The following is a 57,671-nucleotide window of genomic DNA, read 5'->3' as shown; positions in this document are numbered from 1 at the left end:
TCGGCGGTTTATTTTGGCTTGTGGATCGCTATCGCCGGTTACATCCACTAGCAATTATTCCTACATACAATGAAACTATGTGGATGTTCACTGGTTTCAGTATTTTAATCCTCTTGAGTTTATTAGCTATCTTTCGTAATGCTGAACAACCTTGGCTGACTCTTGCTTGTCTGTTAATAATTATTGTCCCTTTACCGATAACTTTATTAATCCGACTTTACCAACAAGGGCGCTATCACGATTTAATGGATGTTTCTTATTTTACAGAAGACGGTACTTTTCGGCAGTTACGATTATTAATTGGGCGATTACCAGTCATACCAAGATATCAAATGTTTCGGGAACGATATATGCATTTGTTGTGGAATCGCCGTTGGAACTGGCTGAATTACTACGACTTTAGCCTGAACAACTTAGTCAGGCTAGGATTTAACGATATTCGCTTACGAGATGAACATTTACCAGGTGTTATCGCCACACTGGCTTGGTATCAGTGGAGTTTGGGTATACTTTACATTACCCTAGTCTTGTGGACTCTTTCTCGCACTATTCCCGGATTAAACTTACTAATTTATCTCAAGTAATCTGCAACATCCAACTGAGATAAATTACTTCATCCATAGACATAAGATAAATCCCGTACTAGGGGTAGTGTTACGGAAGCTGCGATAGGTGCAAACTTAACAGTATAGTTTAGCTGTGTTTTACCCCCAGAAGACATTTATGATCGACCATATTGGGATTAACGTTAGTGACTTTGAGCATAGCAAGAATTTTTATGCCGTTGCCTTAGCTCCACTGGGATACCAGTTAGTCAAAGAGTATGATCATACCGCAACTGGGATTAGATATGCAGCTGGTTTTGGCGTAGATGGAAAAGCTGATTTTTGGATTGTTGATGGGAAGGTCAACATTCCACCAATTCATGTTGCTTTCACAGTTGAATCCTGTGAGAAGGTTAACGCTTTTTACACAGATGCGATTAATGAGGGTGGTAGAGATAATGGCGCACCAAGTTGGCGATCGCATTATTACCATTCCCAATACTATGGAGCGTTGGTTTTAGATCCAGATGGTCACAACATTGAAGCAGTATGTTATGCACTGTCATAAGAGTAATGTAAAAATAGCACTCAAACGGAAGCGATCGCTTGGTGGTTGCTGAACCTCTTTCCCCTGGTGCGTGGTTACTGCTGGCGGTGAGATGGTTGGCGTTAAGTGTACTGTTGCTGTTAAGTGGTTATGGGAAGAATTTTTGGTTAGTGTTTGACGTGGGAGGTGTGGCGATCGCTTCGCATTGCTCTCAATGCTTTAGGCCGAGAACCATCTTTTCGTCGCAGCATTCGCCAAAAGTCACGACGTGCTGCTATGAATGATCTGTACATGGCTTCTGTTCTGTCAGCAGCTTTGGCAAACTATTCTTCTCTGCTATAGTCCCTATTTCAATAGGGTTTGAGACGCGCTAACCCTGCGTACAATTCCTGGATTGAATTTGTTGATTTATTTGAAGTGATGTTTACAACCTACTAATAAAAGAACAGAGAAGATAAAACTCTAATCCCTGTTCTTGTTTGAATAACTAGTTTTATGCCTCATTCATAAAATAGTCAAAAGAAACATTTAAGATGTTACATTATTAGGACTTACGGACTCACCACGAAAATAAAGGCTCTGAGATTGCTTCCCCACGTTCGCAATGACGAAAAGATATTAGGGTTACGTAAGTCCTGATTATATAACTCAGTAATTAAAGTTGAATAGCGGTACAGAATCAGCTTGATTCCATTGAACGATATTATTGATTGTATCGTTTCCTAATGAAACTTGTACAGCGGCATTTACGAGAAATTGAACAGTAATATTTCCCAAGAATATTTGAGTTATAGGAGCTATTATTACCTCTACTCCTCGATTTTCTTGGCTTGGCAACATTGTCCCAGATGAATTACATCTACCACCAATAACATCAACAAATTCAACAGTTTCTACAATGCTTAAATCAGTAATATTCATTAGCATTAAACCTCAATGACTTAATTTGTTTATAGCTGTTTTCAACACTTTATTGTGTTTCTTTTAATGGAATTATATATTATTTTTTCAAAAAAGTATAGTAATGCTACATTGTTTTTTATTTAATTAATATAAGTAAATATATTTTTTATTTCTAATAATTGATAATATTGGCAGAAAATTATGTTACTTCACAAACATTTTAATAATAAAAAGCATCGCTAAAATATTATAGTTTTAGCGATGCTTATACGACTTTATTACAACAAGCAAGTGACTATTTTTAGTCTCACTTTAGAGAAATTTCAGGCAGATATTAGTATCCAACCTTTGTAATATTGCCGATATTCTCAAAAACCTGGTAAACGTAAGCTTTTTGTTCGTTCTCTTGCTTAACGTAGTTGTAACTATCATCTTTTGAGTAGATGTAGCTATAATTTTCGGCCTCTTGTTCTATCTCAACTGGGATGTAGAAATCAACATAAACATCGTTCTTGTAATATCCTTTACCTTTCTTATTATATTCTCCGCCATAATAACCACCAACAACACTTACTGTTTCAACGCTTTCTAGGATGTTTAAATCAGAAATAATCATTTTCTTTCTCCTGGGAAAATTAAGTTCTTGTCTAACCGATTTGTTTTGTTCGGCTATGTTTCTAATATAGTGCATTTAAAAAGAAAGTCAATAGGTTTTAGAATATTTTTTGCATAAATAAAATTAATGAATTCACATATATATAGAGTGAATTATATGTAGGATTCAGGCATTTTAACGCAGAAAATTTAGGCAATATAATAGATTGCCTAAAAGCATAATTTGATAAGATGTTTAATTTGATTACAACATTAGATAATGTTTATAAATATTCTATAGGCATTATTTATTGGCAGGATTATATTTATCAGCTACAAAGAATAGAAAATATTTTCTATCCATTTGTTCTATCTCTGATACAGGCAGTTTATACAATCACATAAGAGATGATTCTCTTATGTGATTGCTATTGGGGATAAAAAGATTTGCGGTTTAATTAGCTATTGGATGTTATGGCATCTCTGGGTTGAGTAGGTAGGTACTTAAACGCGACCCCACCCCCTCCCCAGAAGCGAGAAGGGGAATATGATATACCTGATGTGATGAGGAAACGCTATAGCTATAATTTAAGCCTGCGTAAGTAATTCTTTCTGTGGCTGCACAGTATCTGAATCTAGCTGAGTAATTATTTCCGTACACTTAATTTGTTTTCCTAACCACTCAGAAAATAATTCTGTAATGATTTTTTGGCGTAATTGTTCATCTAATTGGGGTTGAAAAATTTCTTCTACCCATATTAAATGCACTTTTTTTTGAATCTGAATTGGCTTCAGAATTTGCGGAGGAGTTGTAGCAAAGACGGGTGCGGCTATCTCTGGGCGAAAATCTTTGCGGTGTCGTCGTCCTTGATATCCATAATTACATTTAAGCTCTGGGTCTTGAATATATAGACGCGCAATTTCAGGAAACGTGATTTCCCCTTCTTCCACTGCATAAAACAACTCTAAAGCCAAGTCTCGATCATCAAAAATGACTTCATAAGTGATGGCGGTAACATAATCTACTTGATGTTGATAAAAGAACTTTTCAACTTGAGATGCAAATAGATAATCAGCTAACTTCTGAGTCAAGACTTGGTTACGGACTAATTCGTCAAAATCATCCACAGAAAGATGGTGTTTTTCTAACCATGCCAAAGTGTCTTGAGCTTTTACAAGTTTTTTGGTTAAGCGTAAGTTATCTCCTTCTTGCTGAACTTCTTCTGGTGTGACGGAAATTCCGGCTTTTTGAGCAGCTTCTTGAATAATTTTTTGCGATGCGATCGCCTCCACCAAACCAGGAACCTGAGAAGATAGTTTCAGACTACGAATGATATCTGACGCAGAAATATTCAAAATTTGAGACATAATACAATCTCCATGATAATCTGACTCTTTTGTGATTGATCTACAACCAATGACTAAAGCTTTAAACCATCTTTTTGCAGTCTCTTGAACGGATCTAAAACAAAGTCAATCACCCGTCGCTGACGCACAACGACTTCAGCATTTGCGGTTTGACCTGGGGTTAAGGGAATACGCTGGTCGCCATTTTGGATATACCTTTGTTCTATGGCGATTTCTAACTCAAAATTTTCTAGGTTTCCTTGGGGTGTTTGTTTAACCTGGGAGTCGGGAGCAATCCAGGTGACTTCACCTTGGGTAATGCCATATTCCTGGAAGGGGTAAGCATCAAACTTGATTTTGACCGGCATTCCTACCTTCAAGAAGCCGCTATCTTGAATCGGCATTTGCGCCTTGAGGATGATTTCAGTATCTTTGGGTGCAATGTGGGCGATTCTTTGACCGGGTTGTACCACCTCTCCCGCCTTCGTCACCGGTAACTCAAAAATTATGCCATCAATAGGCGATCGCACCACACGTTGCTGCATTTGCAGTTTCAAGGATGTGATTTGGCTTCTAGTTTGGGTAATTTCGGATTCCAACACAGAAACTTGTCTTTGGATGTCTTTGAGTTGCTCTTCTTGTCTGAGAACTGCCAATTTACCGGCTTGCAATATGCTTTGATAACTATTTTCTTCCCCTTCTAATTGCAGTCTTGCTTGTTCAATATCAGACTCTAACTGACTCATTGCAGCCTGATAGCGGTTCATCTCTTCAGCCAAGCGTAATTCTGCTTGCGTGATATCAGCTTGCGCTCTTTGGTAGATGCGTCGGCTTTCTTGCTCTTCTTTTTTGAGTTGGTCAACTTGATTAGCAGAAACTGCACCATCATTGACCAGTTTGGTAAAACGTTCAACCTGTCTCAAATCTATAGTTAAACGAGCTTGCGCCGACGTTTGTTCATTCTCTGCAATCTGAATCTGCTGCCGTACTTGATTGACTAATGCCTGTCTTTCTAAATTTTGGAGATTATAGATACTCTCTTTAACATTCAGGTTTTGCTTTGCCTGGTTGACTTGAGACATCTTTTCTAGGGCTTGAGATTGGTTTTGTTGTTCTTGAACATTCAGCGTCAACTGTAGTTGATTTTTCAATACATTCAACTGTGTTCTTTGATTGATTAATCCAGACAGCTTGGCTTCGGCTTGCTGGAGTTCTATCCGCAAAATATCAGAATCAAGTTCCAACAAAACCTGTCCGGCTGTTACGGTGTCACCTGCCTTGACTGAGACAGCTTTGACACTTCCACCGGCTGGAGCATCCAATTTTTGGGTTGCACCTTGAGGTTCTATGCGTCCTCTGGCGGTGCCGGTTTCATCTACTTTTGAGAGGCTTGCCCAAGGTAAAGCAACGACAGCAAAGCCCACCAGCACATACAACACACCACGAGTCCAGATTCTTGGTAAGGCATCTAGAAGTTCTTCCGTACCGTAATACAAATCTTGGGTATTACCTTGTGGAATCTGCTCTTTTGATTCAGTAGTTCCTTCACCAGGTTGAATATAGATTTTATACTCATCTTGCTCATCTTTGAGAAGTGCCGATGAGAAATTAGGAGAAGTGTAAGGCATAGTTTTATTAAGGAGTAGGGAAGTTTGGATTTCTGATAAATCTAAAATCCAAAATCCAAAATTGTTAAACTGCTTGAGCTAGTTGTTGTTGATTCAGATAGTAGTAATGTCCTTTTTTAGCGATTAATTCGTCATGAGTACCGCTTTCCACTAAGATGCCACGATCTAACACGAGAATTAAATCTGCATTGCGGACTGTGGATAGACGATGGGCAATAATTACGCTGGTACGCCCTTGAAGTATGGTTTTGAGATTGTCTTGAATAATGCGTTCTGATTCCGAGTCTAAATGACTGGTGGCTTCATCAAACAGTAATAATCGAGGACTGCCGAGTAAAGCCCTGGCAATGGCTATGCGTTGGCGTTGTCCACCGGAGAGCATCCCACCAGCTTCACCAATTTGGGATTCGTAACCCATTGGGAGTTGCTGAATAAATTCATCGGCTCCTGCCAATTCTGCGGCTTGAATAATTTCTTCTAAAGACGCTTCTGGATGAGCGATAGAGATATTTTCGCGGATGGTACTACCAAAAAGAAAAGTATCTTGATCGACAACACCGATTTGCGATCGCAGCGATCGCAGCGCAATATTAGTAATATCACAACCGTCAATCAGAACCTTTCCGTCTGTGGGTGGGTATAAACCCAAAATCAACTTGCTCAATGTAGTTTTTCCTGAACCACTGCGCCCCACCACTGCTACCATTTGCTCAGGCTGAATTTCAAAGCTGATATTTTCTAGGATGTTAGTCTGATTTTCGGGATGATAGCGAAAGGTAACATTCTCAAAGCAGATATGACCATCCAGTCTACCTAGAGGCTTGCGGAGATTCTTTTGTAAATCTTCTTCTGGTTCCGCCTCTAGAACATCATTAATCCGTTCAGTGGAAATAATAATTTCCTGCAATTGATTCCACAACATTGACAGCCGTTGAAAAGGACTCAAGACGTTACCCACTAACATATTGAAAGCTACTAACTGTCCAATGGTCAGATCCCCTTGAATAACTTGCCAAGCACCAAACCACATCAAGGAAGCATTCACAAAGGTGTTAATCGTGCCACTAATGATTTGCAGGCGATTACCGATGATTTGGGCATTAAAGCTTTTTTTCACCAAATCATTCAGCAGTTCTTCCCAGTGCCAGCGGACTGTCTGTTCAATAGCTAAGGAACGAACTGTGCGAACTCCTGAGAGAGATTCGATCAGATAACTGTTTTCTTTGGCTCCAGCGTTAAAAACCTCTCTGGAAATGCGGCGTAAAATATTTGTACTAGCCAGTGCCAAAATAAAAAACGGTGGTACTGTCACCAGCACGAATAAAGCCATGCGCCAGCTATACCAGAACATCATGGCTAAATAGACTACCAACGTCAGCATATCTAGGATGATGGAGAGGGTTTCGCCGGTGAGAAAGCGCTGAATTTTTTGATTTTCTTGAATCCGAGAGACGATATCTCCTACATAACGCGACTCGAAATAGGACAGGGGTAAGCGGAGGGTATGTTTGATAAAACCCACGAGGAGGGAGATGCTAACGCGTTTGGCTGTATGGTCTAAGAGATATTGCCGGACTCCATTCATGGCAATACCAAATAAACCAAAAACGATCATCCCCATACCAACGGCGTTTAAGGTAGGTATGCTGCGTTGCACCAGCACTCGATCTAGTAATAACTGGGTGAATACTGGCGTAACCAATCCGAATAATTGAATCAGCACACTGGCGATCAAGACTTCTAGCAGTACTTTATAGTGAGGTTTAATTAACTCAAAAAACTTCCAGAAGTTGGCACTATCATTCTTACTATCTTTGAGTAGTTCTGTCGGTTGCAGTAATAACGCATAACCAGTCCAACCTTTATTAAATTGGCTCCTGGTCATGCTACGTTGACCGATAGCGGGGTCTCCGACGATTACACGCTTTTTGGTGATTTCATAAACGACAATGAAGTGGTTGCCTTCCCAGTGTGCGATCGCAGGTAAAGATTGTTCGGCAAACTTATCGAAGGTAGCTTTGACAGGACGGGTGGCAAAACCGAGGTTTTCTCCCACTGTTGCTAAGGCACGTAAAGATGCACCACTGCGGCTAACGTTGGTCATATCCCGCAAGCGATTCACACTAAAGTGCTTACCCCAATACTTACCAATCATGACTAAGCAAGCCGAGCCACAATCTGCGGCACTTTGTTGAGCATAAAAAGGATAGCGTTTGCTCAGGCGTTTCCACCAATGCCCCATTTGCACTTTCGGGCTGGGAAAGTAAGGGCGTGTCTTACTTTGTTGTTCTTTTGATTCTGGTTCTCGCCGAGGAAAGGGGATAACTTTGGCTATGGGGTATGGGCGTGGTCTTTTGTGTGGGGAAGAGTCGTTTTTATTCGTCTGATTTTTAGTCTCAGAGGTCGTGTATTTTTCAGACTGAGGAATAAAAGTAGCTAAGTCTTGGCAGTGTTCCAGTGCTTTTTGGCAGTTTGAACTTTTGAGAATGTAAGCAATTGTCGGTTGTATGGCTTGCCAATGACCTTGGTTTGGTGCAGTAGAGATTTGAGCTGGTGTTAAAGAGTGACCCTGAGAATGCAGCAGTTGACCTTTGTACAACAGCCATAATTGGGAATCGGAGAATTGTGTATTTACAGAGCCAATTTCTAGTTTGTGTCGCTCAAAAACTGATAAAGCCTTGAGCATTGCCTGAAATTGGGCAGGGTGTGCAGGGAATTGTGAGTTTTGGCGACATGAAAGCAGTAAATCCCATATTTCTGCACGAGAAAACAAGCGATCGCGAATTTGAGGATATTTATCCATCAATCCTTGCAATACCTCTTGTCTGAAATACCCAAGTTCTAAATTTGTCGAGGCTCTGGCGGTGTAATCACTAAAGTTTGACTCTGGGAACAAAGTCATTTCACCAAATGAAGACCATGCTGATAAGGTCGTGATTAAATCATCAGAACTATCTGATAATCTGACTTTACCGGCAAGAATGACATAAATACCAGCCTTCATTTCTGCGGATTGCCAGAACTGCTTTGCTACTGGTGGCTCTACAAGTTCCATAGATGCCAAACAGCTTTGCAGTTCTGGTTTTAAAAGCGTCTCTCCCAAAGCGTAATTTAGTTTTTCACCTAGATGTTGCGGGGAAAATACTGTTGTCATAACCTAACCTCCAAAACAGCATTAGTTATTGGTCTATATCAGACTGAATAACTAATAAAAACTGGGTTAATGGCAAAAACCTAATTGTGGCTAAAAATTTTGTCTAAATCAGAAAGGTTTAGTTATTCTGATTGATCAAAAGCATCTCCACTATTGTTCATTCTGGGATTTCTAAATCACAAACATCCTAAATTTTCCTGTGATATCGGTGTTCCTACCCGTCCCCGATTCGAGACAGGCAAGATTTGGCGTTAGTAGGGGCGGGTTGACTAATATCCCCGTTAATCATGAATGATATCTGTTAACCCGCCCGCACCATAGTTGATAGCGTGGCGTACCCATCTGTTGCCCAACCCCACAAAATTGACAATTTATTTCTGACAAATCTCTCGTTCAACAATGATGTGGCATCAGTTTTCATGTATTTGAACAACATCTGTCGTAAGGGTGCAAGGCCTTGCGCCCCTACCGCGTAGTCTATTTACCTGAAAATAGCTGTAAGTAGATGGATAAAAATAAATGAAAGTTTTTTATGAAGTCCTCAATTCTGTAAATATTAGAAATAACGGTTAAAGCACCCATGAACAGCGATTAGTCAATTTAATCTTTGATTGCACCTACTTAGTGAGTTGATCAAATGAGTATCTTGTTGTTGCATCAACCTAAAAATCAATGCTCTGTACTTTTGAGTTAAATGGTTTTCGTGAATATTACTTGTTAGCAATATTGTCTTCAACTATCAATTATGTAACAGGTTTTTAGTCTTTATGTCATGCCAAACTGGCATGAATTTACAAGAATAATATATTTTTAGTTTTCTACAAAATATTGTATAGTCTAGAATATATTTCTAGACATTTTCATTCAAAATGCTAAATAAATATCCAATATATTGAGCAAATTCATTATAGAATAATGTTCAAATAGCAGAACTTGATTCTTATGAGATACAATTGAGCAACTAATTTTTATTGTCCACTTTTGAAAAGTAAGCAGAGTAGGAGAACTAAGGGAATAAATTCTTCCTTGATAGATAAATCCAGCCACAACTTTAGATGCAACGGCCTTTGGGTATATCGGTAACTTTATTAAACCTCCCTTTGGACACCCAATAGTTGATTTTATTTTACAAAAGCAGAATCTTTGCCAGCATTATCAGCGTATGAGTGAGAAATTTTTCAGCGACCTCTAAAACGGTGAACAGTTATCAGTGAACAGTTATCAGTAATCAAGGCTGACAGAGGGGGTGTTAAACCCACTTACACTTATGTCTTTTAACTAGTAACTGGTAACTGATAACTGATAATTGTTAAACTTTGGCTTCTAAAGACTTCAGCAACTCAGTATTTACACCCGACTCACGAGTCAGGGCAATTTTGCCAGTGCGGGCGATTTCCCTCAGACCAAATTTTTGTAACACTTGGACAATTGCCACCATCTTCCCAGGATCTCCCACAACTTCGAGAGTGACAGAATCTTCTGCCACATCTACCACTCGCGCCCTGAAAATTTGAGCTAATTCGACTACTTCTGAGCGATTGCTGCTAGTAGCATTCACTTTCAAAAGCATCAATTCTCGCTCTACACAAGGAATTTCAGTGATATCTTGGACTTTGAGGACGTTGACCAGTTTGTACAGTTGCTTGGTGAGTTGCTCAATCACGCGATCGTCTCCGGGTACAATCATCGTAATGCGGGAAACTCCTCCTTGCTCTGCTGGACCAACTGCGAGGCTTTCTATATTAAAGCCACGACGTGCAAATAAACTAGAGATACGGGAAAGAACACCCGCCTCATCTTCTACCAAAACTGAAAGGGTATGTTTCATCTTCGCCAACACAGGCTCAGGCAAGCATTTTAACTAAGTATGATAAATAATAAATAGCTAATGTTTGCCCTACACGTACTGCTACACTAAATTGCTAAATTATCAGTCTAAGGTTCTATTCTAAACTCAATCCCGGCATTCATCACACTTTCTCAACAGAAGTTTTGACACATCATACTCAAAGCAGAAACCGGAGTAACACATATCTTGTCGTGGGTAGATGTGGATAATTTGTCAAGGTTTTATACTGGGGATGTCATGGGTATTTAACTATAAATCGGAGAACATCTGTTATGGCTTGGTTAAAAAGACTTTTTGGATTAGAAAAACCGCAAAATGCCCAAGTAAATCCTACGCCCCAGCAAGTACCGCCCAGTTCTACTACTAGTGCAGCTCCTGCTACTACCAAATCAATTCCGCCAGAACGTTTAGGATTGAATGGAGAATATGACCAAAGTGGTTTAGCCAAGCGGGTGGCATTGGCGTTTGATGAAGATTCGCAATTGGGTGATATTGATACTCTCTGGGTGGCTCAGACAAGCAGCACTGTGGTGTTAAAAGGTAAGGTTCCCAGCCAGCAAATCCTCAACAAGATGGTTTCTGTGGCTCGTTCAGTCCAAGGTACTACAGGTGTGAACACTGATGAAGTCACTGTTGGATAATTCGTAATTCGTAGTTCGTAATTCGTAATGCTCCCTTTGGGAGAGCTACGTTCTAAGCGCAGCTATGCCGCAGGCTTTACATATTTCGTAATGCTCCCTTTGGGAGAGTTACGTGAACGTAATTACGGTTTTATTGATGGGGAATGAGTGGCTTGTCGGGGCTGTGCTGCGCTGGTGGCTGGGTGTTGTTATGTCTGTTGATCCAATCGAGAATCACCTGATTAACTTTTTCTGGGCATTCATCATGGGGACAATGGCCGACATCTTCTAAGTTGAGTAGTTCTAGCTTCTGGTTGTATTGAGTAAATCTCTGTGCAAGTACAGGTGGCACAAATTTGTCCTTTTGTCCCCAAATCAACAGCATTGGCACTGTTAAGGTTGGTAATATGGCTTTAACACTAGGACTAAAGTTAACAGCGATCGCAGCTCTGAACAAGGCACTAAAAGCACGCGCTGAACCTCTGTCTTGGGGAGGACCTGCTAAAATGTCCACCAGTTCATCGGTTATGGCTTCAGGATTAGCGTAAGCAAGACTAGCCCAGCGACGCACAAATCCCGGTCGGCGCACGATGTTAAATATCGGTTTGAGTATCAACGGGGAAGCAACCATCTTTTTAATTCCCATCACCACAGGCCGCAGGAAAGGCGGAATAGCTTCTTGTTCTAAAGATGGATCGGGTAAACTCATCATCACTATCCCCTTCACCATTTCTGGATGAGCGGCGGCGGCGGCTAAAGAAATCAGTGAACCATTGGAGTTACCGATTAATATGACTGGTTGACGGATAAATGCTTTCCAAAATTCGTAGACCTGCTCTACCCACAGTTCTATGCTGTAATTGGCTGGGGCTTTTTGGGAAGCCCCAAAACCCAGCATATCGAGGGCGTAAACGGTATGGTGTTCGCCTAAAACTGTTAAATTATGTCGCCAATGACCAATGGAAGCACCAAAACCGTGTAGCAGGATTAAGGGTGTTGTGGATTTATGTTGGCTAGGTCGGATGTAGGTGTAACGCGTTTGCCAGCCTCGCCAAACCCAATCTCTTTGATTACCAACTCTCTGCTGCCAATGTACCGTAGTGGTCACGTTTGCCTCCGATTTATCTGTGTTTAATTAAATACTAACTAATATTTGGATTTAGGGCTTTATCCCTGATAATTCTGCTTTACAAGATACTGCCATTAGGTAGTTTTATACGACTAAAATATTGAACATAATCAAATTCCTATATTATTCAAATAATTGGTGTTTCATAAGGATAGACATAATAACTGTGATCTGTGTATTCTGAATACAATCGCCAAGAGAAATTGATGCAATATGACAGCATAAATATTCTTCTAATTCACTATTAAATAGTTCTTTACTTACAATATCTTTGCAAAATTACGAAGGTGAGTTGTGAGTTGATGTATTAACTCTCTTTTCTTTGAGGTGTCGCAAAAACAATAAGTCCTAAAAATTAATTCCAGGTTTTCTTCAAAATTTTTTAACGTATTCCCGCATTATAAAGGGTTTGAGAGTCCAAGCTACCTTGTAAGCTAAACGCCTATTTATAGGTTATGTTGCCAGTTTTGCCAAAATTTTTGTAGGCTCTTATTTTGGCAAAGGTATTAACTGCGGGCAAGAACTTAAACAATTCAAAATTTAAAAGAAAATACAGTTGCGCCTACGGATACTGTAAGGAATCCAAATAGAGATTTAGACAAGTATTGTAGCAAAATACTGGAGAGTAGGGGGATTAATCCCTTTGATTGCGTGTACCTTATACTTCAACCTCAATTGAAACTTAAGTCAAATTGTGGTTGATGGTTTCAGTTATTTTTATGCGTACAAACACACAGAGTATTGAGATTGAGTATGATTTTATAATCACAATTATTGAATTGGAATTACATTAGAAAATATACAAGATTTCAAATGAGTAAAAAAAGTTATTCTCAGCACAATTTATCTGAAATAAATGGACAGCAGCATCAATCTATGCCTCTCATCTATACAGTTCAGCCGGAAGAAGGTAATGAAGGCGGATTGAATTTAGGCGAATTATGGGCAGTTATTCGTCGCAGAATATTTGTAATTATAATTGGAACAACTACTTTTACTTTTGTCGGTATAGCATTGGCTCTGAATAGTACTCCAACTTATGTCGCTAAATTTGAACTTTTAATTGAGCCGATAACCGCTGAAGATAAAGTAGCCCGATCCGGCATAGACAAAATAGATGATGCTAACAAAAGTGATGAAACCAAGTTAAAGATTTTACAAAGTCCTAAGCTGATGTTTCCCATCACTCAACAAGTTCAGATGTATTATCCAGATAGCAGCACACCTAAACTAAATATCAAACTCCTACCAAATACTCAAATTTTAGAAGTTAGTTACCAAGATCCCAACCCTGATAAAGTTTTGTTTGTATTAAATACAGCATCTGAATCTTACTTAAAATATAGTTTAAATGAACGCCAAACAGACACTAATTTAGCACTTAAATTTGTTGAAAAGCAACTGCCACAACTGCTAAATAGAGTTGAAACCCTCCAGTCACAACTACAAGCTTTTCGTCAGAAATATGGACTTATTAATGCTGAGATTCAAAGCGAGCAGCTTGCTAATCAACTTGACCAAATTGTGCAAAAACGGCTAGATAACGAAATAGAATTTGCTAGAACTCAAACACTTTACACTAGTCTGCAAAAACAGTTGAAGCTGGAAGTTGATGAAGCAGAGGCTATTTCAGCTTTGAGTGAGTCTCCTGATTACCAGAAACTATTGAGTCAACTCCAAGATGTAGAAGCTACAATCGCCGTACAATCAGCTCAATATACGGAAAATAGCCCAAATATTCAAAAATTGCTGATTCAAAAACAAAATTTACTGGATTTGGTAAGCAAACAAAAATTGCAGATTTCGGGAATGACATTATCAAACACAACTATCAATTCCTTATATTCATCTGCTCCAAATTCGGCTCGCCTGCTAGAAATTCAAAATTTTATTGAAGTAGATAAGCAAATTAAGGTATTAGAAACCCAAATCCAAGCTCTTGGTCAAGCTGAAAGTTTTTTGCGACAGCAGGTTAAACAATTTCCATCTCTTATCCGTCAAAAAGATGATTTAGAACGGCAATTAAAAATTACTGTTGATAATCTAAATCATTTTTTAACCAAACGCGAACAATTACGAATAGATTCAGCTCAAAATCAGATCCCTTGGCAGATACTTACTCCTCCTAGTAAACCTGAAAATCTTGCACCGAGTATTAGTCGTTATTTAATTTTAGGGTCAGTTTTGGGGTTATTATTAAGCATGGGGTTTGCTTTGCTTATAGATAAGCTCAACAACGTTTTTTATAGCTCTGAGGAAATTAAATATAAAATTAAACTACCAATATTAGGGAATATTCCTCATATTAGGTTTGGAAAGAATGGTAAGCCTTCTCAAAAACATGATATTTCAAACTTTTGGGAATCTTTCCGCTCTGTTTATGCAAATATTTGCCTTCTCAATAGTGATAATGCTATCCGCTCTTTAGCAGTCATTTCAGCTGCTCCTGGAGATGGCAAATCGATAATTGCTTTTTACTTAGCTCAGGCAGCAGCAGTAATGGGTAAACGTGTGCTATTAGTAGATGGAAACCTACGTAATCCTATTATACATAAAATGTTAGATTTACCCAACAAAGAAGGATTAAGCAACCTCATTGCTGAAGGGCTAAACTTTGAGAATGTTATACAAAGACCCAATAGCTGCATCAGAGAACAAAATGATAGTTCACGGAAAACAACTTCAAAAGATACTAAAGAATTATCATTAGAGCATAACTTGTTTATCTTAACTACTGGTCAAATTACCGCAAATCCCACAATTTTGCTTTCAGATCCTCAGATGCAAAGCTTGACAGAACAATTTAAGCAAACTTTTGATTTAATTATATATGACACATCACATCTATTAGGTTTTGCAGATACTAGTCTCCTAACTAGGCACACAGATGCAAGTATTTTGGCTATAGGAGTAGGAAAAACAAAGTGTTCTGTTTTAGCCAAAGCATTAGAGCAATTAAATTTCTCTTCTACTCCTATTTTGGGTGCGGTCACTGTCGATATATCAGGACAAAATCTTAGGTTGAAATTTTAGATTTTCAGTCCTGTTAAATAACAGATAGATTGTCTCTCTTCTGAGAACAGGTCGAACATATCTGTTGTGAACTCTTTGTTTTAATAATTGATTCGTTCAAAAATATTAAGTTGCATATCTCTTACTGATGATATTTACATTATGGTAGAGTTTTAAACAAATTGCACTCATCAGAATTTACACAGCAAAACAGCTAAATATTGTTGAGGTAGCTAAGTAGATGGGTGAGAAAATTTACAACTATGTCATTGCGTTTGCGGAGCGTGGCGTTAGGCATAAGTAACGAATTGGAGTAAAGCATAAGACCGAAGCGGTCACGCTCCACGAACACAAGGGTTTCAGCGTTTTTGCTTTTTGTTACATAGTTAGGTTTATTTGTGCTTACCTACTTAATCTGTAATTTACCTCAATAGATCAATACCATTAATTAAAAAAGTTTGTATTTTTTGAGTAACTTCAAACAGAGAATAATCCATCAAGGTAAACATAAGGATTAAAGACATTGATCAAGAATATTGTCAAACGATCCGCAGGATTTTTTACTAGCTTTGAATTTCCCAACGCCAGATTAAAACTTTTCCCAACACAACAATATAAAAAAGAGATGCTAACTGGAAAAAAACAAATTCCCATTCAATACTTAAATCCATCTCCGGAATTTGAAGCTTCAATCATACCTGCAAAAATGGATATAATTGGCTCTCCTGTTACTGCTTTACCCTTTGAGGTACAAATAAATATCATATTAGAATGGGCGATGAGTAAAGTCAGCAAAGTTATTTGCGTATCTAATACTCATATGCTCGTAGAAGCTTATTGGCATCCAGAGTTTTTCTCTGTTTTAAAGAGCGCAGATATTGTTACTCCTGACGGGATGCCGCTGGTTTGGATGTTGAAACTAATGGGTGCAGGTACTCAAAACCGCGTTGCTGGTTTGGATATTCTTTTATCTTTGTGTAAATTAGCTCCACTAAGAGACATTCATCTTTTCTTCTTGGGTTCTGATGTCGTAATTCTAGAGAAGATGAGAAAGAACTTAGAACGTGTCTTTCCAAACGTGAAAATTGCAGGAATGGAGCCGTTACCATTCCGTCCACTCACATACACAGAGGATGAAGCTATTATCAAAAAAATTCATGATAGTGGGGCTGGAATAGTTTTACTTGCTCTAGGATGTCCAAAACAAGAGTACTGGATGAACCAACATAAAGATAAAATTCAGGCTGTGATGATTGGTTTGGGGGGAGCATTTCCTGTCTTTGCAGAAAGTCACAAAAGAGCGCCCTATTGGATACGTCATTTAGGGGGTGAGTGGTTATATCGTCTGATTCAGGAACCATGGAGACTATTTAGTCGATACAGTACAACTATTCCAGTTTTTATGTGGCTAGCTTTAATGCAAATCCTAAATTTAGCTCTACCTAAGCAATATCTTCGCCAAAAAAAGAGGCGTTTCTGAATCAAAGTATCAGCACGTAGGGCAAACGCATCTAAAGTAGCTTTGATCAGAAGCAAAGTTAAGAATCAACGGAAGAATCAGTATTTATCATTTGATTTACTTTAAAAAACTCAAAGTAATCGCCTAAATATGTGTCAATAGTCAGCTATTAATGCGACCTTTTTTGAGTTTATTGAGAATGAAATTATTTTATCTTTATGATGCGCCTTGCCTCTAGATGCTATTGGTAGCGATGATAACTTTGATAGTTATTAACCTTCCGTTTATTTAAAAACACAAAAGAAATATAAAAACCAATGACTCAATTTCTAACCAAACTTTTATATATTACCAGAGGAAATCACAAGTCGCTGATAGCGATGCTTTTTCTATTCATCCTTATTTCTGGCTTAGAAGTGTTTGGAACAGGAATGATTAGTCCGTTCATTGCAATCGCTATCAGCCCAGATGCGATCAAAAATATTGACTGGTTAAATTTTATTTACAAACAGTTGAATTTCAATTCTGAACGGCAATTTTTGATTTTTCTAGGCTTGGTGGTTGTTATTGCTTTTTGTCTGAAATCATTTTTAGCTTTCAATGCTCAAAAAACAGTCTTCAAATTTAGCTATGGCTTAAAAAGAAAACTATCTTGTAAACTCCTAAAATTATATATAAAAGCTCCTTACAGCTATCATCTGCGGATTAATTCAGCAACGCTTATTCAAAATCTCATTGAGACAACTGATGCAGTTTCTATTGGTATAGTATCTACATTTTTGACATTGATATCTAATACTGTAATTGTCTTAGCATTAATGCTTCTTTTGATCAAAACCAATGCGATCGCCTTGATTCTCATTACCTTCCTATTACTGATTTCCTTTGGGTTATTGCATCCAATGAAAGAGCGTTTAGCTCGTTGGAATAAGGAAGGATTTCATGCTTATGGTGAGATGATTCGCATTACAAATCATGGATTAGGAGGCTTGAAAGAAACTCGTGTAATTGGTTGTGAACCCTATTTTGAATATCAGATGGAGGAGCAGTCAGGAATTTACGCCAAAAGTACCACTTTAACTTCAGCCTATGGTAATCTTCCCCGCTTTGTGCTTGAGCCGTTAATGATGAGCTTCTTGATTGGCTTTACATTTTTATTTATAAACTTAAATCAAGGTGAGACACAAAGCCTGACTGGGGTTTTAGGAATTTTTGCACTCGCCTTAGTTCGTCTGCTGCCGGCAATCGGGAGTTTAATTACTGGCATTAATGTGATTAGAGGTAACAGTTATTCTCTTGATAGATTATTCTTTGATCTTAAGGAGTTGGAAAAAGAAAAGTTGATAACCGATTTTGATGCTGCTAGTCATTCTCATAGCTTATTGCCAAGCCCAAATCAACAAACGTTTCAATTTTTGGATGAAATTATTTTAGATAAACTCACCTTTCAATATCCCAACACTACAAGAAATATACTAGAAGAAATTTCCCTATCTATTCGCAAGGGAGATTCTATTGGACTAATTGGTAAATCTGGTGCTGGTAAAACCACTTTGGTTGATATTATTCTGGGTCTTTTTATCCCTCAATTTGGAGATATCAAGGTGGACGGAGTTTCAGTTTATAGCAACTTACGCGCCTGGCAGAATATGCTTGGTTATGTTCCCCAGTCTATATTTTTGATTGATGACACCCTTGAGCGGAATATTGCATTTGGAGTTCCTGATCATTTAATTGACCAAAATAAATTAAAAAAAGCAATTCAAATGGCTCAACTCAGCGAAGTAGTAGAACAGCTTCCAGACGGAGTAAAAACTATTGTTGGTGAACGGGGAGTTCTTTTATCAGGAGGACAACGCCAAAGAGTTGGAATTGCGCGGGTACTTTATCACGAAAGAGAAATACTAGTTTTTGATGAAGCAACTGCCGCTCTAGATACTGAAACAGAACATCTAATTACTGAAGCAACAAAAGCTTTAGCTGGTAATAAGACAATCATTATTATTGCTCATCGCCTTTCGACAATTGAGCATTGCGATTGTATTTACCAACTTGAGCAGGGTCGAATTCTCAAATCAGGTAGTTACCTGGAAGTGATTGTAGGAAGATGAGGGATGTCAATCACTTCGTATAATCAAAAAGTTAGAAGTTAGAGATTTACACACGCAAAATCTTTATATCTAATGAGTAGGTGCAAGCACTTCGTGATTGCAAACAGCACATTTAGTTGTTGAGGAGCCTGGTTGTCGGAGCCTAAGAATAGGCTGGTAATCCGTCTTTATTATTGGATTGATAAACAATTTATTTTATCTAATTTTCTTCTCCCTGATTAGATTGGATTACTTAAATATTCTATTTCTACGTACACCGTAATATCCTAATAACTATTTTCGGGGACATAAAAAATATTTGTCCTCTTTCACTAAATTTTACTTGTATTCTTACCAACAGAAAAGCCAATGAAATCATCGATATCTGTATGTATCGCAACATATCAAAGACCCAAGTTTCTCAAAGAAGCTTTGTATTCAGTATTTGAACAAACTCTCCAACCATTCGAGATCGTTATAGGTGATGACTCTCATGATGACTTGACTGAAAACCTAGTTTTAGATATTAAGAGGGAATCCAAAATTCCGATTTCCTATACTAGGCATTTTCCTTCATTAGGTCAGGCAGGAAATGTTAACTTTCTATATGAAATAGCAAAAGGCGATAAAATAGTTCTTCTTCATGATGATGACTTACTACTACCGAATTCTCTAAAAGATTTAAATAATTGCTGGGATCTTCATCCAAATTTAGTCGCAGCTTATGGCAAGCAATATTTTATTTCAGAGGAGGGTACTATTGACCTGAATCTTAGCTCTAAGCTTAATCAATTCTACTTTCGTACTAGCGACAGATCTGGATTACAAAAATCCTCCGTAGAGGCTGCCTTACTTCACCAGTTCCCCAACGATTGCTATATGATTCTTGCATCTGCTGCTAAAGCGATAAAATATCGTTCTTATGAAGAAATAGGAAATGCAGGAGATTTTGATTTTGGTTTACGCCTGGGATTTGAATACTCGAATTTCTTTTTCTTGGACAAATATACTGCTAAGTATAGATTTTCCAATGTTGCAGTATCTAAAAATACTGATTCAACTCCACAATCTTTCTCGATAATTCTCAAGACTGATTTTCCAAAAGAACTATCTTGGGCTAAAGAGTATGAGTTGAAAAGAGAAGCTTCAACCGCAATTATTCAGTTGATTAATGTGGGTAAGAAGAGGCAAGCTTTAGATATTTATTTCAGCCAATATTATCCCTTATCTAAAAAATTTAGCTTAGGAGGAATTCGGAGGTTAATGAAAGCATTTTTACCGCAATCAATAGAAAAATTTATTTAGCCACTTACTGATTATGCAAAAGTCTAGAACCAACATTTGGCAGATTATTAGCGAATTTATAATATGAAGTTTCAACCCTATGTAAGTATCATTATCAATAACTACAACTACGATCGCTTTCTCTCAGAAGCAATCAATAGCGCCATTAACCAAACCTATCCTCATACTGAAGTTATTGTTGTTGATGATGGTTCAACAGACAATTCCCGTGATATTATTTCTGGGTATGGCGATCGAATCATCCCAATTTTTAAAGAAAATAGCGGTCAAGGTTCGGCTTTTAATGCAGGTTTTGCAGCTAGCAGAGGGGAAATTTTCTGCCTTTTAGATGCGGATGATGTCTGGTTATCCCAGAAAGTTGAATATGTCGTAGAAGCATTTAGTCAATTTAGAAACGCTTCTGTGGTTTATCATAAGGTTCAGAATGTTGGCAAAACAGGCACACCAATTGGTAGACCATGGCCACATCAGCTGGTTCGAGGAAATATTGCCAAAAAACTGGCTAAGACGGGAGGATGGTGGCCCTTTTCTCCTTCAACAGGGCTTAGTTTCTCCAGAAACTTTTTATTGCAAGTTATGAATATTCCTGAAAATGAATATCGAATTTGTGCAGACACCTATCTTGCTGATCTTGCCCCATTTTTTGGAGATGTAGTTGGCATTAAGCAGGTGTTATCGTTATTTCGGATTCATGGTTATAATAATTGGAGCCATCCTATTGATGCACAAAGGCGATCTGTCAAATATCACGAACTTCGAGTAAATGTATTAAACAGTGTTTTGAAACATTTAGGATTTGGTGTAGAAGTTAGTCTTTCCGAGAATTTGGCGTATCGAACCACTAAGTATAAATTAGGGGAAGAAGATGATCTGATAGGGTTAATCCTCTTAACCGTTTGTAATCCATATGATTGGAGGCTTCATTCTCGTATAAAAGCCGCGGTTAAGCTATGGCTTGAAGGAAATTTCAAAAAATCCCGAAATTAAATGAATAAATAATAGTGGAAATTGATATATGAGACTAGCCTACGTTACTCCTTGTGATGCAAAAAATCTAAATACCCACTTGAATTGGTCAGGAACAAATTCTTATATTATTGCAGAGGCACTAAAGGGACAATCTATTCATATAGAAGTAGGTAAAAAGTTGAATATTCCAGGTTTGAATACAGAATTAACAATTGTTGGCTGCCAATCTATTATAAAAGGATATCTACCTAATTTTATTAAGCCTCTGGGTTTTATTCAAAAGTCCACTCCAGAAGGTAAAAAGAAAATTTATCAGCTAATAGCTAATTCACACTTCTTGATTCTACCTTCCCTTGCTAATTGCACACCTATTGTTTTTTGTGAGGCCAATTCATTAGGTGTACCTTGTATTTCTAGCAAAGTTGCTGGAATCCCAACAATGATTAAAAATAATTTAAATGGTAAATTATTTGATAAAAATAGCGATACTACTAAATATTGCAAATATATTTAAAGTATAAAAACTTAGCTATTTCTGCTTTCCATGAGTATGAGTCACATCTCAATTGGAAAGTGGCGGAACCGAAAATAAAAGAGTTACTTACGACAATTGTCTGAGTCAACAAGTATTCAAAATTAGGTTTTTTTAAAAAGCTCTCTTTGGATATTTATATTCACTCCAGGAAATCTAGATAATTCATTCAAAAATTCAAACAATAATAGGAGCTTTTCATGAATAATATTGACAGAAAAACAGATATTGACTTTAAAGTATCAGTTTGTATTTGTACCAGAAATCGCCCTAAAGAACTGAACAACGCTTTACAGTCTGTTGGACGTTCTACCTATCCTGCATTTGAAGTTATTGTGTCCGATGATAGTACAAATGATGAGACTAAAAGGCTCATTTCCTCCCATTTTCCAGAAGTAAAATATTTAGATGGTCTACGAAAAGGTTTAGGTGCAAACAGAAATAATGTATTGAAAGCGGTGTCAGGTTCACACGTACTCTTTATCGACGATGACGTAGTTTTAAATGAGAATTTCTTAGAAATTGTGTGTAATAAATTAGCAAAACTTGCTGAACAAGAAAATCTGGAAAAACTTATTATCAGTGGAATTGAAAATAACAATGGTAAACTTGTTTTCCCCGGAGAACAAAGTTTTGTAGGATGGCAGAATGTTCGTTATAAAAAAGGTGATATAATCAAAACAGTTGTAATTAACAGCACATTATTTCCAATTTGTTTGTTTGAAAATACCTTATTTGATGATAAATTAGTCTACGGAAATGATGAAGTTGATTTAACTACAAGAGCAATTAAAAAAGGATTTAAAATCATACTCTTTCCAGAAGCGATTAATTTTCACTTTCCATCAGAAATTAATCGTGACTACTACCTACCTTATAAAGACGCTACCCGCATTTATGTTACATTTAAGCGATATTTTGCAACTGAAAATAATAAAGTAAAAGCCCTGATTTACCTTCCTTATGTACTTGTATATACAGTAGCCTTTAATTTAAGATACAGAGGGATAAAAGGACTTATTTTCACTCTTAGATATACTTACCCTAAATGCTTTATGCTTATAATAGGGCAATTCTTAAGTATTAATAGTAATTTCAAATTAAAATTAATTAGAAGAACTTAACATTTTTAAATAATAAAAATATTAACATATCAGCATAATCTAAGTATTGAGTATTTAACATGAAGAATAATTTAATTGTTAGTATTATTATTAGCAATTACAACTACGATCGCTTCTTAGGTGAGGCAATTAATAGCGCCCTTAACCAAACCTATCCTCACATTCAAGTTATTGTTGTTGATGATGGTTCAACTGACAATTCCCGTGATATTATTGCTGGATATAGCGATCGCATCATCCCCATTCTGCAACCCAATGGCAAACAAGCTGCGGCCTTTAATAATGGATTTGCCAGAAGCAAGGGGGATATCATTATTTTTCTGGATGCGGATGATTACCTATTTCCTCATACAGTTGAGCAAATCGTCGCTGTTTGGAAACCAGAACGCTCTAAAGTACACTATCGCCTCAACGTTGTTGATACACAGGGAAAATCTCTTGGTTATTCTTCTCCCCAAGGACCTGCCAGCCTTTCCACTGGTGAGGTATGGAAAAACCTTTTGGATAAAGGTGGATATGTTAGCACTCCCACTAGTGGTAATGCGCTGAATCGTCGCGTTCTGGAAAAGCTGTTTCCCATTCCTGATGAATATAAACTCACTGCGGACGACTATTTATCTTTCCAGATTCCTTTTTATGGTGATGTTGCAGCAATAGAAGAACCACTGGGTGCATACAGAATTCATGATACGAATCAGTGGGCATTGGCGACAGTCACCAGTACTCGGTTCCAACGCTTTGTTCGCCATGACTTACAAAACTTTGCCCTGTTGACCAAGAAAGCCAAAGCATTGGACTATGAAATTCCTGCGGATTTAGAACAGCGCTCAATCGGACGCTTATGGTCGCGGATTATCTCTTTACGCCTAGATTCTCAAAAGCATCCAGTGCCTAGCGATCGCTCACTCAATTTAATTTACTACGGAATTCGCTGTCTATGGAAATACTCAGACTTTAACTGGCAAAAGCGACTTTTCTACAGCCTCTGGTTTATCTGGGTGGGGTTGATGCCATTACCTCTAGCTAAACCTGCCATTACATGGTTGTATGCACCGCAACATCGACCCAAGTTAGTTGATTGGAGTGTGACGAGAATTCGTGCGCTGATTACCTAAAAAACCTAGTCAGATAAACTCTTAACTCGTTTCCTGAATGCTAAACCGATCGCTTAACCACAATAAATCAGGCTAGTGAGGTATGAAACAAAAGCACCATAATAATTTGCCCATAGCCGCAGTCAACACAACTAGTGATGCCCTAAAGGTTCTTTTTGTCAGTCATAGTTACGTCGTTGGTGTCAACCAGGGCAAATTGAATGCGATAGCTTCGCTCGCCGTAGGCATCGCACAGATGAACAACATTGAAGTCGGTCTTTTGGCTCCCAGTAACTGGAAGGCTTTGGAATGGAATCGTCTCATTCCACTGGAAACACCCTACTCAAATATCCGAACCTACTCGGCTCCCGTCTTATTTAGCGGGCGTGGAGGCGCACATATCTATGCTCCTTGGACACTGTGGCAGGTGCTGAATGATTTTCGTCCCGATCTTGTCCAGGTTGAGGAAGAAGTATTTTCCCTATGTGCATTTGAGTTTGCTATCTGGAGCCGAATGACAGGTAAACCCTTGACTATTTTTGGTTGGGAAAATATTGACCGCGGACTGTCCTTCCTCCGTCGCTGGACTTGTCAGTTTGTCCTCAATACTGCCAGTCTCGTGCTTCCAGGGAATCAAGATGGGGCAGAAATTATGCGCCGTTGGGGTTACACGGGTTTGTTGGAAGTAATGCCACAAATGGGCGTTGATCCGAAATTTTTCGCACCCCGTCAACAAAAAGTAGGCGATCGCGCGGAGCGCAGTGCCGGAAGCGATCGCCCATTTCACATTGGATATCTGGGACGGTTAACCCACAGTAAGGGAATTGACCTAATTTTTGCAGCTGCTCACCAGTTGCGTGAACAGGGCTTTAACTTCCGCATCCTCATTTGCGGCTCTGGTCCAAGGGAAGCAGAACTAAGACAGATATCCCAAGATCAAGGGGTAGCAGATTGGGTAATCTGGCGAGGAGTAGTTCCTCATCACCAAGTCCCCGCAGAACTCAGGCAATTTGATGTATTGGTATTACCTTCTCGCTCAATCCCAACTTGGAAGGAACAATTCGGTCATGTGCTGATAGAAGCTATGTCTATGGGAACTCCTGTAATAGGCTCAAATTCAGGTGAGATTCCTAATGTAATTGGTCGTTCTGATTTGGTATTCCCAGAAGAAGATCACAGTGCCTTAGCTGATATCTTAGCAAGACTAATCAGCGACGCTGAATCGAGACAAGAAACTGCACTCTATGGTATGGCGCGAGTACACCAACTTTACACCCATGAAAAAATTTCCCATAGATTAATCTCTTTATGGCACACGATTCTCCTCCAACCTTCTTAAGAAGGTAATGAAGAATTAATAGGAATTCATAAGTTTCAAAGAAATCTTAGTCTATAAAATTGGAAAATATATGCTTTGCGAACAAAAATGCAACATTCAAGATGTGGCCGCCGTCATCACTGCAATGACTGATCGTGAACAACCCTTTCTGCGCGATACTGTGGAAGCGGTAATTTCAGATCCTAGTATTGCTCAAGTCATTCTCTGCATTGAAGAGAAGAATAATTGGGTAGAAATAACACTGGGTTCTTTAATCGCAGATCCACGATTAGAAATTGCTCGGATGCCACTAGCTCCTCCAGGAGCAGTTCGTAATCAAGCTTTAAACTATGTACAAATGAAATGGGTAGCATACTGTGACGGTGACGATGTTTGGTGTCAGGAAAAAACACTGATTCAACGTACCTATGCTAATAACTTAAGATGCGATTTCGTCGGTGCTGACCACTACCTCACAAATGAAAAAGGCAGCATACGGGCGTTTGCTATGGCACGCTATCTTCCGATGCCCTCATCGTGGATGGTACGAACTGAAACTATGAAACAGCATCCATTCAACGAATCGCTTGATCAAGGGTCAGATGGTGAGTGGTGGGTTCGTACCACTGGTATCGTTCACAAAGTAAGATGCCCAGAAATGCTTTTACGTTATCGTATTCGCTCAAATAGTGTCAGTGCAAATACCCCATCCATGAGAGGAAAGGCAAGAATTGTCACTTTAGCAAACATACCTGGACTTGGGGCAATAATTTTCTTTGTCACTTGGTTTATTTGGCTATTCACTCGGAAGAAGACATACATCTGGTATAGAGGCTGGGGTCAACAACCTTACAACAACACCGACCAGGAAATGAGAAATCAATGCGGGTAATGATTGTGCGACGAGTACCAAAATCTACGTTTAGTCTAGAAGTCTATGCTGACAATCTAGTGGCAGGATTAAGGACGGTGCGACCAAATTGGGAAATTGCCGAAATTGCTCCTATTCCCTGGAATAGCTCTGATAAACTATATCTATCAGGCTTGGGCATTAAAAAATACTATGAAACTTTTTGGCGGCATCCTCGCGCTGTGTCTCGATTGGAGGCAGATATTTTTCATGTGCTTGACCAAAGCGATGCTCATATCGTCTATGGATTACATAGAGCTAATAAGCCCGTAGTTGTCACCTGTCATGACTTGGTGCAGTTCATCTATCCAGAAATTCTGCAAGATCAGTCACGAATTCCGGCATTGAGTATGGCTATGTGGAAATATTCAGTGAATGGTATGGAAAAAGCAAATCATGTAATTGCAGTTTCTACCAATACGGCTCAAGATGTCACCCGCATATTAAAGATTAAGCCAGAGCAAACCACTGTTATTCCCAATGGCATAAGTTCAGAATTTCGAGTTCTACCAGCTTCAGAGGTGGCCGAGATTCGTAAGCAGTATACGCTATCGCCTGACAATTTTTGCTTGCTGAATGTTGGTAGCACCCATCAACGTAAAAACATTTTGACAGTTCTGAAAGTCTTAAAAAATTTAAAAGAACAGGGATTTCCAATATGTCTATGGCGGACAGGAGATAGATTTACGCAGGAGCAGAAAGCTTTTATTCAAGCGCACGATCTGGAATCATATATCTTCGATTTCGGTAATCCTGACAAGGCTCGTCTAGTGCAAATTTACAATGCCGCTGACGTACTTTTAGCACCCTCTTTATATGAAGGATTCGGATTGACAATTGTGGAAGCAATGGCGTGTGGCACTCCTGTGATTACTTCTAATGTTTCATCTTTGCCAGAAGTGGTAGGAGATGCGGGAATACTGATCGATCCCTATTCTTCACAAGCAATCGCAGATGCAGTTATTGAGCTTTATAAAAACCACACTCTTTATACCAACTTGATCAATAAAGGATTCGCCAGATCACAGTCTTTTAGCTGGCAAAATACAGCAGAGCAAGTAGCAAAAATTTATGAAAAACTTTTGTATTAAAGCATGGTGCTGTGATGTAAATAAAGTTGATGTAGCCCTATTACAGCAATTATAAAATCGGTAAATATTGATAAGAAAGGAAAAGTTTGATGTTAAATGTTCATGAATTAGAGCAGTATCAAGAGTTAGGTTATGTAGGACCATTTAATATTTTTGATGCTAAACAAACTAACCTCATTACCCAAAAACTACGGTTAGAGAAAACAAAACTATCTGTTTTAAAAAAACTCTCATCCTATGTACCGAGTTTTCCTTGGCACTGTGTTAGTGTGAACTGGGCAAAAGATATGCACATTCATTCGCCTTTAGTATACCAACTGTCTATACGCCCGATTATTTTAGATAAAGTCATTTCGATAGTAGGAGAGGATTTAGTTCTGTGGGGAGGGTTATTCTTAAATGTCAGACCTCACGAAAATCCTACTTGGCATCGAGATGCGGAATGTAAAAAATGGGGTTGTCTCGACAATGCAAATGTTTGGCTTGCACTTAACAATGTGGACGAAGAAAGCGGTATGCGTCTAATTAGTCGCTCTCACCATATGCTTGATATACCCAGCGGATTACACGGCTATGATCATGTCGCTTTAGAAGAAGCAAGAAAAAGAGATCCTAAGAGTGAGCTAGTAAGCTACGGTGACAAAACAAAACCAGGAGATTTTTTTATCTTTAATGGTAACTTATGGCACATTGGCGGCAAGAACAATACAAAAACCAGATATTCCCTGCTCCTACAATATTGCAAGTCAAACCTGGAAGTTAGAATACCAGCAAATCCTAATGTACTTGTGCCATGTATTGCTTTGAACAGCATAAACGGCTCTTTTACTAACGTCAACTAATACTTAACCATAGAAAACTGTGGTCTTCCAAACTATTTGTTTAGACTTTTTTAAATTTCAACACTTCTGGTTCTCAATAGAAAATGCATGCTTCTGTAATCTCAATCGCCAAGATGTTGCAAAGCCTTTTCGCTAACAGTAGGGAAATAAATGCTGTTTCTACTCTCAAACATAATCAAAATCTAGTAGATTTGCTCTTATGGATATTAACAATGCAACTATCCTGATCACTGGTGCTTCTCAAGGCATTGGCAGACAACTTGCTATTTATTTTTCCTCTAGAGTTTATGAAGTCATTATTGCATCTCGGAATAAGCAAAAGCTTGATGAAACGGCTAACTTAATACACAAAATGGGAGGATGTGTCACAGCATTGATGCTTGATCTCTGTGATCCTCAATCAATTGAAGCTTTGATTAGCAGCATTCGACTATCTGGTAAAAGGATAGATATTTTGATTAATAATGCAGCGAACACTACTTCTAAGCCTCTTATAGATACAAGCATTGAGAAAATCGATCAAGTTGTCCGTACAAATGTCATCGGTTGTCTTCAACTCTGTCGTCTTGTAGCACCGATAATGATTGAACAAAATCAGGGCATGATTATCAACATATCTTCTTTAGCAGGTTACAATCCAATAGGTTCATAAACGGTTTACGGTACTTCTAAAGCTGCAATTAATGCCTTCTCTATAGCCTTACTTGACGAGCTAGACTCTTATGGAATCCATGTGATGAATATTGCCCAGGAAGGGTTGGCTATTGATAGTGTAGATCACTTACACAAAAATTCATTCAATAAGTTCGCTCATATCCTTGAAACTGCAATTAAAAATAATGAATCAGAATTATTTCTTTCCCCTTCAATGAAGTTTTTCATGCGTTTGTATAAGTTTATTCCGGAAATTGCTACTTTCAAAAAACGTCTGAAATTTTCTCAAAATTTTGCTAAACTAAAAAATAATTAATACCAGAAAAGTCAGGATAAGTGTACAGTAGACGAAACCTTTTATAAATGGATAAAACTCCTAATATCTCAGCATTATTTTGCTGGTTTGGTAAAGCATTTAAAAGTACAAGGTTTGATGAAATCAAAATATTTGGTAGTGGTATTTCTTCCAACTTTATATAGCTAACGCTACGCTATCAGCAAGCCCTAATTACAGATAAATATTTAGTAATAAGAAAGAAAATTTTCTGAAACATCTAATATCATGTATTTGCATTTACCGAGAAATAAAAAGTCGAAAAAAAAAGGACTAATTGATAGCACCACTTTAATTATCTTTGCCTTTTCCGTAGTTTTTTACTCCCGAATTTTTTGTTCGATTACTCGCGCTCCTTCCATCCTTAACCTTGCTCATTTCGCAATTATTCCGTTTTTTTCAGGGATTGTATTATTCACAAGTCGGACGAAATATCGTCAACAAATTGCAATTGTTTATTCTTTAATATTGGGAATTTTCATTTTTTTAGTAGCCGTGTTGGCTAGTGCGTTATGGAATAACACAGGCTTGATTAATGCAATTGTCTCTTTCATGATGCTTTGCGAACCCTTCATCTTCCTGCTGGCTATTGTCTGTATCCCCATGTCTTCTGAATCCATTACACGCATTAAGAGATGGCTAATTTGCTCTGCTTTAATTAACTTTGTCCTCGCTGCTGTCCAGAAACCTTTAATTGATGCAGGAAAGCTCTATGCTAACGGATTTAATGGCACGGATGGATGCGGCGGAGTCTTTTTCATTTCCGGGGCTGGGAATTATGTATCAGCTTCGGTATCAGTTGCCGTTGCTCTCTACTTCTTTACCAATGAAAAGACTTTTCCTCTATGGAGTAGAATTTTGGCAATTATTGCTGCTTTTTGGCAAGTTCTATTTTCTGATTCCAAACAACTTCTGCTGGCATATCTGATTGCCTGGGGTCTTCTAATCATCGTCAATTCAAAGGATATTGGTAAAACTATCAAACTTCTGAGTGCGATCGCTATCTTTGGTTACGGATTCCTTTGGTGTGTACAAAACTTAGAAGCATTTGCAGCATTTACAGCCTGGGCGCGACCGGAACTTTATGGACCAGATGGTGTAGCTTGGTATGCTAAATTTTACTCAGTGCGTGCCATCTTATCTCACTATCAATCCTCTCTAAATTGGTTGTTTGGTCTTGGTCCAGGACATACTATAAGCCGTCTAGGAGCGTGGTTTCTTCAAGATTATTGGTCTATACTCGGACCACTGGGCGCTACCACTACTCCCATTGGCCAGGAAGCAATGGAATTTGTGAGTAGTTTTTGGCTTACGCTCGGTTCGAGTCTCTTCAGCCCAATTTTTGGCTGGGCTGGAATATGGGGAGATTTAGGAGTTTTGGGTTTAGGAGCATACCTATTTCTATCCTATTTAGCCTGGCAAAATTTTGGTCTAGATGATTCTTTAAAAGTTACTCTACTAGCTGTTTTCGTCCTGGGTTTTATTTTTACTCAAATGGAGGAACCAGGCTTCATGCTTTCGATCGCCTTTATCCTAGGACTAGCATGGCAAGAACGACGACTGAAGAAACAGACAGAACAGGCTACTAAAGAAGCACACCGACAATTGGTAATACTCTAAAAGCGGCGAAAATAACTTGAACAAATGAACTAATGTCCAAAAATACGGTGCTAATCTTAACAACTAACTGAACGACACCGACTGCATATCATTTAGTTAATTACTACAACTATGAAGATTTTAATATCTGCTTATTCCTGCGAACCAGGTATGGGTTCTGAACCTGGTGTGGGTTGGAATATTGCTCGAGAAGCCTCTAAATATCATGAAGTCTGGGTACTCACCCGACCAGATGAGAGCCAGGATATTATCAACACAGAATTGGCACGCAACCCCATCCCAAATCTTCACTTTGTTTACTTTACTCTCCCCTTTTGGCAGGATAGCAGACGATGGGGGCAGTCTGGGGGAATGCAGCTTCACTATTACCTCTGGCAAATTCAAGCATACTTTGTCGCCCGTCGCTGGCATCAGAAAATTGATTTTGACTTGATGCACCATGTTACTTTTGTAAAGTATTCCAATCCTTGCTTCCTGTCACTACTACCAATTCCCTTAGTTTGGGGTCCCGTAGGTGGTGGAGAGTCTGCACCAATAAGCTTCTGGCAGGATTTTAGCTGGAATGGCAAAATTTACGAAATTGCCCGCAGCATCGCTCGCTGGATGGGAGAGCAAGACCCGTTTGTACGTATTACTGCTAAAAGAAGTGCTGTAGTCCGAGCTACAACTAAGGATACAGCCCAGTGCCTCTATAAAATGGGCGCGAATCATGTGCAGATTTTGCCTGAATCAGGGTTATCAGCGGAAGATATAGAGCATCTAAATCAATATGAAATACTTAATGAGCCAATAGTGAGATTTATCAGCATGGGTAGACTTTTGCACTGGAAAGGCTTTCACTTAGGACTGCGTGCTTTTGCTCAAGCGAATCTACCGAATACAGAATACTGGATCGTCGGAGATGGACCTGAATGGTATCAACTTCAAACTTTGGCATCAGATTTAGGAATTGCTCAAAAAGTTAAATTTTGGGGCAGATTGCCTCGTGATAAGGCTTTAGATTTGTTGGGGGACTGCCATGTGCTAGTTCATCCCAGCTTACATGATTCTGGAGGGTGGGTGTGCATGGAAGCAATGGCAGCGGGTCGTCCGGTAATTTGTCTAGATTTAGGTGGACCGGCTGTTCAAGTTACAGACGAAACTGGCTTTAAAATTACTGCTGACGAACCATATCAAGCTGTACGTGACTTAGCGGCAGCAATGATTCATTTAGTTAAAGACCCAGAACTGAGAGTCAGTATGGGTGAGGCAGGCCGGAAACTAGTAAGTGAAAACTACAGTTGGCAGGTAGTAGGAGAGCGTCTAAACAAACTTTATCTAGAGATTGCCAGCAGGAAAGTCTCGGAGACTGACGTTATATCTCAAGTTTTTTGAACCTGCTTTCAACTAATTAGTTTTTGTAAGTTTTATCATCTGTAAGACAGAACAACAGCACTCCAATATGCACATACTAATTGCTGCTTTACACAGACCTTCAAAGCCAACTGGTGTTTGCAGACACGCTGCAAATCTGGCTCAATGTCTGGCTGATACTCCAGAGGTTAGCAAAGTGAGCTTAATTGTAGGAGCATGGCAGAAGCATTACTTTGAACTATTTTTTTATTCACACAAAATTCAGTTAATTAGTATAGATATTAAAAACAGTTCGTTAGCAAGAAACATTTGGTTTTTATTTGGCTTACCAAAATTGGTAAAGCGTCTTAGTCCTGATATAGTTCATATGTCTTTTCCTTTTCCTTTTTTGCGGTCACTTTTCTCATCTCCTGTTGTTTCTACAATCCACGATTTGTATCCTTATGAAAAACCAGAAGTTTTTGGATATCCAAATGTTATCTTCAATCGTTTGTTTTTAAAACAATGTATAGAAAATAGTGACGGTCTTACCTGTGTTTCTCAATCTACGCTAAGTAGCCTGAATTCATACTTTCCACATCTTCAATCATCCAAAGAAATTACAGCTACTTATAACTATGTCGATTTTAGTCATATTGCTTCTCAGCCACCAGTTGGTTTAAAGATTGGCAATAATGATTCTTTTTTGTTATGTGTCGCCCAACACCGTAAAAATAAAAACATAGATTTGTTGATTCAAGCATTTTCTTTTTTAAAGAAAAATGGTTATTTGCAAGATGCCACTAAGCTAATTATTGTTGGTAATACAGGACCAGAGACAGAGAGGTTATTCAATTTAATTCACAATCTTTATCTTCAAGAACAAGTAATGCTAATTCATGCAATCAAGGATAGTGAATTATGTTGGTTATATCAAAAATGTGAACTTTTTATTGCGGCTTCATCTCAGGAAGGGTTTTGTTTACCCTTAGCAGAAGCTCTATATTTTTCGTGCCAGGTAATTTGCTCTGACATTCCCATATTTAGAGAAATTGCTGGTTCTAGCTGTTGTTACTTTGATCTTCAAGATGATGCTGTCAAAAATCTCTCACAAGCCATTGTTTGTGCTTTACAAGAACCACTGAATAGAACTACTGATAATTTTCGGTTTTCCAAATTGGAAGTAGCACATCAATATCTAAAATTCTACTCTACATTCACCTGTATAAATCAGTCAAGCACAGAATTTTTACAGCAGAGGCAAAATAGCTTTCAGAAGCCAGAAGTTTGAAATCAAAATAGCCCCAGAACAAATTAAGGTATTTGATCATGGATGAATGGCACGAAGATAAGCCGAAATCTCCTTGGGGCAGGGTGTTGGGGATAGGGTGTTGGGTGTAGTGTTTAATAAAATTGAATTTTAGTACGTTCATGTGTTCAACAACTTCTTAATTCCCCACACCCGACACCCGACACCCCACACCCAAAAGCCTTATAAATAATGGATTTGCCGTTATCTTAGTGCCATTCGATCATGGATGAATGGCACTAAGATAAGCCGAAAGCAATTTGAGATAAGGGTTTAAGGGATTGAGAGTGAGCAAGAAAGGGTGGAGTGAGGAGAAGCAAAAGTTTTGTTGAGTAAGTCTGCAATCTGCAACTTCCCCGATATTGTGGTAAGCAGATAGTTTTGTCAACCCCACAATACTGGTCTGACTTTCCACATCCCGTCAAAAGTCAGCTTCAGTCTAAGGGTGTTTTGCATAGCATATTTATAGTTTTTTTTATAAAATTTTATAAAAATTAATATATTTTGGTTATGAAATTTACATAAACGATCGCAGAGAAATTCGGGCAGAGTGATTAGAATAAAAAATACGGTGACGACTAGTTCATGAATTAGTTATCCTATAAAAATAGACTCAAGCTTAAGTCCTTAGTTAAATTCCGTCTTGTGCTTCTGAGGCATCCCAAAGAAGATCAAGCAAACCAAGTCCAATCCACGTCTTAACTACTAGAGAGCTTCCATAATCATAATGCCTGTGATTGAGAAAAAACGAACTCGCGATCTGCCCCAAATCAACGAGCGCATCCGCTTTCCCAAGATTCGAGTCATTGATAATGATGGCTCGCAATTAGGAATTATGCCTCCACAAGAAGCACTACAACTAGCTGAAGAGAAAGAGCTAGACCTAGTACTGCTAAGTGACAAGGCCGACCCCCCGGTTTGTCGGATTATGGATTACGGGAAGTATAAGTTTGAGCAGGAGAAGAAGGCACGGGAAGCCCGGAAAAAGCAGCACACGGCTGATGTTAAAGAAGTGAAGATGCGCTATAAAATAGAAGAACACGATTACAATGTGCGTGTTAAGCAAGCCGAGCGCTTCCTCAAAGATGGTGATAAAGTGAAGGCAACTGTGATGTTCCGAGGTCGGGAGATTCAACACAGTGACTTAGCAGAGCATTTGCTCAAGCGCATGGCCAAGGATTTGGAACCGCTTGGTGAATTGCAGCAAGCACCCAAAAAAGAAGGGCGAAATATGATGATGCTGATTTCGCCTAAAAAATAATTCGCCAGTTTTTCCAGATATCAAGTATAATCTAGAACTGAAATTTCAGATTTACCCAAAGTCGTTGAAATTTCTGAAAAATTGATAGTCCTGAGCGCTGAGTGGGAAAGATAATACTCAGTTGCTCAGGATTTTTGCCGTTTATGGGAAATTGAGATGAGGGAGAATAATCGTTTATTTTATTGTTTATCTGATTCGGGATCTAATCTAGTATAGTTTGCAGTGCATGGAACTCAAAAATAACTCGTTGGCTGCAAATAAAGGCGCTCTAGGACGACTGTTACAGTGGTTGAATCTTCGACCAGAAGAAAGCGAACGGACTTGGATGATGTTCGCTTTTTACACGACTGTATCAGTGGGTTTACGATGGGCAGAAGACAGTACCGTGGCACTGTTTTTGGATGAATATGGGGCTGGCCCTCTGCCTTGGATGTACATTGCTAGTGCTGTAATGAGTATTGCACTGGTTGTGGTTTATTCTTGGCTGCAAAAGATTTTCCCGTTGCGTTGGGTAATTGTGGCGATCGCACCTTGTATGGTTTTGCCATTAATCTTAATAGTATCCTTACGGGGGGGCATACATATTTCCTTCCTGACAGTCGCCCTAGCCTTTTTGCTGCGGCTGTGGGTAGATGCAATTTATGTAATTAATGACCTGAATACCTCTATTGTTGCTAATCAATTATTTAATATCCGCGAAATTAAACGTACCTATCCTTTAGTCAGCAGTGGTTTGTTAGTAGCAGATGTGATCAGTGGTTTTAGTTTGCCCTGGATGCTGCAATTCCTCAAACTAGAGCAAGTGATTCTCATCGCCTGTGCTGTGATTGTCTTAGGTACAGGTATACTATTTTATTTAAGTCATCACTATCGCACTGCCTTTCCCGATGCTCCCCAACGGGTCATTCCCCACGAACAAGCTAACCGACATCGCCGCCTGGAAGCTCCATTAAAGCTCTATACATGGCAGTTGTTCGCTTTTGTCGGTCTGTTGCAAATCATTGGCTTATTAGTGGATTTTCAATACCTGCGCGAACTAAATATGACTTTAAATAGCCGTGAACTAGCCAGCTTTTTAGGTCTATTTGGTGGCATTGTGGGACTATGTGAATTAATCACTCAGTGGTTTATTTCCAGCCGAGTCACAGAACGCTTTGGGGTATTTATCACAGCAGCAATGTTACCTATAGCTGTGGGCTTTATCTTACCCGGTGCGATCGCTTTACTAAATTTAGTCCCAGCAATACAAGCTCAAGGCTTCTTTTGGGGATTAGTCGGGCTAAAATTCTCTGATGAACTGTTACGCTACACCTTTGTCGTTAGTAGTGGCCCGGTGCTGTACCAACCAATACCTGAACGCATTCGCAGCCGCACGCAGACATTATCAGGGGGAACAGCCGAAGCGATCGCCACAGGGTTGGCAGGTATAATCATTCTGGTAACTGTCTTTATTTCCAATCTGTTTATACCCCCAGCCATCCAGAAGTGGGTATTGGTAGGAGAAACCGTGATGATCGCCGCTGCCTGTTTAAAAGTAGTTATGGTATTGCGATCGCGTTATGTTGACCTGCTAGTATTGAGTGCTGAACGGGGAGAACTGAGTGCTGCCAATGTCGGTTTGCGTTTCTTCCATCAAGGCGTAATCAAAGCTTTATCCGAAAAAGGTAACACTGCCGATAAAAGCTCTTGTATTGACCTCCTAGCACAAATTGATCCCCAAGGAGCCGCCCAAGTTTTAGCACCCTTACTGAGCAAATTACCTCCAGATTTGCAGCGCCAAAGTTTGGAAGTCATGCTGATAGCAGATGTAAATCCTACTTATGCCCTAGAAGTCCGTGCTTTGTTACAACAGCCCCCAGGAACAGTTGATCCTGAAGTTTTTGCCCTAGCGCTGCGTTACGTTTGGCTAGCTGAAACCAATCCTAATTTAACTTTATTAGAAGAATACCTCAAACCGCGACATCATTCACTGATTCGCGCCACCGCCGCCGCCTTAATCTTGCGTCAGGGAACACCTCTGCAAAAGGTGGCTGCTACCAAAGCCATGCGTCGAATGCTGACTCATAAACAAGAGCGAGAACGAGTCAATGGGGTGAGAGCGCTCAGAGAAGCAGTATATTTACAGGCGTTGCGAATTTACATTCCCAAGTTGTTGCAGGATGAATCATTACGGGTACGCTGTGCAGTTTTGGAAATGATTGCGGCCACTCGTTTAGAGGACTATTATTCGGCATTACTAGGGGCGCTGTATTATAAATCAACCCGTAGTACCGCAATGCGGGCTTTAATTAAACTAGAGAATGAAGCTTTAGAAATGTTGTTGGATCTGGCTACGGATATTTACAAACCAGAAGTGGTGCGGATGTATGCTTGGCGAACCATTGCTCAAATTTCTACTCTAGAAGCAATGGAAAGTCTATGGCTGCATTTAGAAATATCTTGGGGCGCTAACAGATATCATATTCTCCGCAGTTTACTGAAAATAAATAAACCACCAGAAAGCACCAGTGTAGATACTTTTCATCATAGTCAGGTGGAAAGTTTGATTGAGCAGGAATTAAAGTTTTTAGCAGAAATTTACGCCGCCTATCTGGATTTTCAACAACCACAAGTTAGAGAAGATAATCAATTAGACAGAGTTTTAGTGATTGGTAACTTATTGCAAGATGCACTACAAGAGCTAGAACTGGATGTCAAAGAGCGATTGCTGCTACTACTGAGATTACTTTACTCACCAGAAAAGATGCAAGCGGCTACATTCAATCTCAAATCAGAATCAGGGGCAAATGTCGCTCAGGGTTTAGAGATTTTAGACCATACGATTAATTTACCGACAAAAGCTATATTGTTGAATATTTTAGATCAGCGATCGCCCCAAGACAAACTCCATTGTTTAGTCGAAGCTGGGTTAGCAAGATATCAACAAATGTCAACGAGCGATCGCCTTACCCGGATGCTGACACTGAGTAATTTGCTTTCTGATTGGTGTTTAGCCTGCTGTTTTCACTTTGCTCAAGTTAGCCGGATTCGATTAAACACGCAGGAAATTATCGTCGCCCTACGTCATCCTACAGGCTTTGTCAGAGAGGCGGCGATCGCTTATCTCAATGTCGCCTCTCAGCGCGTTCTGCTGGAAATTTTACCTAAATTACAACAAGACACACATCCCTTGGTAGTGGCTCAAGTTAAGGAGTTTATGAAAAAATACCCAGTCAAAAATTCTGGGGAGTAGGGGTTGACCAATATCCCCGTTAACATGAGTCATATCGATGAACCCGCCCCTACTTATTACAGCAGTTTTCATGTATTTGAACTACATCACTTAAAAATACCAGGCCATGCCACAGTTAGCAGCATAATTAAATTACTTGACCAAAATAAGAGCAGCAGCAACAATAAACCATTGATCAGTTTATAGCTGATTCGATTGAGTTGCGCTTTTTTCGCTAATTTCAGCCCTTGCCAAAGTTGCCAAACTCGAAATGCAGTGTATATCGTGCCAATGAGAACAACTAGACTAAGTATCCAGATGCGACGCACTACTCCTTCCGTGAAAATTTGCACCAGGAGAACCAAAAAATAGAAGCCAAAAATCTTTCGCAGTTGAGGATATTTTATCCCCGCAAAGAAGGCAATTCCGGGAAAAATTAGCCCAATGGGGCGCGCCAGCCGAATCCAACTCCGAATTACACGCATTTCACTATCGTCAAAACTTAAGCTCTCCTGGATGGGTAATCCTCCCACTGAAATCAGCCAGCCAGTGAGAATAGTCACCAAAGTAGCAAAGGCGACAAATGAAAGAGCAGTTTTCCAAGTCATTTTTATCGCTCCATGACACAGCAAATGTTCAATGTTGATTTAGTCCTAGAGAAAATTTCAATTCAGCTAATATTAATAAAGTCTATTAAAGCAGAATTATTATGTATGTCCTCATCGGTGGAGCGGGTTTAGTGGGACTAAACTTGGCGCAGAAATTAATAGAACTTGGGCATACAGTCGCCATAATTGATAAAGATCCTAATGCTTGCCGTTATGCCCGTGAACAAGTGGGAGTCATGGCTTTTGAAGGCAGCGCTGTGAGTACAGAAACCTTATTAGAAGCGGGAATTCGCAAAGCTGATGCCCTAGCAGCTGTCCTCAGAAGTGATGCTTTGAATTTAGCAATGGTAACTCTGGCTAAACACTACGGTGTTCCTCTGATTTTGTCGCGGATGCGCCACCGTGATTTTACTGAACCTCTGCGGATAGCTGGAGCTAATCATGTGATCAGCACTATTGAATTAGCCGTTTCGACAATGGTGAATGCTATTGAGTATCCCCAAGTAGAATCAATGATGCATTTTGAACAGGGGCAAATCGAAGTGCTAAAAATGCTCATTCCCAATAATTGCTATGTTGTGGGTCGGAGTGTGGCGGAAATTGCTCAAAATCCCAATTTTCCCAGTGGTTCTTTAATTATTGGTTATCAATCTCATCCCCATACTGATTTAATTATTCCTAATGGCAGTACTGTGGTTGAGCCTAGTTCAACGGTGTTAATTGTGACGAAACCGGGATTTTTACACCAAGTGATTGATTTTATTGAAGGTTGTCAGTAATTTGTAATTAATGCGATCGCTTACAAGCAACAAGATCCCCGACTTCTTCAAGAAGTCGGGGATCTGAACCTTTGAACTTTTTAATCATCTTCTAATTGTAATAATTGTTGATCAATAGTTTTGATGCGATCGCGGACAATTTCTTCTGAGATAATTTGCTTACGCATAGCTTCAGTTAGTGCGCCTTTTTCCGCTAGCAATAAACGACGACGGATAGCATCAAGTTTACCGCTATCAGCTTTATTAATACCAAATTCCTGTGAGCGACGGTTATAAAATTCTCGTAGCGCTTTTTCTGCACTAGCAATTCGTACCTGATAAGCTGAACGCATCTCTTCATAAATGGATTTCGGCAAGACTCCCGATTTCAATAAACTATCTAATTCATCCTGTGCCGCCTTACCAGTAATTAATTGTGCTTGCATTTCTTCCACTCGCTGGCGAGATGCAGAAAAGTGAGACAGATTTAAACGTTTGACTAACCACGGTAAACTTACACCCTGTCCCACCAGAGAAAGCAACACTGTACCAAATACAATGGGAATTATGGTTTCTCTTCCTACTAGTCCAATGGGTAAACTTAAAGCCAACACCATCGACAGCGAACCTTTAATATTACCGAGAAACAAAACGTGTCGCCAACGCCACGGAATAGAACGGTCAAACCAACTTACCATTGCTAACAGTGGATAAACTGAAACCATTCGTCCCGTTTGGTAAGCGAGAATTGCTAACAATACCGCAGGCAAAGTATACCAAAGAGTTGTGAGGTTAACTTCCAAACCAATTAACAAAAAAATCAAGCTATTGACACCAAAACCCAGAGATTCCCAAAAAGTTAGTAATGTCAAGCGAGTAGAAGCCGATACATTACCAGCCAGCCCTTTTGTACCCACAATTAAGCCAGCCACAACTACTGCTACCACACCGGATACACCCAGCAATTGCCCAGCTTGAAAAGCGCCCAAAGCTACAGCCATTGTCAGTAAAATACTACTAAGCGGCTCATCTGAGCGGATAAATAAACCAGTACTCAAATAGCCCACAATCAAGCCCACCAAAGTACCGCCCACAATCACCACCAAAAATTCTTGGAATCCATCCAGGATTGAGAGTGAACCAGCCGCATTAAATTGTAAAATTAAGCTAAATAAAACCAGCGCTACACCATCATTAAATAAACTTTCTCCTTCCACAATGGTAGAAAGACGCGAAGGAACTGGCACTTCTTTGAACACAGCAATCATAGAAACAGTATCAGTGATTGCTAAAATTACCCCAGCTAAAAGTGCTTGTATCCAATCTAGTCCCAATCCCCATTTTAAAAGTATTGCTGTCACGCCAGAAGAAATCACCACTCCCGGCCCTGCTAATAAAGCAATGGGTTTAACGGTGCTACGCAGGCGACTAATATCTGTATTAATTGCGGCCTCAAATACCAGAATTGGTAAACACAAATTTAAAATGAGAGAATCATTTAAACCAATGCGGAGTGGTAGGAATTCTGTAATTGCCAATCCCGCCAGCACTAAACCTGCTACATAAGGAACTTTTAACCGCCGGGATAGCAGCGCTACACCTGTAGCAACTAACAGGAGAATAATTGAAACTTTGACTAATTCGGTAACATCCACTGAGATTTTGGCAGGTTATTTTGTTTTGCTGATAAATTTTAATCTATCGGCAAAGTCCAATCTTGTGGATGATCACAATTAGAACATAATTTAGTTCTGATTTTCTCAGCCCTCATTTCTTCACTCAGCACTCGGTGTAGGGGCGGGTTTACTAAGGATGTTGACGAACCACAGACTGATTGCTTAAACCCGCCCCTACCCACTCAGCACTTTCTTCACTCAGCAATAATTTACCATCCCCAAGTGCCAGGACTACCCTTGAATGGTCCGACAATATCATTAGTAACCCAACCACCATAAAAGTTACCTGGTTGCGGTTGGACTTTTTCGCCATCGACGTAGCAAGCATCCATGAGATGGGCATAAAAAGCTACATAATCTTTAATAGATGCAAAAGTTGGTGTGGGATCGGGATAGAACCACGCTGCATTCTGTGCTTCTTTATCACCAACGCGGATGGTGTAGTAACCAGCAGAACCTTTCCATTCACAAAAACTGGATTTTGGCATCCGTACTAGGTATTCCATTTTGATATCAGCAGGAGGAATATAATAACCCGGTGGATGACTGGTTTCTAAAACCCGCTTGGCGTTGTGGGTGTCAGCAATTATGACTTCATTAAAGATGATTTGGATATGTTTGCTTGTGTCTTCTAGGCGAGGGGGACGAGGATAATCCCATACTGATTCTTGTCCAGGAGCAGGGTTAATCGGTTGGGGAGACACCATGATCAGTAAATATTAAAATTTTATTTTAATCACCAAGAAGGCAAGAATGCTACAGTGGCGTGTCAAGCAGGCTTATGATCTAAACGAGTTGCTTGCTCTAAGGCGGCTTTTTCTTTGGCTCTTTTGGCATAGGATTGCAATTGGGCGCGATCGCAACCTGTGAGAATCGTCAGGTTTTCCCAACTCATCCCCCGCATCAACATTTCTACACACCAAGTATGTTGTGTTTGCGCGATCGCTGGCGGTTGTCCTTGAGGCGTTAACAATCCCTCAGTCCATAGTTCCCAATGTTTCAATAAATCTGATTGAGCGATCGCTTCCCCTCTTTCGTTGAGAAACATCGCCTGTTGGCTATCTTTACGACTTTTCAGCCATTTGATTAAGGGGTTATTGCTGTAAGAACCATAGCGTTTACCCAGAATCCACTGATTAACAGGGACTTGGCGACGGAATTCTGGGGTGCTAATTTGCAGGAAGTGTCCAGAAGTGTCACAGATTTGGTGGTTTTGCTGCAAACTGACAATTTCTCTCGCAGATAAGCCAGCACCGAATAACACATAAGCCAAAGCATAATCTTGAGTTCCCAACTTTCGCGCCTGGTACAAAATTTGGTGAACTAAACCCACAGGTAAATCAGCTACTTCCTGCACATTTTCCCGCACTGAGGGGGCTGTTGCCGAAGATGACATTGCACCGTGTAAAAACAACTCTACTAAATTCTCCAAAAAATCATCCCGATCTACCCACAATTCGTTAAATTCACTGGTGAATTCAATCACCGCATACCCCAGAATCATGACATTGAGCAAACTAGCTAACTTTTCTGCGGGGAGATAGGTATTTAAGTCTCCTTGCTGAATGACAGTAGCTAAATACTGGGCGACATAGCGGTTTGCTTCAGTTAACCCACGTCCTAAAGCACGGCGATTTTCCGTCGGGTACTGGTTAGCTTCACCCACCACAGATCGAACTAACTCCGGTATCCGTTCTAAGGCATATAAGCTGTCACTTGCATAATCTTTGAGTGCTTGGTAGATGTCACCCGGAGGAGTCGCCCTCTGTACCAGTGATTCTCCTAAATTCTTAAAAGCTGCTGATTCTTCCAGCACAGACAATAATAGCCCATGCTTGTTCCCAAAATTTCGGAATAACGTCACTTCGTTGACTTCGGCTTTTTCAGCAATTTGACGAGTTGTGGTGGCGCTGACTCCCTGCGCTGTAAATAATTCCAGTGCTGATTCAATCAGACGTTGACGAGCTGAAATAGGTTGAGATGTCATAAAAAACAATGCAAGTGATACTTGCATGAAAGCTACAGGTCTGTTAGCATAACAAATGTAAGTGATACTTGCTTTTCTTTACTGTAACTAACTGGTGTGCAGAGTGGTCAAAATCCTACTGGGGTTGTACCAAGAAATAGCAAATCGCTTCATCATCCATCAACAGGAATTTTTATGACTGCGAAGTTTCTGGCGTTCACTCCTGACATAGGAGATCCACCCCGTCTTAGGTGGGTGAACGTGGCATTTTTTGCTGCATTTCATGCCTTAGCTCTTCTAGCTCCTTGGTTTTTTTCTTGGACGGCTCTAGGTTTGCTGGTATTTCTCCACTGGTTATTTGGGAGTATTGGTATTTGTCTAGGATATCATCGACTATTGAGCCATAAAAGTTTTCAAGTTCCTAAGTGGTTAGAATATGCGATCGCCACAATTGGAGCATTGGCTCTACAAGGAGGTCCAATTTTCTGGGTGGGTGGACACCGCCAGCATCACGCCCATACAGAAGATATCAACCTAGACCCATACTCCGCCCAGCGAGGATTTTGGTGGAGTCATATCCTGTGGATTTTTTACCCAAGGGCTGAATTTTTTGATTATGAAGTTTATCAAAAATATGCCCCTGATTTAGCACGACAACCTTTCTATCGTTGGCTAGATCGCTACTTCCTACTCCTGCAAATTCCCTTGGGGCTGCTGCTGTATGTCTTAGGGGGTTGGTCTTTTGTAATTTATGGCACATTTGTCAGGTCAGTCTTATTGTGGCATTCCACCTGGTTTGTGAATTCAGCATCACATCTGTGGGGTTATCGTACCTTTGATGCCGATGATGGCGCACGTAATCTTTGGTGGGTATCCCTAGTTACCTACGGAGAGGGATGGCACAATAACCACCACACTTATCCCCACATGGCCAAATCTGGATTAGCTTGGTGGGAAATTGATATGACTTGGTGGAGCATCAAAGCCTTGCAGAGTTTAGGTTTAGCCAAAAAAGTAGCTTCTGTTCCACCTCACAGTGCCACTCTCAAATAGCTTGCTTCACACATATTATCAAAGTATTAATAACCGTCAAAGCACGGTTTAAAATGTGGAGAATAAGTTACAAAAAAGTCATGCCGACTGCTGATTGTGCCGTCGGCTTGCTCAAACAGGTGGGGTAAAAAATGAAATTTACAGACTGGGCTACTAGAGTTTTACTGATTTCTGTGATATTGACCACACTGATTGCGGCGTTGTTGCTGGGAAGAATACAAAGTAATAAAATAGCTTCTAATTCCGAAATTGCCGATATCACCACAGATTGGAGTCAATATCCCCAGGCAAAATTTCAATTAGAAAATAGCCCAGAGGACGACGAACCAAAAGGAGATTTATCCCCACCTTCTGTTTCAACTAATCAAAGTTCTGGGAGATACAAAACTACAGCAGCTTTCGCCAAGTACACGCCCCGATATGAAATCGCCTCGGTAGATCCCAGCAACTATGGAGAGCGATATACTCAAGACGTAAATGGTTTACCTCTGAACAATCAAGCAATTATTGTGCTTCATGAAACAGCCGAATCTGCTGGTAGCGCTGTAAATTTTTTTCAAACACACAATGAAGATGATAGTGTGCAAGCCAGCTATCACGCCTTAATTAAGCTAGATGGAACCATTGTTTATTTAGTCCCCCCAGACAAACGCGCTTATGGAGCAGCTAATTCGGTTTTTGAGAGTCCCAACGGTATTGAAACCGTGAAAACTAATCCTAATTTAGCATCGTCTGTAAATAACTTTGCCTATCACGTTTCTTTGGAAACACCACCAGATGGACGAGGAAATAATTTCATCCAGTCTCATAGTGGTTATACAGAACTGCAATATAATTCTCTCGCCTGGTTAATTGCTCAAAGTCAAGTTCCAGACTATCGCATCACTACCCATCAAGCCGTAGACCGTTCTGGTCAGAAAATTGACCCTATCAGTTTTGATGGGAATAAATTTTTACGCTTACTTCACACCTATCGTCAGATTAGTCCCAGCTATCAGGCGCAGAATTCAACCCAAAATTAAACTTAAATGTAAGGTTGGGTTGCGCTGCGCTTAATCCAACCTACTGTTTGGCTGTATGTATTTTTGCGCCTATCTCGTAAAGCTATAAATTTGCTGAGTTTCCAAGCGATCGCACAGAGTAGAAGGTACAATATCCAAAGAAAAATTCTCTCTGTCTAATTTAACTTGTAAGTTACTCAAGGGGTCACTACCAGCAGAAATCAAGAATTCTAACTTCTCCACATCAGGCAAAGTTACCAGATGGTCGAGAATTTGGAAAATTGCTTGCAGGTAAGGATGACCATTTTGCTGATACCAATCACTATCAGCCACATTTGCTTGATCAAAACCCAAGTGTACTGTTAATGATGGTTTAGCAAACAACGCCAACCCTAACGGACGTGCTTCTTCTTGTAACAATAAATGATTTTTTTTGGCTAAATGCCGTAATTTCTCTAAGCGTTCATAGCGTTGGGTGACTAATTCCGGGTCATCTTGCCAATTAATTGCTACCGTGACTAAGTACGTCTGTAACAACATATGACCCAGCTTTTGGGCTTTAGTTGCTAAATAATATGAATTGTAGTCGTTAGCTTCAATTAATAACGGTAAGCGGTCAACTACTTCCAAACCATAACCCTTGAGTCCGGCTATTTTACGAGGATTATTGGTAATTAGGCGAATCTTTTTTATCCCCAAATCCATGAGCATTTGCGCCCCCATACCATAATCGCGCAAGTCTGCGGGAAATCCTAAGCGTTCGTTAGCCTCTACTGTATCCAGTCCCATATCCTGTAAAGAATAGGCTTTGAGTTTATTAATTAAACCGATTCCTCGCCCTTCTTGACGTAAATAAACTACGACACCTTGACCCGCAGCTTCAATCATTTTTAATGCTGATTTTAGCTGCATTCGACAATCGCAACGCAAAGAACCCAAAGCGTCACCAGTTAAACATTCGGAGTGCATCCGCACCATGACTGGCTCATCTTGAAAATTAGCGGGATCACCCTTGACAATGGCAACGTGTTCTGTATTGTCTAAAGTATGGCGGTAGGCGTAAATATCAAACTGACCGAACTGGCTAGGTAGCTTCGTGACTATTTCACGATATACTAAGCGGTCATGTTGCAGACGATAACTAATTAAATCGGCAATACTAATAATTTTGAGATCGTGATGTTGAGCATACTCAATTAACTGGGGTAATCGCGCCATTGAACCATTGGGGTTTTGAATTTCACAAATTACCCCGGCTGGATATAACCCTGCTAATCGAGATAAATCAACAGCTGCTTCCGTGTGTCCGGCGCGTTTGAGTACCCCTCCCGCCTTGGCGCGAATCGGGAAAATATGACCAGGACGACGTAAATCTGTAGGTTTTGTGGCTGGGTTGAGGGTAACTTGAATAGTGCGGGCGCGGTCTTCGGCAGAAATGCCAGTAGTTACACCTAATTCAGGTCCAGCATCAATACTAACTGTAAAAGCAGTTTGGTTAGTATCGGTGATGTTCGTCACCATTAATGGTAAATCTAATTCATCCAAGCGATCGCCTGTCATCGCCAAACAAATCAACCCTCTAGCTTCCACAGCCATGAAATTAATCATACTGGGTGTAGCAAATTGGGCTGCACAGATTAAATCGCCTTCATTTTCTCTATTTTCGTCATCTACCACCACAATGACACGACCCGCTTTTAAGTCTGCCAAAGCAGCATCAATAGAATCAAATTTAAAGGCTGGGGTTGAGGAGGCAGCACTATCAGTTTTTTCTCCTACGGTTGGAGTTACACCCGTGCGGGTGTCTTCCCCATTCAAGGGAGTAGAGTGAGACTGTCGTGTAGGCTTAGACTTTGACACAGAAAATTTCCAGCTACCAAAAGTAAATTTTTTTTACAATTTCTTATTTTAAATTGTAGCTCGTTTATGTAAGACAGAAGTAGACTAGCATTGATTTGATAACTGGACAAAAATTCTGTAACTAAAATTACTGAATTGGAGATTGTTAATACTCAAAGGCTCAAATCTCAGACATATCTCAAAATTATGGGATATTTCAGGAGAAATTTAGCAAGTGACTCTGCATCGAATGAGATATTGAAAAAACTGCTGATATTTTGAGATGAGTGATGATTTGGGCTAGGAAGAGTGTAGAATCTTGCCACAACCCCAGGTTGTATTGTGTGCTTGGCATCTTGTAGCTGATATTTGATAATTGACAACCAAAAACGGATAAGGATTTCATAATTATGGGTGATTTTAGACGCGTACCAGTTGGAATTGTTGGCGCGTCAGGTTATGGCGGAGTGCAACTAGTCAGATTACTGATGGAACATCCAGAAGTTGAACTAGTTTATTTAGGCGGTGAGAGTAGTGCAGGGAAATCCTTTGGAGACCTCTACCCTCATCTGGCTCATCTCGTAAATTTGCCAATTGAAGCAGTAGATGCAGAAGTAATTGCTCACCGTTGTGAAGTAGTATTTCTCTCCCTCCCCAATGGTCTGGCTTGCCAAATTGCCCCGATCTTGTGTGGAAAAGGCTGTAAAGTTCTAGATTTGAGTGCCGACTATCGATTTAGCGACTTGACAACTTACACTAATTGGTATGGTACTCAAAGAAGCGATCGCACAACCGCCGCTACAGCAGTATATGGTTTACCGGAATTGTACCGCGATCGCATTGCCGAAGCCCAGTTAGTTGGCTGTGCTGGTTGCTACCCCACAGCCAGCCTTTTAGCCCTTTCGCCTCTGCTCAAACAAGGCTTAATCGTCCCCGAAACCGCCATTATCGATGCCAAATCAGGCACATCTGGGGGCGGAAGACAGGGCAAAGTTAACTTATTACTAGCAGAGGCTGATAACTCATTAGGAGCTTATGGTGTGGGTCGTCACCGACACACCCCAGAAATTGAGCAGATTTGTAGTGATTTAGCCGGACACGAAGTCACAGTTCAATTTACCCCCCATCTGATCCCAATGGTGCGGGGAATTTTAGCCACAGTATACGCCACACTCCGCGATCCCGGATTAGTGCGAGATGACTTAATTACCATTTTTTCAGCCTTCTATCGCAACGCCCCTTGGGTGAGAATTTGCGAAAGTGGCATTTATCCTCAAACCAAGTGGGCGTGTGGTAGCAATCTTTGTTACATCGGCTTAGAAGTTGACCCCCGCACAGGTCGAGTCATAGTCATGTCAGCCATTGACAACCTAATTAAAGGACAGGCAGGACAAGCAATCCAGTGTTTGAACCTGATGATGGGTTGGGATGAAACCTTGGGTTTGCCCAAATTAGGATTTTATCCATAATCGGAGAATGGGAAATGGGTACTGGGGATTGGGAATTGGAAAAAAACTTCCCCCCTGCACCCTGCCCCCCTGCTTCTACTTAGGGCCTAAACCCACAGTACCAGCATAAACCGCGCGATCGCCTAATTCATGTTCAATCCGCAGCAAGCGATTGTATTTTGCTACCCGTTCACTACGACACAAAGAACCAGTTTTAATTTGACCTGCACGAGTCGCCACAGCTAAATCAGCAATAGTTGTATCTTCGGTTTCACCAGAACGATGGCTAATTACTGAACGGAAACCGTTGCGAGTTGCCAAATCAATAGTTTCCAAAGTTTCGGTCAGTGAACCAATTTGATTAAGTTTAATCAAAATCGAATTCGCCGCTTTTTGCTCAATCCCTTTTTGCAAGCGGGTAGCATTAGTGACAAATAAATCATCACCCACCAACTGCACCTTAGAACCTACCTTTTGGGTCAGCAATTGCCAACTTTGCCAATCTTCCTCATGTAAACCATCTTCAATGGATACAATGGGATATTCGTCAACCAATTGAGCCAAGTAATCAATAAACTCAACCGGAGAGTGGGGTTTGCCATCATAGACATACTGCCCATTTTTGTAAAACTCACTAGCAGCTACATCCAAAGCCAAAGCCACTTCTTCCCCTGGCTTATAACCAGCTTTTTTAATCGCCGCTACCAGCAATTCTAAAGCCACTTGGTTAGATTCCAAATTAGGTGCAAAACCGCCTTCATCACCTACACCAGTCAGCAAACCTTTTTCATCCAATACCTTGCTCAGAGTTGCAAATACTTCCGCACCCCAGCGCAAAGCTTCCTTAAAAGAAGGCGCGCCAATGGGTACAATCATAAACTCTTGAAAGTCTACATTATTAGAAGCGTGCGCCCCACCGTTGATTACATTCATCAACGGTACGGGTAGCAAATTCGACAAAGGACTGCCCAAATAGCGATATAAGGGAAGCTCTAAAGACTCAGCACTGGCTTTTGCAGCAGCCAGGGAAACCGCCAAAATTGCATTTGCACCCAAATTGGCTTTATTAGGTGAACCATCCAAAGCAATCATTTTTCTGTCTAACAATTCTTGGTCGAGAGCATCCAAACCTAACAATTTTGGTGCTAACACCTGATTGACGTTCTGCACCGCCTTGAGTACCCCTTTACCCCCATAGCGGTTTTTATCATCATCTCGCAGTTCATGGGCTTCAAATGTGCCTGTAGACGCACCACTGGGAACCTGTGCTAGTCCCACAACCCCATTAGCCAAATGTACTTCAGCCTCAACCGTTGGTTTACCCCGTGAGTCCAGGATTTCGCGGGCGACAATTGCATCAATAGCGGTATCCAGAAATGTAGTCATTCGTGTTTTGTCCTTCTTTTCTACGGTGTTTAAGCGTTCAGACTTTACAGTTTAGTCCTAACCCAATCGTTAGTTTATGTGTTTCCGGCGCTAAATCGGCTGAGGTTAAAGAAGATTTCCAATAGAGGACGGTGGAAGTTAGTTTACTGGGTAATAAGTAAAACACAGATGACTATGAGCTACATCTGCTATAAAAACCATTTACGTTATAATTTGCTTAAAATCCGAGAGATTATTTATGAATACAGTAGTAATTAATAATCACATTGAAATTACACCAGGGATATGTGGTGGCAAACCTCGCATTGCTGGACATCGAATTAAAGTCCAAAATATCGTCTTATGGTATGAACGAATGGGAATGTCACCAGATGAAATTGTTTATCACTATCCCAGTATTGGTTTAGCTGATGTTCATGCAGCATTAGCTTATTATTACGATCATATTGAAGAAATTAGAAAAGATATAGAAGACGATGAAGTATTTGCTAGAGAGACGAAAGCTAAAACGCCTTCTTTAGTGCAGCAAAAACTTCAAAAAAGTCATGGCTAGAGCAATTAAATTTCATTTGGATGAAAATGTCAGTAATGCGATCGCTAATGGACTGCGGAAAAGAGAGATTGATGTAACGACTACTTCCGAGCAAGGGCTTATTTCTGTATCTGATCAAGTTCAGTTAGAATTTTCTTTTTCTCAAAGAAGAGTCATTTTTACTCAGGATACAGATTTCTTGCGATTAGATCAATCCAATACAAATCATCTAGGGATTGTTTATTGTCCTCAACAGACTAATATCTATTGGACAAATTGTTCAGGGATTAGTATTAATTTGGGAGTTGCTAGAACCTGATGAAATGTTGGGACATATTGAATATTTATGAATAAAAATAAAAGGCGATCGCTCTTTTGAATTCAAAGTGGCTAGAGAGTTAACGGGTTCGATTTTGCAACTTATTAAATAGGTCTATTCTCCCGTCCATGATATATACGTAAAATAATCACATCATTCTCAAGAATAACGTAGTGAATTATAAAGCCATACTTACCAAAAGCAACTAAAAGCTTTCGCAATCCTGCTATTTCATCTACAATCGCACCGCGACTCGGATTTTGTTGTAGACTTCCACCAGAAGTAACAATTGCTTGTATTGCGCGGGCTGCTGCGTCAGCATTACTAAGTGCTATAAAATCATAATGACGATTTAAGTCAGTAATGGCAGTTTCTGTCCAAACTATCTCAGACATTATTATTATTGTTGAATTATTAAACTATTTGCCCATTTCTGGACTTGTTCATGTTTGACTCCTGAACCTGTACTAAGGTAGGCTTCTAAAGCGGATTTGCTTTGCTCAATCATGTCTTTTTCACTCAGAGACTGAAAATTTAATTCTGTATCTATTTGACCATAATCAAGTGATTCTGCTCCTGAATTTTGCTCTTCTTGAGCTAATTCTGTGGCTAAAAATTGAATGGCTTTGATTTTTTCTTGATGAGATAATTTTTGCAGTGAGGGTAAAATTTCTGTTAATTTCATAGCAATTAGGTGTAAGTAGAACTATTTATATTATACTGTAATTGCCCTTTATTTTCCATAGATGCAGAAAAGAGACCGCTCTTTTGAAGTCAAAGTGGCTAGAGAGCGATCGCTCCGTAGGAATCGCACTCACTCCATAATCTCAGATATAAAACTTAGCCATGCAGTTTAGCAATATTAAATCCTGATTGAGTAAAAAACAGATTACAGATATTTACGTTATAATTTTCTTAAATCAAAATTAGTTAAACAATTAAAAAGCAGCTAGAAAATATGAAAGCCTTAGAAGTTACTGGAAAAATACATGAAGGACAATTAACCTTAGATTATCCTTTACAAATTGATAATATTAATGCTGTCAAAGTAATTATTCTTTTACCAGAAGCAGATGATTATGAACTTGACGATACTCCCATTGAAGAAATAAAAGAGAGTCTAACTAGGGCTTTTGAGGAAGTAAAATCTGATAAAGCTAGACCTATTTCTGAATTATGGGAGAGAATTGAAAATGAACGATATAGATAATATATCAGTTAAATTTTCTCCTGAATTTGAAAAACAATTGTATAAGTTATCAAAACGATATCGAAAAATTCGTGATGATATTGAGCCTGTTATTTTACAGTTGCAGGAAGGAGAAACAATAGGCGATCGCCTGGTAGGGTTAGGAGATGAATATCAAGTTTATAAGGTTAGGGTGAAAAATAGCAATATTCAAAAAGGCAAAAGTGCGGGATACCGAGTTATTTATTATCTACAAACTGCCACAAATATTATTTTGTTAACAGTATATTCAAAATCTGATCAAGAGGATATTGGTATTGCAATTATTCAAGGAATTATAGAACAGGTTATGGAATAGAATAACTAATTTCCATAGATACAGAAAAGCGTTGGCGTTAGCCCACCGCAGGTATCGCTCTTTTGAAGTCAAAGTGGCTAGAGAGCGAAAAGTTTTAATATACAACATTTTCAGCCATTTTCTTGATCACGAATGATTTCCCATTGCTATAATGTAATAAGTAAAACAAACCATGCCCCAAAGTATACTGATTTATCGTTTTCCAGACAATGCAAGTAAAAAAAATTCCCATTTACGAATTTCTAGAAGGTAGAAATAAAAGTTTTGTGATTCCTGTGTATCAAAGAGATTATGCATGGAAAATCAGCAACTGTAAAAAGTTATGGGAAGATATTCTATATTTGCAACAATCTGGTAAACCAAGTCACTTCCTCGGCGCTTTAGTCAATATATACAATAATCAAGAGGAATGGATGGTTATCGATGGACAGCAAAGATTAACTACCATTTCCTTGCTCTTGTTAGCTTTAGGCAATTACTTGAAAGTAAAACCAGATAAAAAACCATCAGAAGCAGACTTACAAGAAGATATATTAGACTATTACTTAATCAACAAAAGATGCAAGCATAAATCACAGCGTATTCGGTTAAAACCGAACAAGAGAGATAAATCATATTTTGAAAGTTTATTTGAAACTTCAGATGTGCAGAAAAATGATTCAAACATCATTCAAAATTATTTATTTTTCTATGATAAAATATCTAATTCTGAGATTTTACCATCGGAAATATTTGAACTTTTCAAGAAATTAGAAATTGTCAATATTGAGCTTGAGAAAAATATTGATGACCCCCAATTAATTTTTGAAAGTTTAAATTCAACCGGAGTTGATTTGACAGATGGAGACTTAATCAGAAATTATATTTTGATGGATTTAGAGCAAGAGAAGCAGGAACATCTTTACAATGAATACTGGATAAAAATAGAACAGTTATCTGGAAATGTGGCGAATTTTATTCGTGCTTTCTTGATGTACACCTTACACAAAGATATTACACAAAGTAACAGGGCTATTTATAATGAATTTAAGCAATATTCTGAGGCTGAATTCTCACGAGATAGTTATAAAATACTGAAACATCTTCTCAAATATGCTGAAATTTATAGCTACTTTGTGAATAACTCTCAGCATCCTAATAAAGATATAAATCAAGCGCTTCATAGGTTATATCGCCTAGAGTTTACAGTATGTCACCCTTTTCTACTGGATGTATTTGACCTATTCACCCAGAATGTTTTAAATGTCTCTGATGTTCTTGACATCATTCAGCTAATAGAAGGTTATGCTTTCAGAAAAATTTTAGTTGATTATACAACACAAGGTTTAAATAAATTTTTCTTAACCTTATCTAAAGAAATAAAAAAAGAAAATAGTTGGAAAGAAAACTATTTTCAGATTATGGCTTTTATTATTAAAAACAAGTCAGCTAGGCAAAAAGTCCCAACTGACAATGAATTTAGAGAAACACTTATCTATAAAGAACTTTATAAACTAAAGGCGAAAAATAGAGACTTTTTATTAGAAAGCCTGGAAAATTATAACTCTCCTTATAAAATTGATGTTCAGGAATTGACGACTGAACATATTATGCCCCAGAAACTTAACCAGAAATGGAAAATTGCTTTAGGAAATAAGTTTGCAGAAATTCATGCAAAATATTTACATACTCTGGGTAATTTGAGTTTAACAGCAAAAAATAGTAACTTATCTAATAAAGATTTTCAGACAAAGCAAAAAATTGACTTTGAAAGTAGCAAGTTAAAATTAAGTTGTGAATTAAAAAATATTGAGGAATGGAATGAGGAAGCTATTGTCAAACGAGCTAGTTTACTAGCAGAAGAAGCAATTAAGATATGGAAATATCCAGAATCAAATTTTAGTAAACATATTGAAGAGGACAAATTTTGTGATTTTCATGAAGAAACAGATTTTCGCGGGACTAAGCCTAAAACTTTAATTGTGGGAGAGACTAAATATAAAATCAAAACCTGGAGAGATGTCTTGAGAACAATTTGTCAAATTTTGTTTAATCAATCTCCAACAGAATTCAAATTCATTATGACTAATTCTGAGTTAAGTCGATATTTTTCTGAGCAAAAAGATGATGCAAAATTAAGATGTCCCATAGAATTCAGTGATTCATATTTTGTGGAAAGTAATCAAAGTTCTAATAATATTGTTTCTTTTTGCTCTAAATTATGTCAAAAATTAGATTTTGATACTGAAAACATTTCTATAGAAATCTTATAAAATATAAGCAAGAATTACCAGCCTAGTAGGATTCCTATATATCAAAAAATGGGTGAATCCGAGAAAAGCCACACCCATTTTCAGGAAGCTATCTGACTGTATCAAGAAATGGAAGCACCCAAGCAAGTTGAGAAAGTAGAAAAAGCGAAAAACCAAAACTAAGCTACAGAAAAATCTGTAAATTGCCGATATTCAGGACGAATAAATCCTAAAATAATATCATCCTTTGCTACTCCTAATTCTAATAATTCCGTAGTTATCCCCCCTTCTGTACCATCCCATTCAATGTATACATTACCATCAATAATTCGCAGATGAAACACAACTGCATGAACTCTACCAGTTTTATCCCAACCTGTATCCATTAATAAATAATTGTCAGATTCTTGATCACAAATACATAAACCTTCTATTTGACCATGACTAGGTTTATATTGAGCGTGTTTTTTTACAATGCTAACTAGAATTTGTCTGTATCGTTCTAATTTATCCATTGTACAATTACCTCCTGAATTGGATCGAAAATAATGTAATTAATCTGTTGTTGGTCACTCAAAATATCTTGAATAGCTGGTTTTAGAAAAAAATCTTCATAAGCAGCTTCAGGAATTGCTAAATATAATTTACGTTCTGGATTAATCCTTTTTATTAAACTAACATAAATATTATATTGTCCTAATGTTTTTTCTAATTCTGTAATTAATGAAGGACTGTTAAAAACCTTTATTTCAATCACGATCTTTTGCTGCATCTTCTGGGCAGCAAATAACTTTTCTGCTCCCAAGTCCGCATATAAACGTAAGCCTTTATATTCTAGTATAAACGGGTCATCGGTAATTACCCATCCATCTTTGGTCAGAGCATTTTTAACTTGATTGTGAAATAAATCGTACTGTGGCATTCCTAAATCAAAAATATTACATATATTCATTAATGTTGTAACTTTTACAAACGGCATTCGCAATACTTGAATAGATAGAAGCACACCTAGATGCTATTTATGTGTAAATCGCTGATGGGATATAAAATAGAATCATTAAAGAGAAGGTGAATATGCGATTACTACACACAATGCTACGGGTAGGCAACCTGGACGAGTCTTTAAAATTTTACTGCGATGTCCTGGGGATGAAATTATTGCGGAGAAAAGACTATCCAGGTGGGGAATTTACCTTGGCTTTTATCGGCTATGGTGACGAAAGTGATAACAGCGTTATAGAACTAACTTATAACTGGGGAGTAGATAAATACGACTTGGGAAACGCTTACGGTCATATTGCCCTTGGTGTTGATGATATTTATACCACCTGTGCAGAAATTACAAAGCTGGGCGGTAAAGTTACACGGGAACCAGGGCCAATGAAACACGGTTCTACCGTCATTGCTTTTGTGGAAGACCCAGATGGGTATAAAGTTGAACTGATTCAACTGAAAAATCAAAGTTCAGCAGCCAACCAGGAATCAACAGAACAACTGGTCAACAAATAAAATATCTGACAAAATTACCATACCGGATCATTTCCTTGTGGAACAGGCATACTTCGACAAGCTCAGTACAAGTCTTGCCTGTTCTGGATAGTTCAGAAGCAAGAACTACATCCAATCTGGCAAAGTTCCCGCATAACGATATTTTAGTTCTAAATTAGATATATGAAGCATCCCGCATTGCCACCGCAGATACAAGCTGATACATATTGTTAATCTTTGGATATTGTTTTGGGGGGTGGATACTGGAAAAATGATCCTTATACGTCCTTCCCATCCTCATCCTGGCAACTTTCCTAGAAATCCTAAATCTAAAATCCTTAAAAATGCAGCCTACAGATCCCAATAAATTTACTGATACAGCCTGGGAAGCAATTGTCAAATCTCAGGATATAGTCCGCGCCTATCAACAACAGCAATTAGACGTTGAACATTTAATTATTGCCCTTTTACAAGAACCTACCAGTTTAGCCATCAGGATTTTTGCTCGTGCTGAAGTTGATCCTATCCGCTTGCAACAGCAATTAGAAGCGTTTACCCAGCGTCAGCCGAAGGTTGGTAAAAGTGATCAGCTTTATCTGGGGCGTAACTTAGATGTGTTACTAGACAAGGCTGACGAAGTTAAGGTGAGGATGCAGGATGCCTACATCTCAGTAGAACATATAATTTTGGCGTTCGCTGAAGATGAACGGATCGGACGGCGGGTAATGAAGGCTTTTAACGCGGATAGCGCCAAGTTAGAAGCGAATATCAAAAGTGTGCGCGGTAGCCAAAAAGTGACAGACCAAAACCCAGAATCTCGTTATGAAGCTTTGCAAAAATTTGGCAGAGATTTAACAGAACAAGCCAAAGCCGGGAAGTTAGACCCCGTAATTGGGCGGGATGATGAGATTCGCCGGGTAATTCAAGTCTTATCTCGTCGGAGTAAGAACAACCCTGTGCTGATTGGTGAACCTGGGGTGGGTAAAACTGCGATCGCCGAAGCCCTAGCACAGCGTATGGTAAATGGAGATGTGCCAGAATCTCTGAAAAATCGCCAGTTGATTTCCTTAGATATCGGGAGTTTAATTGCTGGGGCGAAATTGCGAGGCGAATTTGAAGAACGCCTGAAAGCAGTTCTCCGGGAAGTGACGGAATCTAACGGCCAAATTGTCCTCTTTATTGATGAACTGCACACCGTTGTCGGTACTGGTTCCAGCCAACAAGGGGCGATGGATGCGGGAAATTTACTCAAACCCATGCTGGCGCGGGGCGAATTGCGGTGTATTGGCGCAACCACACTGGATGAATACCGCAAACACATTGAAAAAGATGCGGCTTTAGAACGGCGTTTTCAGCAAGTATTTGTAGACCAGCCTAGTGTAGAAAATACCATTTCCATTCTTCGGGGATTAAAGGAACGCTACGAAGTTCACCATAATGTGAAAATTTCTGACTCAGCTTTAGTTGCTGCTGCTACATTGTCAGCCCGTTATATTGCTGACCGTTTTTTACCAGATAAAGCCATTGATTTGGTAGATGAAGCCGCCGCCCAGTTGAAAATGGAGATTACCTCTAAACCCGCAGAATTGGAAACCATTGACCGCCGCTTGATGCAGCTGGAGATGGAAAAGCTATCATTGGCTGGGGAAGAAAAGGAAACTGCACCAGCTAGGGAGCGTTTTGAGCGCATTGAGCAAGAAATTGCCACTTTGACGATTAAACAGCAGGAATTTAACGAACAATGGCAAGGTGAGAAACAGCTTTTAGAGGCTATCAGTACTTTAAAGAAAGAAGAAGATGGCTTGCGGGTGCAAATTGAGCAGGCAGAACGGGCTTATGATTTAAATACAGCTGCTCAGTTAAAGTATGGCAAATTGGAAGGCGTGCAGCGCGATCGCGAAGCTAAAGAAGCCCAACTGTTAGAAATTCAAAACCAAGGTTCTACTCTGCTGCGAGAACAAGTCACAGAGTCGGATATTGCCGAAATTGTCGCCAAATGGACAGGTATACCCGTTAATCGGCTTTTGGCATCAGAA

General features: G+C 39.4%; 51 protein-coding genes and 1 pseudogene (2 of these 52 running past the window's edge). 35 read left to right on the top strand and 17 right to left on the bottom strand.

All coding sequences use genetic code 11. The annotated features are described in order from the left end of the window. The 3 genes and pseudogenes from ACM0OW_RS08885 to ACM0OW_RS08875 form a co-directional block, all read left to right on the top strand. Positions 1-584, top strand: a pseudogene (locus ACM0OW_RS08885) (pentapeptide repeat-containing protein) (its annotated part extends 248 nt beyond the left edge of the window); the annotation flags it as partial. A 139-nt stretch (positions 585-723) separates the two neighbouring features. Continuing rightward, positions 724-1,113: a VOC family protein gene (locus ACM0OW_RS08880; RefSeq protein ID WP_414549678.1), complete on the top strand. Its 390-nt coding sequence runs from the start codon at positions 724-726 to the stop codon at positions 1,111-1,113. A 153-nt stretch (positions 1,114-1,266) separates the two neighbouring features. Further along, positions 1,267-1,434: a hypothetical protein gene (locus tag ACM0OW_RS08875; protein ID WP_414549677.1), complete on the top strand. Its 168-nt coding sequence runs from the start codon at positions 1,267-1,269 to the stop codon at positions 1,432-1,434. A 306-nt stretch (positions 1,435-1,740) separates the two neighbouring features. Here ACM0OW_RS08875 and ACM0OW_RS08870 read toward each other — a convergent pair whose 3' ends face one another. The 5 genes from ACM0OW_RS08870 to ACM0OW_RS08850 all read right to left on the bottom strand — a co-directional run bounded on the left by ACM0OW_RS08870 (position 1,741) and on the right by ACM0OW_RS08850 (position 8,718). Further along, the gene (locus ACM0OW_RS08870; RefSeq protein ID WP_414549676.1) at positions 1,741-2,013 is read right to left on the bottom strand and encodes a hypothetical protein; all 273 of its coding nucleotides are present in this window, start codon (positions 2,011-2,013) and stop codon (positions 1,741-1,743) included. A gap of 316 nt (positions 2,014-2,329) precedes the next feature. Further along, complete coding sequence (locus tag ACM0OW_RS08865; protein WP_414549675.1) at positions 2,330-2,611, bottom strand: hypothetical protein; 282 nt, start codon at positions 2,609-2,611, stop codon at positions 2,330-2,332. 566 nt (positions 2,612-3,177) lie between these two features. Further along, positions 3,178-3,957, bottom strand: coding sequence for a peptidylprolyl isomerase (locus tag ACM0OW_RS08860; protein WP_414549674.1), 780 nt, complete (start codon positions 3,955-3,957; stop codon positions 3,178-3,180). A gap of 53 nt (positions 3,958-4,010) precedes the next feature. Next, positions 4,011-5,564, bottom strand: coding sequence for an HlyD family efflux transporter periplasmic adaptor subunit (locus tag ACM0OW_RS08855; RefSeq protein ID WP_414549673.1), 1,554 nt, complete (start codon positions 5,562-5,564; stop codon positions 4,011-4,013). Positions 5,565-5,628: 64 nt separating this feature from the next. After that, positions 5,629-8,718, bottom strand: coding sequence for a peptidase domain-containing ABC transporter (locus ACM0OW_RS08850; RefSeq protein ID WP_414549672.1), 3,090 nt, complete (start codon positions 8,716-8,718; stop codon positions 5,629-5,631). A 1,033-nt stretch (positions 8,719-9,751) separates the two neighbouring features. Between ACM0OW_RS08850 and ACM0OW_RS08845 the strand changes: the two genes are divergently transcribed. Next, positions 9,752-9,910, top strand: a complete 159-nt coding sequence (locus tag ACM0OW_RS08845; RefSeq protein WP_414549759.1) for a glutathione S-transferase C-terminal domain-containing protein — start codon at positions 9,752-9,754, stop codon at positions 9,908-9,910. Between the two features lie 117 nt (positions 9,911-10,027). On the opposite strand, the gene ilvN is transcribed toward ACM0OW_RS08845, so the two are convergent. After that, positions 10,028-10,546, bottom strand: a complete 519-nt coding sequence (gene ilvN, locus ACM0OW_RS08840; protein ID WP_089093802.1) for an acetolactate synthase small subunit — start codon at positions 10,544-10,546, stop codon at positions 10,028-10,030. A gap of 293 nt (positions 10,547-10,839) precedes the next feature. On the opposite strand from ilvN, the gene ACM0OW_RS08835 reads away from it, so the two are divergent. Continuing rightward, positions 10,840-11,208 (top strand): phospholipid-binding protein, encoded by a 369-nt coding sequence (locus ACM0OW_RS08835; RefSeq protein ID WP_414549671.1) that lies wholly within the window; start codon positions 10,840-10,842, stop codon positions 11,206-11,208. A gap of 130 nt (positions 11,209-11,338) precedes the next feature. On the opposite strand, the gene ACM0OW_RS08830 is transcribed toward ACM0OW_RS08835, so the two are convergent. Further along, a complete protein-coding gene (locus tag ACM0OW_RS08830) occupies positions 11,339-12,295 on the bottom strand; it encodes an alpha/beta fold hydrolase (protein ID WP_414549670.1) in 957 nt (318 codons plus the stop codon). 834 nt (positions 12,296-13,129) lie between these two features. Here ACM0OW_RS08830 and ACM0OW_RS08825 point away from each other — a divergent pair. From ACM0OW_RS08825 to ACM0OW_RS08735, 19 genes are all read left to right on the top strand, one after another. Beyond that, positions 13,130-15,349: a GumC family protein gene (locus ACM0OW_RS08825; protein WP_414549669.1), complete on the top strand. Its 2,220-nt coding sequence runs from the start codon at positions 13,130-13,132 to the stop codon at positions 15,347-15,349. A 685-nt stretch (positions 15,350-16,034) separates the two neighbouring features. Continuing rightward, positions 16,035-16,808 (top strand): WecB/TagA/CpsF family glycosyltransferase, encoded by a 774-nt coding sequence (locus ACM0OW_RS08820; protein WP_414549758.1) that lies wholly within the window; start codon positions 16,035-16,037, stop codon positions 16,806-16,808. A 296-nt stretch (positions 16,809-17,104) separates the two neighbouring features. After that, positions 17,105-18,898, top strand: coding sequence for an ABC transporter ATP-binding protein (locus tag ACM0OW_RS08815; RefSeq protein ID WP_414549667.1), 1,794 nt, complete (start codon positions 17,105-17,107; stop codon positions 18,896-18,898). 348 nt (positions 18,899-19,246) lie between these two features. After that, complete coding sequence (locus ACM0OW_RS08810) at positions 19,247-20,182, top strand: glycosyltransferase family 2 protein (RefSeq protein WP_414549666.1); 936 nt, start codon at positions 19,247-19,249, stop codon at positions 20,180-20,182. 63 nt (positions 20,183-20,245) lie between these two features. Continuing rightward, positions 20,246-21,169, top strand: coding sequence for a glycosyltransferase family 2 protein (locus ACM0OW_RS08805; RefSeq protein ID WP_414549665.1), 924 nt, complete (start codon positions 20,246-20,248; stop codon positions 21,167-21,169). A 28-nt stretch (positions 21,170-21,197) separates the two neighbouring features. Beyond that, positions 21,198-21,665: a glycosyltransferase gene (locus tag ACM0OW_RS08800; protein ID WP_414549664.1), complete on the top strand. Its 468-nt coding sequence runs from the start codon at positions 21,198-21,200 to the stop codon at positions 21,663-21,665. A 218-nt stretch (positions 21,666-21,883) separates the two neighbouring features. Further along, positions 21,884-22,807 (top strand): glycosyltransferase family 2 protein, encoded by a 924-nt coding sequence (locus ACM0OW_RS08795; RefSeq protein WP_414549663.1) that lies wholly within the window; start codon positions 21,884-21,886, stop codon positions 22,805-22,807. Positions 22,808-22,866: 59 nt separating this feature from the next. After that, positions 22,867-23,922, top strand: a complete 1,056-nt coding sequence (locus ACM0OW_RS08790) for a glycosyltransferase (RefSeq protein WP_414549662.1) — start codon at positions 22,867-22,869, stop codon at positions 23,920-23,922. Positions 23,923-24,004: 82 nt separating this feature from the next. Next, on the top strand, positions 24,005-25,240 hold the full coding sequence (locus ACM0OW_RS08785) for a glycosyltransferase (protein ID WP_414549661.1): 1,236 nt from the start codon (positions 24,005-24,007) through the stop codon (positions 25,238-25,240). A 70-nt stretch (positions 25,241-25,310) separates the two neighbouring features. Then, positions 25,311-26,111, top strand: coding sequence for a hypothetical protein (locus ACM0OW_RS08780; RefSeq protein WP_414549660.1), 801 nt, complete (start codon positions 25,311-25,313; stop codon positions 26,109-26,111). Beyond that, positions 26,102-27,220, top strand: a complete 1,119-nt coding sequence (locus tag ACM0OW_RS08775; protein WP_414549659.1) for a glycosyltransferase family 4 protein — start codon at positions 26,102-26,104, stop codon at positions 27,218-27,220. Before ACM0OW_RS08780 ends, ACM0OW_RS08775 begins: the two co-directional genes overlap by 10 nt. A gap of 89 nt (positions 27,221-27,309) precedes the next feature. Then, complete coding sequence (locus ACM0OW_RS08770; protein ID WP_414549658.1) at positions 27,310-28,062, top strand: phytanoyl-CoA dioxygenase family protein; 753 nt, start codon at positions 27,310-27,312, stop codon at positions 28,060-28,062. Positions 28,063-28,261: 199 nt separating this feature from the next. Then, complete coding sequence (locus ACM0OW_RS08765; protein ID WP_414549657.1) at positions 28,262-28,714, top strand: SDR family NAD(P)-dependent oxidoreductase; 453 nt, start codon at positions 28,262-28,264, stop codon at positions 28,712-28,714. 84 nt (positions 28,715-28,798) lie between these two features. Next, positions 28,799-29,032 (top strand): hypothetical protein, encoded by a 234-nt coding sequence (locus ACM0OW_RS08760; RefSeq protein WP_414549656.1) that lies wholly within the window; start codon positions 28,799-28,801, stop codon positions 29,030-29,032. A gap of 486 nt (positions 29,033-29,518) precedes the next feature. Further along, positions 29,519-30,670 carry a hypothetical protein gene (locus ACM0OW_RS08755; protein ID WP_414549654.1) on the top strand — a complete coding sequence of 384 codons (1,152 nt, stop codon included), beginning with the start codon at positions 29,519-29,521 and terminating at the stop codon, positions 30,668-30,670. A gap of 111 nt (positions 30,671-30,781) precedes the next feature. Continuing rightward, on the top strand, positions 30,782-32,044 hold the full coding sequence (locus ACM0OW_RS08750; protein WP_414549653.1) for a glycosyltransferase family 4 protein: 1,263 nt from the start codon (positions 30,782-30,784) through the stop codon (positions 32,042-32,044). Positions 32,045-32,111: 67 nt separating this feature from the next. Next, the gene (locus ACM0OW_RS08745) at positions 32,112-33,293 is read left to right on the top strand and encodes a glycosyltransferase family 4 protein (RefSeq protein WP_414549652.1); all 1,182 of its coding nucleotides are present in this window, start codon (positions 32,112-32,114) and stop codon (positions 33,291-33,293) included. A gap of 745 nt (positions 33,294-34,038) precedes the next feature. Further along, positions 34,039-34,572, top strand: coding sequence for a translation initiation factor IF-3 (infC, locus tag ACM0OW_RS08740; RefSeq protein ID WP_414549651.1), 534 nt, complete (start codon positions 34,039-34,041; stop codon positions 34,570-34,572). A gap of 226 nt (positions 34,573-34,798) precedes the next feature. After that, complete coding sequence (locus tag ACM0OW_RS08735; RefSeq protein WP_414549650.1) at positions 34,799-37,804, top strand: MFS transporter; 3,006 nt, start codon at positions 34,799-34,801, stop codon at positions 37,802-37,804. A gap of 86 nt (positions 37,805-37,890) precedes the next feature. Here ACM0OW_RS08735 and ACM0OW_RS08730 read toward each other — a convergent pair whose 3' ends face one another. Further along, positions 37,891-38,391: a hypothetical protein gene (locus ACM0OW_RS08730; RefSeq protein ID WP_414549649.1), complete on the bottom strand. Its 501-nt coding sequence runs from the start codon at positions 38,389-38,391 to the stop codon at positions 37,891-37,893. Positions 38,392-38,492: 101 nt separating this feature from the next. Between ACM0OW_RS08730 and ACM0OW_RS08725 the strand changes: the two genes are divergently transcribed. Further along, on the top strand, positions 38,493-39,170 hold the full coding sequence (locus tag ACM0OW_RS08725; protein ID WP_414549647.1) for a potassium channel family protein: 678 nt from the start codon (positions 38,493-38,495) through the stop codon (positions 39,168-39,170). Positions 39,171-39,250: 80 nt separating this feature from the next. Here ACM0OW_RS08725 and ACM0OW_RS08720 read toward each other — a convergent pair whose 3' ends face one another. The 3 genes from ACM0OW_RS08720 to ACM0OW_RS08710 form a co-directional block, all read right to left on the bottom strand. Continuing rightward, on the bottom strand, positions 39,251-40,804 hold the full coding sequence (locus tag ACM0OW_RS08720; protein WP_414549646.1) for a cation:proton antiporter: 1,554 nt from the start codon (positions 40,802-40,804) through the stop codon (positions 39,251-39,253). Between the two features lie 230 nt (positions 40,805-41,034). Further along, entirely contained in the window at positions 41,035-41,532 is a 498-nt protein-coding gene (locus ACM0OW_RS08715; protein WP_414549645.1) for a DUF427 domain-containing protein, read from the bottom strand. 62 nt (positions 41,533-41,594) lie between these two features. Further along, the gene (locus ACM0OW_RS08710) at positions 41,595-42,812 is read right to left on the bottom strand and encodes a TetR/AcrR family transcriptional regulator (RefSeq protein ID WP_414549643.1); all 1,218 of its coding nucleotides are present in this window, start codon (positions 42,810-42,812) and stop codon (positions 41,595-41,597) included. Between the two features lie 174 nt (positions 42,813-42,986). On the opposite strand from ACM0OW_RS08710, the gene ACM0OW_RS08705 reads away from it, so the two are divergent. Together ACM0OW_RS08705 and ACM0OW_RS08700 are read left to right on the top strand one after the other, a co-directional pair. Then, positions 42,987-43,844 (top strand): acyl-CoA desaturase, encoded by an 858-nt coding sequence (locus tag ACM0OW_RS08705; RefSeq protein ID WP_414549641.1) that lies wholly within the window; start codon positions 42,987-42,989, stop codon positions 43,842-43,844. Between the two features lie 131 nt (positions 43,845-43,975). After that, positions 43,976-44,866, top strand: a complete 891-nt coding sequence (locus ACM0OW_RS08700; RefSeq protein WP_414549639.1) for a peptidoglycan recognition family protein — start codon at positions 43,976-43,978, stop codon at positions 44,864-44,866. A 69-nt stretch (positions 44,867-44,935) separates the two neighbouring features. On the opposite strand, the gene ribBA is transcribed toward ACM0OW_RS08700, so the two are convergent. Then, positions 44,936-46,705, bottom strand: a complete 1,770-nt coding sequence (ribBA, locus tag ACM0OW_RS08695) for a bifunctional 3,4-dihydroxy-2-butanone-4-phosphate synthase/GTP cyclohydrolase II (protein WP_414549638.1) — start codon at positions 46,703-46,705, stop codon at positions 44,936-44,938. 389 nt (positions 46,706-47,094) lie between these two features. Between ribBA and argC the strand changes: the two genes are divergently transcribed. Beyond that, entirely contained in the window at positions 47,095-48,153 is a 1,059-nt protein-coding gene (gene argC / locus ACM0OW_RS08690) for an N-acetyl-gamma-glutamyl-phosphate reductase (RefSeq protein ID WP_414549637.1), read from the top strand. A 75-nt stretch (positions 48,154-48,228) separates the two neighbouring features. Here argC and eno read toward each other — a convergent pair whose 3' ends face one another. Further along, positions 48,229-49,518, bottom strand: coding sequence for a phosphopyruvate hydratase (gene eno / locus ACM0OW_RS08685; protein ID WP_414549635.1), 1,290 nt, complete (start codon positions 49,516-49,518; stop codon positions 48,229-48,231). Between the two features lie 238 nt (positions 49,519-49,756). Between eno and ACM0OW_RS08680 the strand changes: the two genes are divergently transcribed. Both ACM0OW_RS08680 and ACM0OW_RS08675 read left to right on the top strand, forming a co-directional pair. Next, positions 49,757-50,071: a DUF433 domain-containing protein gene (locus tag ACM0OW_RS08680; RefSeq protein WP_414549634.1), complete on the top strand. Its 315-nt coding sequence runs from the start codon at positions 49,757-49,759 to the stop codon at positions 50,069-50,071. Then, on the top strand, positions 50,064-50,369 hold the full coding sequence (locus ACM0OW_RS08675) for a DUF5615 family PIN-like protein (RefSeq protein ID WP_414549633.1): 306 nt from the start codon (positions 50,064-50,066) through the stop codon (positions 50,367-50,369). Before ACM0OW_RS08680 ends, ACM0OW_RS08675 begins: the two co-directional genes overlap by 8 nt. Positions 50,370-50,473: 104 nt before the next feature. On the opposite strand, the gene ACM0OW_RS08670 is transcribed toward ACM0OW_RS08675, so the two are convergent. Continuing rightward, positions 50,474-50,764 carry a type II toxin-antitoxin system RelE/ParE family toxin gene (locus ACM0OW_RS08670; RefSeq protein ID WP_414549632.1) on the bottom strand — a complete coding sequence of 97 codons (291 nt, stop codon included), beginning with the start codon at positions 50,762-50,764 and terminating at the stop codon, positions 50,474-50,476. Positions 50,765-50,769: 5 nt separating this feature from the next. Continuing rightward, a complete protein-coding gene (locus tag ACM0OW_RS08665; RefSeq protein ID WP_414549631.1) occupies positions 50,770-51,054 on the bottom strand; it encodes a hypothetical protein in 285 nt (94 codons plus the stop codon). 273 nt (positions 51,055-51,327) lie between these two features. On the opposite strand from ACM0OW_RS08665, the gene ACM0OW_RS08660 reads away from it, so the two are divergent. The 3 genes from ACM0OW_RS08660 to ACM0OW_RS08650 all read left to right on the top strand — a co-directional run bounded on the left by ACM0OW_RS08660 (position 51,328) and on the right by ACM0OW_RS08650 (position 54,168). Beyond that, positions 51,328-51,579, top strand: a complete 252-nt coding sequence (locus ACM0OW_RS08660) for a hypothetical protein (protein WP_414549630.1) — start codon at positions 51,328-51,330, stop codon at positions 51,577-51,579. Continuing rightward, entirely contained in the window at positions 51,563-51,916 is a 354-nt protein-coding gene (locus tag ACM0OW_RS08655) for a type II toxin-antitoxin system RelE family toxin (protein ID WP_414549629.1), read from the top strand. Before ACM0OW_RS08660 ends, ACM0OW_RS08655 begins: the two co-directional genes overlap by 17 nt. A gap of 209 nt (positions 51,917-52,125) precedes the next feature. After that, entirely contained in the window at positions 52,126-54,168 is a 2,043-nt protein-coding gene (locus tag ACM0OW_RS08650) for a DUF262 domain-containing protein (RefSeq protein WP_414549628.1), read from the top strand. 158 nt (positions 54,169-54,326) lie between these two features. Here the strand turns inward: ACM0OW_RS08650 and ACM0OW_RS08645 are convergent, their stop codons facing one another. After that, a complete protein-coding gene (locus ACM0OW_RS08645) occupies positions 54,327-54,662 on the bottom strand; it encodes a XisI protein (RefSeq protein WP_414549627.1) in 336 nt (111 codons plus the stop codon). Further along, positions 54,650-55,153, bottom strand: a complete 504-nt coding sequence (locus ACM0OW_RS08640; RefSeq protein ID WP_414549626.1) for an element excision factor XisH family protein — start codon at positions 55,151-55,153, stop codon at positions 54,650-54,652. The genes ACM0OW_RS08645 and ACM0OW_RS08640 overlap by 13 nt, the downstream gene beginning before the upstream one ends. Before the next feature lie 68 nt (positions 55,154-55,221). On the opposite strand from ACM0OW_RS08640, the gene gloA reads away from it, so the two are divergent. After that, positions 55,222-55,656, top strand: coding sequence for a lactoylglutathione lyase (gloA, locus tag ACM0OW_RS08635; RefSeq protein WP_414549625.1), 435 nt, complete (start codon positions 55,222-55,224; stop codon positions 55,654-55,656). A 323-nt stretch (positions 55,657-55,979) separates the two neighbouring features. Next, a protein-coding gene (clpB, locus tag ACM0OW_RS08630; protein ID WP_414549624.1) for an ATP-dependent chaperone ClpB crosses the window boundary here: on the top strand, positions 55,980-57,671 show its 5' portion. Its footprint extends 963 nt past the window's final position; 1,692 of the gene's 2,655 nt are visible here — the first part of the coding sequence; the start codon lies at positions 55,980-55,982; its stop codon lies beyond the right edge, outside the window.

Origin of the sequence: Anabaena sp. CCY 0017 (assembly GCF_963920885.1) — a bacterium.
Classification (GTDB): domain Bacteria; phylum Cyanobacteriota; class Cyanobacteriia; order Cyanobacteriales; family Nostocaceae; genus Nodularia.
The sequence above is the reverse complement of the archived record's forward strand: the minus strand, read 5'-3'. Positions and strand labels throughout refer to the sequence as shown.

What these genes read in the sequence shown, in the direction of transcription:
- ACM0OW_RS08850 (WP_414549672.1), bottom strand. Translation starts at nt 8,718, where the DNA reads ATGACAACAGTATTTTCCCCGCAACATCTAGGTGAAAAACTAAATTAC.
- ACM0OW_RS08700 (WP_414549639.1), top strand. Translation starts at nt 43,976, where the DNA reads ATGAAATTTACAGACTGGGCTACTAGAGTTTTACTGATTTCTGTGATA.
- ACM0OW_RS08785 (WP_414549661.1), top strand. Translation starts at nt 24,005, where the DNA reads ATGAAACAAAAGCACCATAATAATTTGCCCATAGCCGCAGTCAACACA.
- ACM0OW_RS08680 (WP_414549634.1), top strand. Translation starts at nt 49,757, where the DNA reads ATGAATACAGTAGTAATTAATAATCACATTGAAATTACACCAGGGATA.
- ACM0OW_RS08650 (WP_414549628.1), top strand. Translation starts at nt 52,126, where the DNA reads ATGCAAGTAAAAAAAATTCCCATTTACGAATTTCTAGAAGGTAGAAAT.
- ACM0OW_RS08810 (WP_414549666.1), top strand. Translation starts at nt 19,247, where the DNA reads ATGAAATCATCGATATCTGTATGTATCGCAACATATCAAAGACCCAAG.
- ACM0OW_RS08665 (WP_414549631.1), bottom strand. Translation starts at nt 51,054, where the DNA reads ATGAAATTAACAGAAATTTTACCCTCACTGCAAAAATTATCTCATCAA.
- ACM0OW_RS08725 (WP_414549647.1), top strand. Translation starts at nt 38,493, where the DNA reads ATGTATGTCCTCATCGGTGGAGCGGGTTTAGTGGGACTAAACTTGGCG.
- ACM0OW_RS08815 (WP_414549667.1), top strand. Translation starts at nt 17,105, where the DNA reads ATGACTCAATTTCTAACCAAACTTTTATATATTACCAGAGGAAATCAC.
- ACM0OW_RS08855 (WP_414549673.1), bottom strand. Translation starts at nt 5,564, where the DNA reads ATGCCTTACACTTCTCCTAATTTCTCATCGGCACTTCTCAAAGATGAG.
- ACM0OW_RS08870 (WP_414549676.1), bottom strand. Translation starts at nt 2,013, where the DNA reads ATGAATATTACTGATTTAAGCATTGTAGAAACTGTTGAATTTGTTGAT.
- ACM0OW_RS08835 (WP_414549671.1), top strand. Translation starts at nt 10,840, where the DNA reads ATGGCTTGGTTAAAAAGACTTTTTGGATTAGAAAAACCGCAAAATGCC.
- ACM0OW_RS08880 (WP_414549678.1), top strand. Translation starts at nt 724, where the DNA reads ATGATCGACCATATTGGGATTAACGTTAGTGACTTTGAGCATAGCAAG.
- ACM0OW_RS08795 (WP_414549663.1), top strand. Translation starts at nt 21,884, where the DNA reads ATGAATAATATTGACAGAAAAACAGATATTGACTTTAAAGTATCAGTT.
- ilvN (WP_089093802.1), bottom strand. Translation starts at nt 10,546, where the DNA reads ATGAAACATACCCTTTCAGTTTTGGTAGAAGATGAGGCGGGTGTTCTT.
- ACM0OW_RS08860 (WP_414549674.1), bottom strand. Translation starts at nt 3,957, where the DNA reads ATGTCTCAAATTTTGAATATTTCTGCGTCAGATATCATTCGTAGTCTG.
- eno (WP_414549635.1), bottom strand. Translation starts at nt 49,518, where the DNA reads ATGACTACATTTCTGGATACCGCTATTGATGCAATTGTCGCCCGCGAA.
- infC (WP_414549651.1), top strand. Translation starts at nt 34,039, where the DNA reads ATGCCTGTGATTGAGAAAAAACGAACTCGCGATCTGCCCCAAATCAAC.
- ACM0OW_RS08705 (WP_414549641.1), top strand. Translation starts at nt 42,987, where the DNA reads ATGACTGCGAAGTTTCTGGCGTTCACTCCTGACATAGGAGATCCACCC.
- ACM0OW_RS08765 (WP_414549657.1), top strand. Translation starts at nt 28,262, where the DNA reads ATGGATATTAACAATGCAACTATCCTGATCACTGGTGCTTCTCAAGGC.
- ACM0OW_RS08675 (WP_414549633.1), top strand. Translation starts at nt 50,064, where the DNA reads ATGGCTAGAGCAATTAAATTTCATTTGGATGAAAATGTCAGTAATGCG.
- ACM0OW_RS08745 (WP_414549652.1), top strand. Translation starts at nt 32,112, where the DNA reads ATGCACATACTAATTGCTGCTTTACACAGACCTTCAAAGCCAACTGGT.
- ACM0OW_RS08800 (WP_414549664.1), top strand. Translation starts at nt 21,198, where the DNA reads ATGAGACTAGCCTACGTTACTCCTTGTGATGCAAAAAATCTAAATACC.
- ACM0OW_RS08735 (WP_414549650.1), top strand. Translation starts at nt 34,799, where the DNA reads ATGGAACTCAAAAATAACTCGTTGGCTGCAAATAAAGGCGCTCTAGGA.
- ACM0OW_RS08710 (WP_414549643.1), bottom strand. Translation starts at nt 42,812, where the DNA reads ATGACATCTCAACCTATTTCAGCTCGTCAACGTCTGATTGAATCAGCA.
- ACM0OW_RS08660 (WP_414549630.1), top strand. Translation starts at nt 51,328, where the DNA reads ATGAAAGCCTTAGAAGTTACTGGAAAAATACATGAAGGACAATTAACC.
- ACM0OW_RS08670 (WP_414549632.1), bottom strand. Translation starts at nt 50,764, where the DNA reads ATGTCTGAGATAGTTTGGACAGAAACTGCCATTACTGACTTAAATCGT.
- ACM0OW_RS08865 (WP_414549675.1), bottom strand. Translation starts at nt 2,611, where the DNA reads ATGATTATTTCTGATTTAAACATCCTAGAAAGCGTTGAAACAGTAAGT.
- ACM0OW_RS08820 (WP_414549758.1), top strand. Translation starts at nt 16,035, where the DNA reads ATGGATATAATTGGCTCTCCTGTTACTGCTTTACCCTTTGAGGTACAA.
- ACM0OW_RS08790 (WP_414549662.1), top strand. Translation starts at nt 22,867, where the DNA reads ATGAAGAATAATTTAATTGTTAGTATTATTATTAGCAATTACAACTAC.
- ACM0OW_RS08780 (WP_414549660.1), top strand. Translation starts at nt 25,311, where the DNA reads ATGCTTTGCGAACAAAAATGCAACATTCAAGATGTGGCCGCCGTCATC.
- ACM0OW_RS08760 (WP_414549656.1), top strand. Translation starts at nt 28,799, where the DNA reads ATGAATATTGCCCAGGAAGGGTTGGCTATTGATAGTGTAGATCACTTA.
- gloA (WP_414549625.1), top strand. Translation starts at nt 55,222, where the DNA reads ATGCGATTACTACACACAATGCTACGGGTAGGCAACCTGGACGAGTCT.
- ACM0OW_RS08770 (WP_414549658.1), top strand. Translation starts at nt 27,310, where the DNA reads ATGTTAAATGTTCATGAATTAGAGCAGTATCAAGAGTTAGGTTATGTA.
- ACM0OW_RS08825 (WP_414549669.1), top strand. Translation starts at nt 13,130, where the DNA reads ATGAGTAAAAAAAGTTATTCTCAGCACAATTTATCTGAAATAAATGGA.
- ACM0OW_RS08730 (WP_414549649.1), bottom strand. Translation starts at nt 38,391, where the DNA reads ATGACTTGGAAAACTGCTCTTTCATTTGTCGCCTTTGCTACTTTGGTG.
- ACM0OW_RS08750 (WP_414549653.1), top strand. Translation starts at nt 30,782, where the DNA reads ATGAAGATTTTAATATCTGCTTATTCCTGCGAACCAGGTATGGGTTCT.
- ACM0OW_RS08655 (WP_414549629.1), top strand. Translation starts at nt 51,563, where the DNA reads ATGAACGATATAGATAATATATCAGTTAAATTTTCTCCTGAATTTGAA.
- ACM0OW_RS08645 (WP_414549627.1), bottom strand. Translation starts at nt 54,662, where the DNA reads ATGGATAAATTAGAACGATACAGACAAATTCTAGTTAGCATTGTAAAA.
- ACM0OW_RS08805 (WP_414549665.1), top strand. Translation starts at nt 20,246, where the DNA reads ATGAAGTTTCAACCCTATGTAAGTATCATTATCAATAACTACAACTAC.
- ACM0OW_RS08775 (WP_414549659.1), top strand. Translation starts at nt 26,102, where the DNA reads ATGCGGGTAATGATTGTGCGACGAGTACCAAAATCTACGTTTAGTCTA.
- argC (WP_414549637.1), top strand. Translation starts at nt 47,095, where the DNA reads ATGGGTGATTTTAGACGCGTACCAGTTGGAATTGTTGGCGCGTCAGGT.
- ACM0OW_RS08715 (WP_414549645.1), bottom strand. Translation starts at nt 41,532, where the DNA reads ATGGTGTCTCCCCAACCGATTAACCCTGCTCCTGGACAAGAATCAGTA.